Origin of the sequence: Mesorhizobium sp. LNHC209A00 (assembly GCF_000502915.1) — a bacterium.
Taxonomy (GTDB): Bacteria; Pseudomonadota; Alphaproteobacteria; order Rhizobiales; family Rhizobiaceae; genus Mesorhizobium.
In genome coordinates this window covers 1-51,448 of sequence record NZ_AYWT01000025.1, presented here as the reverse complement: position 1 = coordinate 51,448, position 51,448 = coordinate 1, and the positions used below count along the sequence as shown (strand labels likewise).

General features: G+C 60.4%; 37 protein-coding genes and 5 pseudogenes. 25 read left to right on the top strand and 17 right to left on the bottom strand.

Annotation, left to right across the window (positions count from 1 at the left end):
* Positions 1-490: 490 nt before the first annotated feature.
* Positions 491-3,463 (bottom strand): DUF4347 domain-containing protein, encoded by a 2,973-nt coding sequence (locus X739_RS1000000170935; protein WP_245273968.1) that lies wholly within the window; start codon positions 3,461-3,463, stop codon positions 491-493.
* On the opposite strand from X739_RS1000000170935, the gene X739_RS1000000170180 reads away from it, so the two are divergent.
* A complete protein-coding gene (locus X739_RS1000000170180) occupies positions 3,350-3,598 on the top strand; it encodes a hypothetical protein (RefSeq protein WP_023785287.1) in 249 nt (82 codons plus the stop codon). The genes X739_RS1000000170935 and X739_RS1000000170180 overlap by 114 nt on opposite strands.
* A 23-nt stretch (positions 3,599-3,621) precedes the next feature.
* Here the strand turns inward: X739_RS1000000170180 and X739_RS138435 are convergent, their stop codons facing one another.
* The 3 genes and pseudogenes from X739_RS138435 to X739_RS138450 form a co-directional block, all read right to left on the bottom strand.
* A complete protein-coding gene (locus X739_RS138435) occupies positions 3,622-4,650 on the bottom strand; it encodes a DUF4347 domain-containing protein (RefSeq protein WP_084056575.1) in 1,029 nt (342 codons plus the stop codon).
* A 2,920-nt stretch (positions 4,651-7,570) separates the two neighbouring features.
* Positions 7,571-8,020 (bottom strand): annotated as a pseudogene (locus tag X739_RS1000000170930) (DUF4347 domain-containing protein); the annotation flags it as partial.
* A gap of 87 nt (positions 8,021-8,107) precedes the next feature.
* A complete protein-coding gene (locus X739_RS138450; RefSeq protein WP_023796315.1) occupies positions 8,108-8,395 on the bottom strand; it encodes a hypothetical protein in 288 nt (95 codons plus the stop codon).
* A gap of 838 nt (positions 8,396-9,233) precedes the next feature.
* Between X739_RS138450 and X739_RS1000000167370 the strand changes: the two genes are divergently transcribed.
* The 8 genes and pseudogenes from X739_RS1000000167370 to X739_RS138470 all read left to right on the top strand — a co-directional run bounded on the left by X739_RS1000000167370 (position 9,234) and on the right by X739_RS138470 (position 20,983).
* A complete protein-coding gene (locus tag X739_RS1000000167370) occupies positions 9,234-13,052 on the top strand; it encodes a glycosyltransferase (RefSeq protein ID WP_023796314.1) in 3,819 nt (1,272 codons plus the stop codon).
* Positions 13,049-14,131, top strand: coding sequence for a glycosyltransferase (locus X739_RS138455; RefSeq protein WP_023796313.1), 1,083 nt, complete (start codon positions 13,049-13,051; stop codon positions 14,129-14,131). Before X739_RS1000000167370 ends, X739_RS138455 begins: the two co-directional genes overlap by 4 nt.
* Positions 14,128-16,446, top strand: coding sequence for a glycosyltransferase family 25 protein (locus X739_RS138460; protein ID WP_023796312.1), 2,319 nt, complete (start codon positions 14,128-14,130; stop codon positions 16,444-16,446). Before X739_RS138455 ends, X739_RS138460 begins: the two co-directional genes overlap by 4 nt.
* 356 nt (positions 16,447-16,802) lie before the next feature.
* Complete coding sequence (locus X739_RS138465) at positions 16,803-17,657, top strand: hypothetical protein (protein ID WP_023796310.1); 855 nt, start codon at positions 16,803-16,805, stop codon at positions 17,655-17,657.
* 350 nt (positions 17,658-18,007) lie between these two features.
* On the top strand, positions 18,008-18,772 hold the full coding sequence (locus X739_RS01000000166765; protein WP_023796309.1) for a class I SAM-dependent methyltransferase: 765 nt from the start codon (positions 18,008-18,010) through the stop codon (positions 18,770-18,772).
* A gap of 57 nt (positions 18,773-18,829) precedes the next feature.
* A complete protein-coding gene (locus X739_RS1000000171260; RefSeq protein WP_198026184.1) occupies positions 18,830-19,411 on the top strand; it encodes a CatB-related O-acetyltransferase in 582 nt (193 codons plus the stop codon).
* A gap of 288 nt (positions 19,412-19,699) precedes the next feature.
* Positions 19,700-19,954, top strand: a pseudogene (locus X739_RS1000000168795) (integrase core domain-containing protein); the annotation flags it as partial.
* 216 nt (positions 19,955-20,170) lie between these two features.
* Positions 20,171-20,983 carry a hypothetical protein gene (locus tag X739_RS138470; protein ID WP_023796307.1) on the top strand — a complete coding sequence of 271 codons (813 nt, stop codon included), beginning with the start codon at positions 20,171-20,173 and terminating at the stop codon, positions 20,981-20,983.
* A 190-nt stretch (positions 20,984-21,173) separates the two neighbouring features.
* Here X739_RS138470 and X739_RS1000000169690 read toward each other — a convergent pair whose 3' ends face one another.
* Positions 21,174-21,917 (bottom strand): ATP-binding protein, encoded by a 744-nt coding sequence (locus X739_RS1000000169690; protein WP_023796306.1) that lies wholly within the window; start codon positions 21,915-21,917, stop codon positions 21,174-21,176.
* Between the two features lie 318 nt (positions 21,918-22,235).
* Here X739_RS1000000169690 and X739_RS138480 point away from each other — a divergent pair, with 318 nt between their 5' ends.
* Positions 22,236-22,475, top strand: coding sequence for a hypothetical protein (locus tag X739_RS138480; protein WP_023796305.1), 240 nt, complete (start codon positions 22,236-22,238; stop codon positions 22,473-22,475).
* Positions 22,476-22,654: 179 nt separating this feature from the next.
* Here the strand turns inward: X739_RS138480 and X739_RS1000000168785 are convergent.
* Both X739_RS1000000168785 and X739_RS138495 read right to left on the bottom strand, forming a co-directional pair.
* Positions 22,655-23,109, bottom strand: a pseudogene (locus tag X739_RS1000000168785) (leucine zipper domain-containing protein); the annotation flags it as partial.
* 592 nt (positions 23,110-23,701) lie between these two features.
* Positions 23,702-24,310: an acyltransferase gene (locus X739_RS138495; RefSeq protein WP_031252552.1), complete on the bottom strand. Its 609-nt coding sequence runs from the start codon at positions 24,308-24,310 to the stop codon at positions 23,702-23,704.
* Positions 24,311-24,628: 318 nt separating this feature from the next.
* Between X739_RS138495 and X739_RS138500 the strand changes: the two genes are divergently transcribed.
* Positions 24,629-24,811 carry a hypothetical protein gene (locus X739_RS138500; RefSeq protein ID WP_023775190.1) on the top strand — a complete coding sequence of 61 codons (183 nt, stop codon included), beginning with the start codon at positions 24,629-24,631 and terminating at the stop codon, positions 24,809-24,811.
* Between the two features lie 414 nt (positions 24,812-25,225).
* Here X739_RS138500 and X739_RS138505 read toward each other — a convergent pair whose 3' ends face one another.
* Positions 25,226-26,611, bottom strand: a complete 1,386-nt coding sequence (locus X739_RS138505) for an FAD-binding oxidoreductase (RefSeq protein ID WP_084056573.1) — start codon at positions 26,609-26,611, stop codon at positions 25,226-25,228.
* A gap of 698 nt (positions 26,612-27,309) precedes the next feature.
* Between X739_RS138505 and X739_RS138510 the strand changes: the two genes are divergently transcribed.
* The 10 genes and pseudogenes from X739_RS138510 to X739_RS1000000169685 all read left to right on the top strand — a co-directional run bounded on the left by X739_RS138510 (position 27,310) and on the right by X739_RS1000000169685 (position 37,686).
* Positions 27,310-28,947: a methyl-accepting chemotaxis protein gene (locus tag X739_RS138510; protein WP_023796297.1), complete on the top strand. Its 1,638-nt coding sequence runs from the start codon at positions 27,310-27,312 to the stop codon at positions 28,945-28,947.
* 24 nt (positions 28,948-28,971) lie between these two features.
* Complete coding sequence (locus X739_RS138515) at positions 28,972-29,436, top strand: chemotaxis protein CheW (RefSeq protein ID WP_023796296.1); 465 nt, start codon at positions 28,972-28,974, stop codon at positions 29,434-29,436.
* Positions 29,433-30,671 (top strand): CheR family methyltransferase, encoded by a 1,239-nt coding sequence (locus tag X739_RS138520; protein WP_023796295.1) that lies wholly within the window; start codon positions 29,433-29,435, stop codon positions 30,669-30,671. The genes X739_RS138515 and X739_RS138520 overlap by 4 nt, the downstream gene beginning before the upstream one ends.
* The gene (locus tag X739_RS1000000168780) at positions 30,671-31,375 is read left to right on the top strand and encodes a chemotaxis protein CheW (protein WP_084056571.1); all 705 of its coding nucleotides are present in this window, start codon (positions 30,671-30,673) and stop codon (positions 31,373-31,375) included. The genes X739_RS138520 and X739_RS1000000168780 overlap by 1 nt, the downstream gene beginning before the upstream one ends.
* Positions 31,372-33,648: a hybrid sensor histidine kinase/response regulator gene (locus X739_RS138530; protein ID WP_023796293.1), complete on the top strand. Its 2,277-nt coding sequence runs from the start codon at positions 31,372-31,374 to the stop codon at positions 33,646-33,648. The genes X739_RS1000000168780 and X739_RS138530 overlap by 4 nt, the downstream gene beginning before the upstream one ends.
* A 22-nt stretch (positions 33,649-33,670) precedes the next feature.
* Positions 33,671-34,708: a chemotaxis response regulator protein-glutamate methylesterase gene (locus X739_RS138535; protein ID WP_023796292.1), complete on the top strand. Its 1,038-nt coding sequence runs from the start codon at positions 33,671-33,673 to the stop codon at positions 34,706-34,708.
* Positions 34,705-35,703, top strand: a complete 999-nt coding sequence (locus X739_RS138540) for a PleD family two-component system response regulator (RefSeq protein WP_023796291.1) — start codon at positions 34,705-34,707, stop codon at positions 35,701-35,703. Before X739_RS138535 ends, X739_RS138540 begins: the two co-directional genes overlap by 4 nt.
* Positions 35,704-35,930: 227 nt before the next feature.
* Positions 35,931-36,228, top strand: a pseudogene (locus X739_RS01000000166760) (IS110 family transposase); the annotation flags it as partial.
* A gap of 311 nt (positions 36,229-36,539) precedes the next feature.
* On the top strand, positions 36,540-36,857 hold the full coding sequence (locus X739_RS138545; protein ID WP_023775211.1) for a YMGG-like glycine zipper-containing protein: 318 nt from the start codon (positions 36,540-36,542) through the stop codon (positions 36,855-36,857).
* A 198-nt stretch (positions 36,858-37,055) separates the two neighbouring features.
* Positions 37,056-37,686, top strand: a pseudogene (locus X739_RS1000000169685) (tyrosine-type recombinase/integrase).
* Positions 37,687-38,063: 377 nt separating this feature from the next.
* On the opposite strand, the gene X739_RS138555 reads toward X739_RS1000000169685, so the two are convergent.
* The 9 genes from X739_RS138555 to X739_RS138590 all read right to left on the bottom strand — a co-directional run bounded on the left by X739_RS138555 (position 38,064) and on the right by X739_RS138590 (position 46,682).
* Complete coding sequence (locus X739_RS138555; protein ID WP_023796287.1) at positions 38,064-38,975, bottom strand: ABC transporter permease; 912 nt, start codon at positions 38,973-38,975, stop codon at positions 38,064-38,066.
* Complete coding sequence (locus X739_RS138560; RefSeq protein WP_023796286.1) at positions 38,972-40,072, bottom strand: ABC transporter permease; 1,101 nt, start codon at positions 40,070-40,072, stop codon at positions 38,972-38,974. Before X739_RS138560 ends, X739_RS138555 begins: the two co-directional genes overlap by 4 nt.
* Positions 40,069-41,592, bottom strand: coding sequence for an ABC transporter ATP-binding protein (locus tag X739_RS138565; RefSeq protein WP_023775215.1), 1,524 nt, complete (start codon positions 41,590-41,592; stop codon positions 40,069-40,071). Before X739_RS138565 ends, X739_RS138560 begins: the two co-directional genes overlap by 4 nt.
* 2 nt (positions 41,593-41,594) lie before the next feature.
* Positions 41,595-42,689, bottom strand: coding sequence for a BMP family ABC transporter substrate-binding protein (locus tag X739_RS138570; RefSeq protein ID WP_031252545.1), 1,095 nt, complete (start codon positions 42,687-42,689; stop codon positions 41,595-41,597).
* A gap of 33 nt (positions 42,690-42,722) precedes the next feature.
* On the bottom strand, positions 42,723-44,102 hold the full coding sequence (locus X739_RS138575) for an amidohydrolase (RefSeq protein ID WP_023796284.1): 1,380 nt from the start codon (positions 44,100-44,102) through the stop codon (positions 42,723-42,725).
* 1 nt (position 44,103) lies between these two features.
* Entirely contained in the window at positions 44,104-44,763 is a 660-nt protein-coding gene (locus X739_RS138580) for a glutathione S-transferase family protein (protein WP_023796283.1), read from the bottom strand.
* A complete protein-coding gene (locus X739_RS138585; RefSeq protein ID WP_023796282.1) occupies positions 44,760-45,605 on the bottom strand; it encodes an aromatic ring-hydroxylating dioxygenase subunit alpha in 846 nt (281 codons plus the stop codon). Before X739_RS138585 ends, X739_RS138580 begins: the two co-directional genes overlap by 4 nt.
* On the bottom strand, positions 45,602-46,252 hold the full coding sequence (locus X739_RS02080) for a Rieske (2Fe-2S) protein (RefSeq protein ID WP_031252543.1): 651 nt from the start codon (positions 46,250-46,252) through the stop codon (positions 45,602-45,604). Before X739_RS02080 ends, X739_RS138585 begins: the two co-directional genes overlap by 4 nt.
* A 160-nt stretch (positions 46,253-46,412) precedes the next feature.
* Positions 46,413-46,682 carry a hypothetical protein gene (locus X739_RS138590; protein ID WP_031252542.1) on the bottom strand — a complete coding sequence of 90 codons (270 nt, stop codon included), beginning with the start codon at positions 46,680-46,682 and terminating at the stop codon, positions 46,413-46,415.
* 592 nt (positions 46,683-47,274) lie between these two features.
* Between X739_RS138590 and X739_RS1000000167360 the strand changes: the two genes are divergently transcribed.
* The 4 genes from X739_RS1000000167360 to X739_RS138605 all read left to right on the top strand — a co-directional run bounded on the left by X739_RS1000000167360 (position 47,275) and on the right by X739_RS138605 (position 51,171).
* Entirely contained in the window at positions 47,275-48,180 is a 906-nt protein-coding gene (locus tag X739_RS1000000167360; protein ID WP_023796279.1) for an SMP-30/gluconolactonase/LRE family protein, read from the top strand.
* Entirely contained in the window at positions 48,177-49,427 is a 1,251-nt protein-coding gene (locus tag X739_RS138595; RefSeq protein WP_023796278.1) for an alpha-hydroxy acid oxidase, read from the top strand. Before X739_RS1000000167360 ends, X739_RS138595 begins: the two co-directional genes overlap by 4 nt.
* Positions 49,420-50,109, top strand: a complete 690-nt coding sequence (locus X739_RS138600; RefSeq protein ID WP_023796277.1) for a hypothetical protein — start codon at positions 49,420-49,422, stop codon at positions 50,107-50,109. The genes X739_RS138595 and X739_RS138600 overlap by 8 nt, the downstream gene beginning before the upstream one ends.
* Before the next feature lie 774 nt (positions 50,110-50,883).
* Positions 50,884-51,171: a hypothetical protein gene (locus X739_RS138605; protein ID WP_023785323.1), complete on the top strand. Its 288-nt coding sequence runs from the start codon at positions 50,884-50,886 to the stop codon at positions 51,169-51,171.
* Positions 51,172-51,448: the final 277 nt, after the last annotated feature.

Genomic DNA, 51,448 nt, shown 5'->3' with positions numbered 1-51,448 from the left:
GGTTGCACCAGTCGAACCCGTGGCCCCTGTATCGCCAGTCGCACCTGTGGCACCGGTTGCTCCGGTCGAGCCTGTAGCGCCTGTATCGCCGGTCGCACCTGTGGCTCCAGTTGCTCCAGTCGAACCTGTGGCGCCCGTATTACCAGTTGCGCCGGTGGCTCCGGTAGCGCCGCTCGAGCCCGTGGCGCCAGTAGCTCCAGTCGAACCCGTGGCGCCCGTAGAACCCGTGGCTCCGGTATCGCCGGTCGCACCTGTGGCTCCGGTTGCTCCAGTCGAACCTGTGGCCCCCGTATCGCCCGTTGCTCCGGTCGAGCCAGTTGCACNAGTCGAACCCGTGGCGCCAGTAGAACCCGTGGCTCCGGTATCGCCGGTCGCGCCTGTGGCTCCGGTTGCTCCAGTCGAACCTGTGGCCCCCGTATCGCCCGTTGCTCCGGTCGAGCCAGTTGCACCGGTATCGCCAGTTGCACCAGTCGAACCCGTAGCACCCGTATCACCGGTCGCACCTGTGGCTCCGGTCGAGCCCGTAGCTCCAGTCGAACCCGTTGCACCCGTAGAACCTGTGGCGCCAGTCGAACCCGTTGCGCCAGTATCGCCAGTCGCACCTGTGGCTCCAGTCGAGCCAGTGGCCCCGGTAGAGCCAGTCGCGCCTGTCGAGCCTGTTGCACCGGTGTCGCCGGTCGCACCTGTGGCGCCGGTTGCTCCGGTCGAGCCGGTGGCACCGGTCGCACCCGTAGAACCTGTGGTTCCGGTCGAACCCGTTGCACCGGTGTCGCCGGTAGCTCCAGTCGAACCCGTGGCACCCGTATCGCCGGTTGCACCAGTCGAACCCGTGGCCCCTGTATCGCCAGTCGCACCTGTGGCACCGGTTGCTCCGGTCGAGCCTGTNGCCAGTGGAGCCCGTATCACCAGTTGCGCCAGTCGAACCTGTGGCGCCGGTATCGCCAGTCGCACCCGTAGAACCTGTAGCTCCGGTCGAACCTGTGGCTCCAGTCGAACCGGTCGTTCCGGTATCGCCAGTTGCACCAGTCGAACCTGTGGCACCTGTATCGCCAGTCGCACCTGTGGCTCCGGTTGCCCCAGTCGAACCAGTTGCGCCAGTCGAGCCTGTGGCTCCGGTCGAGCCAGTCGCTCCGGTATCGCCAATTGCACCAGTCGAACCCGTGGCACCCGTATCGCCAGTTGCGCCTGTGGAACCCGTAGCGCCAGTGGAGCCCGCATCACCAGTTGCGCCAGTCGAACCTGTGGCGCCGGTATCGCCAGTCGCACCCGTAGAACCTGTAGCTCCGGTCGAACCTGTGGCTCCAGTCGAGCCGGTGGCGCCAGTAGCTCCAGTCGAACCNGTGGCACCCGTATCACCAGTCGCACCCGTGGCGCCTGTTGCTCCGGTTGAGCCGGTTGCGCCCGTGTCGCCGGTCGCGCCTGTGGCTCCGGTTGCCCCGGTCGAGCCCGTCGCACCTGTATCGCCGGTCGCCCCGGTGGCGCCGGTAGCGCCAGTAGAACCCGTGGCGCCGGTAGCGCCAGTAGAACCCGTGGCGCCTGTATCGCCGGTCGCACCTGTGGCGCCGGTCGAACCCGTGGCACCCGTATCGCCAGTCGCGCCGGTAGCACCAGTTGCTCCGGTCGAACCGGTGGCCCCTGTAGAGCCCGTGGCGCCGGTGGCTCCGGTCGAACCCGTGGCACCCGTATCGCCCGTTGCGCCAGTCGAACCCGTAGCGCCAGTAGAGCCGGTTGCGCCCGTATCGCCGGTCGCACCTGTGGAACCTGTTGCTCCAGTCGAACCCGTTGCTCCGGTATCGCCAGTGGCACCCGTGGCTCCGGTTGCTCCAGTCGAGCCAGTCGCTCCGGTCGAGCCCGTCGCACCTGTATCGCCGGTCGCNCCGGTCGAGCCCGTCGCACCTGTATCGCCGGTCGCCCCGGTGGCGCCGGTAGCGCCAGTCGAACCCGTGGCACCCGTATCGCCGGTTGCACCGGTGGCGCCGGTAGCGCCGGTCGAGCCCGTGGCTCCGGTGTCGCCGGTCGCGCCTGTGGAACCTGTTGCTCCGGTCGAACCCGTGGCACCCGTATCGCCCGTTGCGCCAGTCGAACCCGTAGCGCCAGTAGAGCCGGTGGCACCGGTTGCTCCAGTCGAGCCCGTGGCGCCTGTATCACCAGTCGCACCGGTGGCTCCGGTCGCACCCGTCGAGCCGGTGGCTCCAGTCGAACCTGTGGCCCCGGTTGAGCCCGTCGCACCAGTCGCGCCTGTGGCACCGGTTGCTCCGCTCGAGCCCGTGGCGCCTGTATCGCCGGCCGCACCTGTGGCTCCGGTTGCTCCGGTCGAACCCGTAGCTCCAGTTGCTCCGCTCGAGCCCGTGGCTCCGGTCGCACCTGTGGCTCCGGTTGAGCCCGTGGCTCCGGTCGCACCTGTGGCTCCGGTTGAACCCGTGGCTCCGGTCGCACCCGTGGCACCAGTCGCACCCGTAGCGCCGGTCGAACCCGTGGCTCCGGTCGCACCTGTGGCACCAGTCGAACCCGTGGCTCCGGTCGAACCCGTGGCTCCGGTTGAGCCTGTGGCGCCGGTCGAACCTGTGGCTCCGGTTGAACCCGTGGCGCCAGTCGAACCTGTAGCTCCGGTCGAACCTGTGGCGCCGGTCGAGCCCGTGGCTCCAGTCGGCCCTGTCGCGCCTGCATTACCGGCGGAGCTGGCGGCCGTTAGTCCGAACACACCATTGGCGTTAGAACTGTCTGCGCCGCCGATAGTCCCCGCTCCCGTGCCCGAGGCTGGAACTGTAAAAGTCCCCGCAGACACTACGGTATAATTGTCAGCGTTAGTTGGTACAAGAGCCGTAATAGTATACGTCGTATTTACACCAGTTGAAGGTACACTGACTATTATCTGAACGGAAGTAAATGGACTTACGGCTTTTGATACCAGCGAAAAACTTCCAACAATTGCACCAGCGGAATTCGTTATATAATATTGCACCGGGAACGTATTGAGCGATCCGCCAGCGGTATCGAGGTTCCCGGAAAGGGTGACTTCAACACTCAGCGCACCGGTATAGCTTGCTACCCCGACGTAGCTCAGAGGCGGCGTCACCTGCCCGCTAGCTGAAACGGCTAAGTGCCACCGTCCGCCCAATATCTCGGCGCCCACCAGCCCAGTTGCCGCCTTGACGTGGGTGCCCGTCGCCTCCTCCAGCGCCTCGACAAACGCTTCGCCCGCCCGACCCTTGCCCGTCTCGCAGCTCCAGAGCCTGAGATCGCCGTTGTCGCCCAGCGCCCTGCCGATCGCCGCCAGGTCGTCCGCCGCATCCTCGAGCGTATCGATCGACCATGCGCCAGAGCTGAAATGCACCCCCCCTGGCGAGCCATGGGCGATGATGTGGACGGCCTCCAGCCCCGATCGCCCTTCCAGCGCCTCGGCGATCTGGCGTGCCGCCGGCCGGTGGCCGTCCAGCACGATCGCTTCGACCCGAGGCCGCAGATTGCCCAGGATCGTCTCGAGATCGGGCGCGGATGGGTCGACGAAAAGAATTTCGGAGATGCGGGCCATGGCGAGGTCTCTCTTGGCGCGAATTCAACTCACGGAAAAAGCCGGCTTGGCCGGCTGGACGGATGAAGAGATGGCGGGAAGAAGCGCGGTCATCTTGACGACGGCCCCACGGCTCCGGTCGGCTTGGCTGGCGAAGCCACGGTGAGAATTGTCGAAGGCAGGAAGGCACCGCTGTCGGCGAACGTGCCGATCGCAAGCGCGGCCGTCGCGTTCGGCACCTTGACTGCCATGGAGACAGGCGTCGGCTGCGGCATGGCGCTGGGCAGCACGACCTGGCCGACGATGGCCTTCCGGTCGGTGTCGACGATGTAATGAGTGACCGGCCCGCCCATATTGCCAACCGGCAAGGTGCCGGTGACCATCACCTCGGCGATCAGAATTCCCGCGTAGATTCCCATACCAACCTCCGTCAGTGGCGGCCGCGTCGCGGCCTTGCTTGTGCGTACGTTCAGTTTCCAGTCGCCGCCGAGCGCCGGCGAACCGACCAGGTCGTCGGCGGCCGCGACCGGCGCTTCCACCGCGCGCGACAGCGCATCGATAAAATTGGTTCCAGCCGCAGCGGCACCCGCCGCGCAGCTCCACAGAAGCAGCTCGCCGGATTCGCCCAGCGCCTGGCCGATCGTGGCGAGATGATCCGCGTCGTGCTCCAGCGTCCGCGCGGTCCACTCGCCGGCCGTGAAGCTCACCCGTCCTGGCGCGCCATGCGCGATGATGTGCACGGCGTCGAGGTCGTCCACCCCCGCGAGCGCCAGCGCCATCTGCCGCGCCGGTGGCGACAGCGGGTCGAACACGATCGCCTCGACCCCCGGTCGCAGGTTTCGCAGGATCGTGCCGAGATCGGATACCGAGGGATCGACGAAAAGGAGTTCGGAAGGGCGGGGCGCATCGGTCCCCGCGTTCGGGCGATCAGTCGCAGCGTCCGGTAGCGGATCAATCCGGCGCCCGTCGAACCGCGGGAATGCACCGACGCCCCCATGGGGCACACGCGACAACACTTGACTCACAGCCACCCAACTCCCATCGCCGGTGCCGCCGATGTCTCGACCGCAAACTCGCGAGTGAACTCCGGAATGGGAAACCGTCTGCCTTCCGCCGAAGCATAGGCACGGACGCGACATGTCACGGTACGCCCTGCGGACGCACCTTCTTCATGCGCGAAATTGCCTTGCTACCCGATCCCTGTCCAACCCACCTGCACAGACCTTACGGCCACCGACCGTGCGATCTGCGGGCACCCTCCATACCCCACATATTAGTACATTCGAAAATTAACGATTTGTAAACTATTAAGTAGGGAATTGGTAAATTTCGGAGAGCGAGGCAGCAGACCTCACTCAATAGTGAGGCATCTGCCTCGCCCAAATTGTTCCTGAAAATCGTAGACTTGCCGGCTTTCTTTCAGTTGCTGTGAACCCTGTGAATAATCCCCCTGGCCGGGCCAGCGGCGGAGTTTGCCGGGTGCCCAGCTGGTCTGACCATGATCGGCGATGGAGGCGCTGCAGGAAGCCAACAAGGAACAACGATCAGCGCGCGGGCTTCCAGCGAAGCCCGCGCGCCCGTTCTCAACCTGGACCAGTCACCGTCCGGTCCGTTTGCCGCTCACTCATGCGGCTTCAAGAGATCCTTCAGGGTCGTCTTGGCGGTATGGTCGTTGCTGGCGTAGCCGGCGCCAGGCTTGGTCTGGTCGGAGGTGAGATCCGTGCTCGCCCCCGTCGGCTTGTTCGGGTTCTGACCAGATCCGCTGATTGTCTTGAGGACGTTGAGCAGGTCTGTCGTCACCGATGTGGCTGCAAGCCCGATCAGGTTGCGGAACGACGCCTGGCCGCCGGGGTCACTGCCGTTGCCGGTCGAGCTCGGCTGTAGGAATTGCGTCGTGTCCTTGAGCCCCAGCGTGCTTGCGGTGACGTTGGCATTGTGCCCGCCGTTCCCGCCGCCAGAGTTGCCCTGTCCCTGGTGTCCGCTGTTGTCGGCATTGTTGTGGTCCCCGGAATTACCCGGCGCGGGCTGTTCTCCGTTTCCGTGGCCGTTATTGGCATGACCAGTGTCACCACCACCCGAACCCGTTCCTCCGGTCGGGCCTGTCGGACCTTGCGAGCCTGTTGCACCGGTCGAGCCTGTCGCTCCGGTGGAGCCAGTCGCTCCGGTGGAGCCCGTGGCACCCGTCGAACCCGTTGCGCCGGTCGAGCCAGTCGCTCCGGTGGAGCCCGTGGCACCGGTCGAACCCGTTGCGCCGGTCGAGCCAGTGGCACCGGTCGAGCCTGTTGCACCCGTGGAACCCGTTGCACCAGTCGAGCCTGTTGCGCCGGTCGAGCCAGTGGCACCTGTCGAGCCAGTGGCACCTGTCGAGCCGGTCGCACCAGTGGAACCCGTTGCTCCGGTGGAGCCGGTCGCTCCGGTCGAGCCAGTCGCTCCGGTCGAGCCTGTTGCGCCGGTCGAACCGGTTGCACCAGTCGAACCGGTGGCACCAGTGGAACCTGTTGCACCCGTGGAACCCGTTGCACCAGTCGAGCCTGTCGCTCCGGTCGAGCCGGTCGAACCGGTGGCACCCGTCGAACCCGTTGCGCCGGTCGAGCCAGTGGCACCGGTCGAGCCAGTCCCTCCGGTATCGCCCGTGGCACCGGTCGCACCGGTCGCTCCAGTCGATCCGGTCGCACCAGTTGCCCCTGTCGAGCCGGTCGCACCAGTGGAACCCGTTGCTCCGGTATCACCGGTTGCGCCGGTCGAGCCTGTNCCTGTCGAGCCGGTCGCACCAGTGGAACCCGTTGCTCCGGTATCACCGGTTGCGCCGGTCGAGCCTGTCGCTCCGGTCGAGCCCGTACCGCCGGTGTCGCCAGTCGCACCGGTTGAGCCAGTTGCCCCTGTCGAGCCGGTTGCNGCTCCGGTCGAGCCCGTACCGCCGGTGTCGCCAGTCGCACCGGTTGAGCCAGTTGCCCCTGTCGAGCCGGTTGCGCCAGTGGAACCCGTTGCTCCGGTGGAGCCGGTCGAGCCAGTCGCTCCGGTCGAGCCGGTGGCACCGGTCGAGCCAGTCCCTCCGGTATCGCCCGTGGCACCGGTCGCTCCAGTCGACCCGGTCGCTCCAGTTGCCCCTGTCGAGCCGGTCGCACCAGTGGAACCCGTTGCTCCGGTATCACCGGTTGCGCCAGTCGAGCCGGTTGCGCCGGTCGAACCTGTTGCTCCGGTACCACCAGTCGCGCCTATGGCCCCAGTTGCTCCGGTCGAACCCGTTGCACCTGTCAAGCCAGTCGCTCCGGTATCACCCGTGGCACCGGTCGCACCGGTCGCTCCAGTCGCTCCGATATCGCCGGTGGCACCAATGGCACCGGTCGAGCCTGTGGCACCCGTCGAGCCGGTTGCTCCGGTCGAACCCGTTGCACCAGTCGAGCCGGTTGCTCCGCTCGAGCCCATCGCACCGGTCGAGCCAGTTGCACCGGTAGAGCCGCTCGCTCCGGTTGAACCTGTCGCGCCCGTAGCGCCCGTGGCACCCGTTGCTCCGGTCGAACCCGTCGCACCAGTTGAGCCAGTCGCGCCGGTTGCACCAGTCGCGCCGGAGCCAGTCGCACCCGTGGCCCCGGTAGCTCCGGTCGCCCCCGCGGGTCCAGTCGCGCCTACTTGACCTGTAGTGGCGATAAAAGCAGCGGTATCAAAAAGATTGCCATTATCGCCATTATTAGCAGCTACAGGGGTGAAACTGTAGCCTCCAGAAACAGGGGAAAGCGTCCCGTATAATTTGAAAGTGCTGTCGTAGACGTAATAAATGTCAGTTGTGTTTGGAATGGTTATGGTTGCTCTAAAATCATTAATTAAACCGCTTTGGTTCGCAGATGGCAGTTGAAAGCTACCGACCACTGTATCATCTGACGTATTAAGTGCAGGGTTAGTGGGCGGAGCTACGTGAGTATCCACTATATAGTACGTGTTAACAGCAGAAGAGTTGCCTCCGGCAGTTATGTCCCCAGTGAGTGTAAGATCGGCGGCAGCAAGAACCCCCGAGTAACCGGCCACGCCAGCTGAAGTCATGGGAGGCAAAGGCTTGGACGAGCTTACATGTTCGGATATCTCCCAGGCGCCGCCAAGGGCGGCCGAGCCAACCAGCGATCTCGATGCGCGGACGTCCGCGCCGACGGCCTGTTCCATCGCCGCTACGAAGGCTTCGCCAGCATTCCCTAACGCCGTCTCGCAGCTCCACAGCCGCAGTTCGCCGTCCGCTGCAAGCGCCCTGCCGATCGCGGCGAAATCGTCAGCCGCTGCCTCCAGCGTCCCCACGGACCAATCTCCTGCTGCGAAGTTGACCCGGCCCGGTCCGCCATGAGCGATGACGTGGACGGCGTCGAGCCCTTCGTGCGATGCAAGCGCGGCTGCGATCTGCCGCGCTGCCGGCCGGTGGCCATCGAGCACGACAGCACGGACTTCGGGCCTCAGGTTGCCAAGAACCGTGTTGAGATCGGAGATCGAAGGATCGACAAAGAGAATTTCAGAGGCACGGGCCATGACTGGCTCCTGTTGGCTTGAATTCAATTAACGGAAAAGCGCCCTCCGGCTTGGCCGGGGGTGGCTAACGGCATGAAGGCTAGTCGGTCATCTTCTAGACGGCCCGACGGCGGCCCCTGCGCCATCGACAGAGGGGCTTTCTACCCGCAGGAAGCTGGCGACCTTGAAACTGCCGCCATCGTCAAACATCCCAATCGCAAATGAGCCGGCCGTGCTTGGCACCTTGACGGTCAGCGCTACGGCAAGGCTTCGCTTGACGGCCTTGGGGAGGACGACCTGGCCAACGATCGCGCTCTTGGCCGTGTCCAGGATAAAATAAGTCACATTTTCGGTCGCATCACCGATCGGCAAAACGCCCCTCACCGTGACTTCCATAACCGCAAACCCTGCTGTGTAACTCATCCTATCCTCCTCGGTCGCAGCGACTGCGCGGCGCCTTTCGCGTTCGGCCTTCTAGAAGCGCCCGACCGAGCCCGACGCGGCCGGTCTTGCGTGTGGGTGGGCATCTGGTGGGTGGGTGGGCAGACGCCGGGCGCCTTTGTGCGCCAAGTGTTCCATCGGCGCGCCGCGCTGGTGTTTCGATTGTTCGTCTGGCAGGCGGCAGACCGATAACCGATCTCTCGATCGGCTCCGATGTCCAGCCGCGAATGGTTGGGGGGTGGCGAAGTTAAGGCATCACATTTCCTGCGATGCGCACGCGATTTTACCCGACTCACGAATTCACTCCCGTCATGTTCACGCCGATGTCTCGGCGAAAACTTGAGAGGGATCTCCGGAACGGGAACCCGTCCGCCTCCAGCAGAAGGACAAACGTATACGCGGCAGCGGACGCTTTGCGAACGCACCTGCTTCAGCCGCGAAGTGGCCTAGCTACTCCAGAACTCCTCAAACCCTCTCAAGAACGCCAACCCACCCGCGAACTGCGCGAGTGCCCTCAAAGCCGTACATTAGTAAACAGAAAATTAGGGAGTTGTAAACTATACGCGAACGAATAATTGATCAGGGAGTGGGCGCGGGCCAGTCTTTAACGCAGTTGCTGAAAATTGTTCTTCAACCTGCCCTTAACGTCTCCTCTCCAGCCCTTGCCATGTCGCAAATATGGTCAACGTCAAGCGTGGCACTCCTCTGGCGGGACGCCACTTAGAACGTCGGTTCGACGTTTCTCGATCTTGACGACACCTGGCAAATGGCGGTGAACTAATCGAGGGGCGGCGTGACGGACCGCCGCACGGAGCCGACGATTCAGATGACAAGCCGCAAGCGCCTCTGCCTCAACATGATCGTCAAGAACGAGATGGCGAACCTTCAGCGCTGCCTTGGAGCGGTGGCCGACCACATCGACTGCTGGGTCATCGGCGATACCGGCTCGACCGACGGGACCCAGGATTTCATTAAATCGTTCTTCGCTGCCCGCAACCTGCCGGGCGAACTGCATGAGTTTCCCTTCCTGAATTTCGAGCAGGCGCGTAATGCGGCACTTGATCACGCCTACGCCTCGGCACTCGCTTACGACTATTTGCTATTTGACGACGCCGACATGGAACTGGTGGTCGAGGACGTAGGCTTCCGAGAACAACTCGTCAGTCCGGGCTACCGGCTGCTGCAGCGATCGGAGTCCGGCCTGACCTATTGGAACACCCGCCTGGTCAGGCGCGACGCCGGCGCGCGCTACCACGGCGTGACCCATGAATATCTCGACGTGCCCGACGGTGTGCTGGAACTGCGCAGTGCCTGGTACAAGGACCACGCCAGCGGATCGAACCGCGTCGACAAGTTCGAGCGTGACGCGAAGCTGTTGCTTGAAGCTCTTGATAGGGAACCGGAAAATCAGCGCTATTGGTTCTATCTGGCGCAATCCTATCGCGACGCCGGGCGGACGGCTGAGGCTGCGGTGGCCTACGCCAAACGCGCCGCCATGGGCGGCTGGGACGAGGAAGCGTGGAACGCACGCCTGCAGGGGGCCCGCTGCTTGCGCAAGCTCGGCGACGAGCCAGGCTTCGTTGAGCAGGCGCTTGCCGCCTTCAATCAGCGGCCGCAACGTGCCGAGCCGCTCTACGACCTGGCCAGGTTCTACCGCGACAAGGGAATGAACGATGCCAGTCTGCTGTTTTCCGAAGCGGGGCTGGCGATCAAGCGACCCGAGCAGGACATCCTGTTTCTCGAGGACTATGTCTACACGACAGGCCTGCTTGAAGAGTTTGCGATCGCCGCGAACTATTCGCGCGATCCTGTGCGCAAGGACCGCGGCTTCGCGGCTTGCAACTGGCTGGCGCTGAACCGGACCATTGGCGACGGCCCTAGGGAACTGGCGTGGTCCAACCTGTTCTTCTATGTGCAGCCCGCCAAGACAATGATGCCGACCTTCAGCGCGCGTCCGGTCAGCTTCGAGGCGCCCGATGGCTATCGGCTTCTCAATCCTTCGGTGACGCGATTGGGCAAGCAGATAGTGCTCGCGCAAAGAGCCGTGAACTACACGATGACCGAAAACGGGCTCCAATATCAGACCAAGGACGGCGATGCGATTCGCACGCGAAACTTCCTGCTGCGATTGAGCAATGAACTTGATCTCGAGTCGGCGACAGAAATCCTGCCGCCGGTAGACATGCCGGAACCCGTTTACAAAGGCGTGATTGGCTTCGAGGATCTGCGTCTGGTTGCTTGCAACGGCGAGTTGTGGGGCTCGGCATGTGTCCGCGAATTTACGCCAGAGGCATGGTGTGAGCAGGTCATCGCACGCATCGATGAGACCGGCCCCTGCCGGTTGGCCGACTGGCGCGTGCTCCACCCGGCAGGACCGCGGGCGCACGAGAAGAACTGGATGCCGCAAGTCAAGCCAGCCGCTGCGCAGGCAGGCGCCGAGACGCTACAATTCGTCTACCTCTGTGATCCCACCCGGATCGTGGACGAGAGGGGCGCGACTCTGAGCGAGACTGCTCCCGTGATTGCCGCCCAACGGTTCAGGGGTGGAACCCAGCTGATCGCATTGGCCGGCGGATGGCTCGCCTTGATCCATGAAGTGCAATGGCGACCGGCGGAGAAGCGGCGTTACTACCTGCATCGGTTCGTCTGGTTCGACCAAGCCAATACCTTGCAAAAGGTAAGCCGTCCGTTCTTCTTCGACAAAAAGGGCGTTGAATTCGCTGCCGGCCTGGCGTGGCACCCGGACAAAGAGCGCCTGCTGATTTCCTACAGCGTCACCGACAGCGAGTCCTGGATCGCGACCGTCGATGAGGCGGAGGTGAGGTCGCTGCTGGAGGATGCGGACGACCTGCCATCGGGTGTGATCGAAGCAGCGTCCGGGCTGACGCTGGCCTCTGGGCATAACAATCCAGAAACGAAAGCCGAGATCAAGCCCGACCGTATTGGCGGCAGAGCCATTGCTGTGGAACGCCGGGGGCCGGAAGGCAAGGACTTGGGTGCCGGAAGCATGAAATCGACGGAAGAGATTTTTCATGAACTCGCGCCGTTTCTGCGCGACGTCGATTCTCCGCTGCAGCGACGGGAAGGATCGCGCCAGTTCGACGCGCGGATTTCTCCCTTCCTTGGCAGCGACGACACCGCCCTTCCGCAGATCAACTGCTTCTACCAGGTGATGTCCGACAAGGCCGAGCATCGCACCCTGATTGCCGCCACCACGTCGATGCGGGCAGCAGGCCATCCCGTGCGGGTGTGGAGCTACGCACCGGAGAAGCTCGCGTTCCTCGTCCCGCATGGGGTTGAAGTCCGCAATGCCGACGACGTCATGCCGCGGGCCTTGTTCGAGCGGATCGTCGCCGGCTCCGAGATCAGGTATTTCAGCGATATCTTCCGCTATGCACTGCTGTACGAGCATGGCGGGCTATGGATGGATTCCGACGTCGTTGTGCTGCGGCCGTTCCCGTTTCGCGGCGAACATTTTTTCAATCTGCAATGGCGTGGTTCGCACAAAGGTCATTTTGTTTGCGGCAACGTCATCTATGCCAGGCCCTATAGCCGCCACCTCAGGGCGCTGTACGAGTTGTCGATCGACCGCTTTCACGCCGCACAGGGCAAAGAATTTGGAGATATCGGCCCCAGGCTGCTGTCGGACTACATTGCCTCCGATGCGGGAGCCGAACTGCGAGAATGGGTGTTCAGCCCGATGTTCTTCAATACGATCGATTGGAATGAGATCGACCGGTTCGAGAAGCCGATTGGGGAATTGGCCGACTATCTGAACGATGACCGTGTGTTCGGCATCCATCTGTGGACGGCACGCAACGAGGCCCGGCCGGGCGGCGACGGGACGCCGCTGATCTCGCTGCTGGTCAACCCGCTCGACAGCTTGCCTAGCTTCACCAGTCTCGCCGACCATTTCAACACCGACAAGAACCGGCACACCGGCAACCGTCACTGCTACGCGAGGATCTACGATCGCCTGCTGTCGCCCCGGCGCTTGTCCATGCGGCGGCTGATGGAGATCGGCCTGTGCCGTGGTTTGGCCGAGGGCAACCAGACCGAGACCCCATCCGTGTCACTTTGGCAAAGCTATTTTCCGTTCTGCCAGGTGATCGGTGTCGACCTGACGGATTTTTCGCAGCTGAACAATGAACGGTTCAAGTCGTTCGTCGGGGACCAATCCAAGCTCGACGATCTGCGCGGCGTAGCTGCAAAGCTCGAACCGGGATCGCTCGACGTGATCATCGACGACGGCAGCCACGCCTCGGTCGACGAGCAGTTGACGCTGCGCGAGTTCTTCCCCCTGCTCGCCGAGGGCGGCTGGTATTTCCTCGAAGACCTCGACTGGCAGCCGCCGGGCGAGGATGCCGGCAAGATCACGCTGACGAAGACCCTGTTGCGGGAAATCAAGGAGCATGGCACGGCCCACTCGATCGATCCGCTGGGGGTGAGCGCGCTTGCCGGTCAGTTCGCCGAGATCCTGTTCTTTGACAGCCACTATGAGTTGAACCGGGCAAAGCTGATGGGTGGCCTGGTGGCTATTCGCAAGGGCGCGTCGGGCATGTCCGCCAGGGGCGGTCTTGCCTCCAGCGCGCGAGTGAGCGGAGCACAGTGAAGATCGCCGTCTACACCATCGCGTTGAACGAAGCCGCAAACGCTGAGCGCTGGGCCAACTCTGCGGTCGACGCCGACTACCGCATTGTCGCCGACACCGGCAGCACTGATGACACGGTTGAACGGCTGACCGCGGCAGGCGTAACCGTGCACCGGATAGCGGTCCGCCCATGGCGTTTCGACGATGCCCGCAACGCCGCCATGGCACTTCTCCCCGCCGACGTCGATGTGTGCTGCACGATGGACATGGACCGGTTTCTCGAGCCCGGCTGGCGGCCGAAGCTCGAGGCTGCTTGGACTTCCGAGACGACTGCCCTTTATTGCCAGACGGTTTACAAAGCGAGTGTCGATGACCCAACGCCGCTGCGAAGCTGGCCAGCAAAGAATTTTCACCATCGCTGGGGCTATCGGTTCAAGCGGCCTGTGCATGAGGCCCTGGTCTTCACCGGAGAAAGGGAAGTCACCGCGAATAGCAGCGACATCGTCATGTTTGAGGTGCAGGACCTCGCCAAGCAAACAAGGAGCAGTTACCTGCCGCTGATGGAAGTGGCACACAAGGAAGATCCTGACGACGCGCAGATCTGCTTCTGGCTCGGGCGGGATTTGATGTGGGCCAACCAACACGAGCGGGCGATTCCATTGCTGGAACGTTACCTTGCGTTGCCGACAAGCAAGTGGGCGGAAGAACGATCCGAAGCGATGCGCTACATCGCGCGTATGCGGCCTGAGGAGAGATTGTTCTGGCTGGACAAAGCCAGGATGGAAGCGCCGCACCGGCGTGAAATCTGGTTTGACCTAGCAGAAGAGTTCCATAGCCAAGCTGATTGGTTGAACCTCTTTTGGGCCAGCACCAATGGGATCGAGAAGACGCACCGCACCGGCAGCTACATGGACGACGCGAACTGCTGGGGCTTTCGATTGTATGATCTCGGTGCGATCGCGTCGTGGCGCCTCAACGCCATGGACCGCGCCGTGGAATGGGGGCAAAGGGCCGTTGAGCTCGACCCGGCCGACCAGCGGCTGAAAGATAATCTGGCGTTCTTTATCCACCGGCGAGACGAGATGCGAGCAGGTGCATGAGCGATCCCACTGTTCCACCAGCCCGCCTGCTGACAGCCTTCAATACGGTTTTGTATTTGGACGCCGCCAAAGGCGAGCTGCGCCACGGGCCCCACAACAGCAGCCCAGCCAATGTCCTCTTGGTTGCGGCCGAGCGATCGTCTGGAGGAGCTTGGAAGGGGCAACTGACTTGCCAGGTTGGCGATGTATTGAAACCGATGATTCGCCTGCCAGACCAGACCATGACCTTATCTGATTCAAACGGCGTCGATCCCGCAGCCCTCCCAAGCGTTTTTGAGCTTGTCCCACTGGAGCGCGGATTGCTGGCCCTCAGATCCGACGCTCTTTTTCTGTCGGCGATACCCGACGGTCGGGTCCTGTTGCGTGCTGCGGTATGCAGTACTTGGGAACTCTTCATCGCCTCCGAGAGCTGGTGCACGGAAGGGGTCACGGTTCATGGCAGCAATTGGCGGTCCGCCGAAGCGCATTTCGACAAAGGGAGGATTCAAAGCTTCATTGTTCATCCCACTCTTAGAGCCAAAGCAAACGCGCACCCCAAGGGAAAGAAGGTTCTCGTCTACGGCTACACGAAGTGGTCCCACGGACGTGTCTATTACGATCTCGCCAGGCGCCTGCACTCGTACGGTTATACCATTGATATTATAGACTGGCAGGAAACTCATACGTCCTATATTGCACAACTTTTACCGTACTATGACTTTTATCTGACGGCACTCGATGGCGTTCGCACGTTACTTGACAGATACAGTATTCCTTATGAACAAATCATAGCAATTTCGCATCATGAATTTGACATGCGAATGCTGATCGAGTGCAAGGGAATTGAAGTCTTTGATAAGTTTGCAGGCTACGGGGTGGTGAGCGAATATTTGTACTCCGCGTCGGTCATGCGCGGCATCTCAAGGATACCCAAGGTGGTCCCGTTGGGAATTGACTACCAGAGCTTCTTCTCTGCGTTGCCCGAGCAATTGACCACGGTAGGCTACGCCACGTCGATGTCCGTAACGACCTATGGTGTGGAGTGGAAACGCGGAGCGCTCGCTGAAGCAGCCACCCTCCAGGCCGGTCTAGCCTTCAAAGTAGCAGGATCAACGGCTAGTCAGATTTCATTTCACGACATGCCCGAATTCTACCGCAGTGTCGATGCTGTGCTTTCAAGCTCTATAAACGAGTCTGGGCCGTTATCGGTTATGGAAGGAGCGGCGGCAGGAAGGCTTGTCATAGGGACACCCGTAGGTCACTTTCCCCTGAAGGCGTACCAGGGCGGCGGCATCCTTGCCCCAATTGAAGATGAAAAATTCAAAGCGTTCACAGCATCAACGCTGCGATACTACAAGGAAAATACCAGTGCGTTCGTGGACAAGTGCCACGCAACGAGGGAAGCCGCTCGTCAGTTTGATTGGCAATACTCTCTTGGCGACTGGATTGACCTAATTGACCCGCCCCCACAGACCCGCACACATGCGATGATAGGCGGCCAATTTCCCGCCCCTCGCGACTTAGAAGCAGCACATACTGACGACCTGAAATCAAACCGCGATCAGCCGACAGTCAGTTCTACCCCTTTGCCTATTCACGTCATAAATTTGGACCGTAGCGTTTCGCGGTGGAACCTATACAAGCAGCGCAACCGACATTTATTGAGAAACACGCTCCGATTCTCTGCCTTTGACGGAACTTCGCTCGATAGGGCCGCCTTAATAAAGGAAGGGATAATCGGGGAGGATTGCACCTATCTCCCTGGCTCTCTGGGATGCGCACTTTCGCATATTACTCTGTGGAAAAAAGCTGTCGAGAATAACCACGCGATAACTGTTTTCGAGGATGACGTATACTCCTCACCAGACTTCATTGCGAGGTCACAAGAAATCTTATCCAGAGCCCCGGCAGGTTGGGATATTATAAAGTGGGCGTTTAACTTCGATCCGCTTTTCGTTTGGCTTGAGCTTGGTTTTTCGAAGGCCAAACTCGAATTCTATTCCCGCAGACCCCAAAGTGTCGAGTCTCTGATCGACTATAGCCGATCGTCACGGTCACTTACCAGGATATCGCATTCCTTCGGGCTTATGTCTTACTCCATTACGCCAAACGGTGCACGATTACTTCTTGAGAATTGTCTCCCTATAAAAAAGAGAACCATCCCATTTCCAGGAACCGGGGTAGTTATTGATGACACAGGAATCGACTGTGCCATGTGCGCTGTGTACAGCTCGATGCAAGCATTTGTTTGTATGCCGCCGCTCGTGTTTTCTGATGACGAACAACAGTCGATTCGGGAGGAGGCAGATAGGACATCAGGCTCTATGGTAAGTTAGACTAGGTAGTTGTTTCACGAACCGCCTTTTCGACCGCTTGCCGTATGCATCATCAACGAACAAAGGTCGTTCGATGTGATGTGCCGAGTTGAAGGCCCGCAGCCGGTTCTACAACATCGGCCACCCTCCAGCGGCGACGGAGCATTAGTACGGTTTAAGCTGCAATGCATTTTAGGATCGATGGCGAGGCGGTGGATCGAAGATAGCTCATGACGCAATGATAAGCACGGGCTGGGCCAGGCGGGGAACGGTGAGCTCGTTGATCTGCGTGAGCTTGGATTCTCTGCTACCCTCTATTGCCTTCCACTTTTTCATCAGAGCATCGTAGGATGCTATGATTTCACTTGGAGTCGACGATGGCAACCACGGTTTGGATCGTTAGCCCGCCGCACTACGTTCACAGCCACGCCTTCGATGAGGTCGCATTGTCGCTTTGCGCGGCTTTCCGCGCTCTCGGTCAGGAAACCTACGTGGTTCGCTATCCAGCACAACTCGGCGACACCACAATCGTCCTCGGCACCAATCTGCTGCACCTAGTGCCCTTGCCCGAGCAGAAGCGGTTAATTTTGTTCAACCTTGAGCAGATTTCGGAACCATCGTCCGACAGCATGTGGATGAAGCCTGAATACATATCGTTGCTGAAGCGCCGCCCTGTATGGGACTATAGTGCAGCCAACATCGCCGCGCTCGCAAGCATGGGCGTCAAGGCAACTTTTTGCGGCATCGGATACATGCCTGAGCTGACGCGCATCGCCCCGGCCGGGCATGAGGACATCGACGTTCTGTTCTTCGGAGCATTCAATGCGCATCGTAATTCGATACTCGACCGGATCGAGGCACACGGTGTCAAGGTAAAGCGGATTTTCGACGGCGTCTACGGCGACGAGCGCGATACTCTTATCGCCCGGAGCAAAATCGTCCTCAACCTGCACTACTACAGCACACAGCTTTTCGAGATCGTGCGAGTTTCCTATCTGCTCGCCAACCGCAAATGCGTCGTCTCCGAGTGGGGCGGCGACACCGCTGCGGAAGCACCGCTAAGGGGCGGCTTGGCGTTCGCTGATGCAGAAGACATACCCAACGTTTGCATGACTTTGCTCGCCCACCATGACGCCCGGATAGCCCTTGCGCAGGAAGGCTTCGAAGCGTTTTCGGCCCGATCGCAGGTCGACTTCGTCCGTGAGGCCATGCGCCAGATGCAGGTGACGTAATATAGATGACCCATCGACAGAAGCGTTTGGCGTTCCCGTCGAGCGTTCTTTATGCTTGGCCTGGCACCCTGGCAAAGGGTTGGGAAACGAACCCGCCCTTGGCCGGCGACAAGCGTTCGACCGCTCTCGACAGTAAGGTTATTCTAGATGGAGACCCAAATGCGCGATATACGGTCGAGGAATTTGAACCTTCTGGAAGCCGCGCTGGCCGGTACACTGTACGGAGACGCGCCGAGACCGTCCTTCTTTATGTCTCTTCAGCCAGCCTTGTCGGTCCGGCGGTTTGCAGGTAGGATACCATAAATAAGATTTCAGCGGGCGGTCAATTAATAGATCGAAATGAGATTAGGTTGAATAACGAGGATACAAGTACGTCCGATGACGCGGATCACTCCGCCGCTATTTGCGGCGAGAGTTACTCCACATTTATCAACACTCTCCATCTAAGCCTTCAACCGAAGACCTACTTCGAGATTGGCACGCTTAACGGCGCGACGCTTAGATTGGCAAACGGCGCTAGCGTGGCGGTCGACCCTCATTTCAGAATCGATGGCGACGTAGTGGGCAAGAAACCAAGTTGTATGCTATTTCAGCAATCTAGCGACGACTTTTTCGCGACTCACAACACTTCTCAATTATTCGGCGCCCCAATCGATCTTGCGTTCCTCGATGGGATGCATCTTTTCGAATTCCTGCTTCGTGATTTTATGAACACAGAAAAGCATTGCCGCAAAAATTCGATCATACTTCTCCACGACTGCCTCCCCCCGGGGTTCTTTATGACCGTTAGAGACCCCTCGGACCCTTTGCTGGCCAAATCGCGCTTTGCACAATCGTGGACAGGAGATGTATGGAGGGTCATTCCCGTGCTTCGGAGTTACCGCCCCGATCTGTCCATAACGATGTTCGACTGCCCGCCGACAGGGCTCGTTTCCATCACTAATCTCGACCCTGCCAGCCAAGCGCTTGACAGTGCATATGTCGAGATTGTTGATCGCTTTTCCTCAAAAGATAGCGATCGAGAGGCTTACGACGACTACTGGACGACTCTATCCATTGAGAAGAGCAGAGAATTCTCTACAGCTCAGCATTTGGCGACGAAGTTTTGGATTTGATCCAGTTCGAGCCGGGAGCAGCTCTCGGTCCACGCTAAGGTCCAGGAGTCGAGATAGGTGCCTCAGGTCATTCCAATCTTCACTCGAGCGGCGTTGGAAGGCAGAGGTTTTGACATTGGAGAATATAGCTATGGAGTTCCTACCGTCAGATGGTGGGGTGAAAAAGCATCGTTAAAGATCGGAAGATTTTGTTCTATCTCAGACGGCGTTGAAATATTTCTGGGAGGGAACCACCGCTCAGATTGGATAACGACTTATCCTTTTTCCGCCATCGCCCACTGGCCCGAGGCCGAAAGTATATACGGGCACCCATCGACCAGGGGCGACGTTATTATCGGAAACGACGTTTGGATCGCGAGCCATGCAATGATCCATTCTGGTGTAAAAATTGGCGACGGAGCGGTGATAGGGGCAGGAAGCGTCGTCCGGCGTGATGTTCCGCCGTACGCACTCGTCGCGGGAAATCCCGCAGAAGCTGTGCGACTGCGTTTTTCCGAGAGGGAGATCGCAACTCTACTCAAGATTCGCTGGTGGGATTGGGAAGAAGGACGGATCCGTGACACTCTCCCCCTTCTTCTATCAGGAAATATTTCGCTGTTTTTCGATGCGTGCGGCTTTCCAAACGAACATGACACCTAAGTTGCTTCGCTTAGGTCGTGAACCCATAAACAGGGAAGCGAGTTTGTGCGGCGGGGCTAAGGTCTGCGCCCACAATTACGCAGACGGCGCCCAAGCCCCTGGCCGCGGCCAGCATTCCCCTCTGGTGCTAGCACTACTTTGGCAGATCTTTTGCGTTGGGGGCATTTTGAGGATTCCCAAGAGCGGTTTTGCGCGATTCATGAGAGGTCGGCTGTTGGAGGGGCCGGCCATGAACAGGGATTGGCAAGTCGATCTGGAGCAGTGGCTTGAGTCGTTCGCCAAGGCCTGCGCGATCTCGGTCTCAAGCACGTCACGACAAGGCCCTATACGCCCAAGACAAATGGCAAGGTAGAGCGCTTCATCCAGACAGCACTGCGCCAATGGGTCTATGCCATCGCCTATCCGACTTCAGATGACCGTGCCGCAGAGTTGCCGGTCTAGCTGCATCGCTACATTGCACCGTCCGCACGGAGCCTAAGGTCCAAAGCATCTATCAGCCGCCTCGCTGTAACCGAGGACAACCTACTGAGGCTCCACAGTTAGCAAGCCCGGGATTTATCATTTGCCGCTTTCGGAGGTTCAGCCTAATGTTGTTCGATGGTTGTGGGGGGTGCCGTACAATCGCGACAGACGCAAATAATTAATTCGGGGCATGAGCTGCAGAACAGGCGAAAATTTAGCATACTAGCTGCCGTCTCACTGGCTACTAGCTTGGCACCAGCTACGTTATGGAGCCACTCGCGGAAAGCCTACGCAGCCATGTCGCCCAAATCTCCCTCGGCCACCCCACTGCCATCCATCCTATCCGCCCCGATCGAACTCGCCGGCGATTGGGGCCGCATGCTGCCGCGCGCGGCAGATCAGGTCGTCGAGCGCATGCGGCACGCCTGCCTGGATGGCGGCCGCCTTGTCTCCGATCGCCAGCCGGCGCGGCTGCGCGTCGACGAGCGTACGTCCGGCTCGCCGGCTGTCTGGTTGCATCCGGACGGCGGCAGCATGGCGTGGATCATAGTCGACGTCGGCGAGCGCGATTGGTCGAAGCTCGCCTACCAGTTCGGACATGAGCTAGGCCACGTCGTGGCCAACAGCTGGCAGGCCGATGCCAAACCGGCGGCGCCCTGCCAATGGCTGGAGGAAGCAATGGTGGAGGCCTTTTCGTTGCGCGGGCTGGGGCGCCTCGCGAAAAGCTGGACGGAGAACCCGCCCTTCGCCGGCGACAATGCTTTCGGCGAAGCCATCGCTCGATACCGCCAGGACATCATCGACCGCTATACCGCGCTCGCCGACGGCCAGGGGTTCACCCGCGACGCTGCGGTGTGGTTCGCCGACCATCGCAGCGAGATCGAAATACCCGGCCTCAATCCCTTCGCCCAGGCGATGTCGGTAACCATCCTTGCCGAATATGAAAGCGCGCCCGATTGCGTTGAGGCCCTGGGCGCACTCAACCGTTGGCCCGGCCGCACCGGTGTCCCGATCGATGAGTATGTCAGGCGATGGGAGGCGAGCTGTGCCGAACTGCAGGCCTCGCCCCGATTGCCGGTAGGTGTGCGCGAGCGGTTGCGCATCGTGTAGTTGGCGGCTCCATGCATGGCGGAGCTGCCGGGTGCAGGCTCGTGCGGCAGTGGCTTGCCGACAACGTGCCTATCTGGGTGCCGATCTGATCTCGGTGACTGGAACGGTCACAAACGGATGGAGCGGGCTCGCTCTGTTCAAGTGGTTGATAAAAGGAGGTGCGCCCTGGATGGCGTTAGCGTGGCCGTTCCTAGTCCGCAACATCTTGCTCTCGTCGGCGATCTCTCTTCGTTGATACCCAGCCCGTTTGGATATCGGCCGTGCCGCGCAAACTTTTTAATCGAACCGTTATTACTCGGGTGGCGGCTCTGAGGCCGTCTGAATCTAAGCTTTCGACGCAAATAGTGGGTACCAGGAACGACTTAAGTTCTTCCTCGACCAGCTTAACGTGTTCGATTTGATCAAGACTGCTCTGCAGATCAAGATCGAGGAACTTCTGAATGATTCCGAGAGTACGCCGGCGTTCCCTCAACCGAGCCTCTAGAATTCGTCTTGGCGCCCGCAATTGGACAAGAAGGTCCGGTTTGGGCAGAAGCTCGAGAGCACGCGACACTCGTTCACGATCCGTTATGTCGCTGAACAAAACCAGTGAGGATACGAATTGAACCATGCCTTGATCAAAAATTGAGATCTTTGGATTAGATGCCATTGCGGCGCGCCAAGCTTGCAGAAGAGCCTCAAGATGCCAGTTCAGACGAGCTGCCCACATCTCATTCTTGGGTGGGAGAATCTCAAACAGTTCTCCGAGAGAATGCTGTGCAATCCACTTTGAATGAACGCCAGAAACCAGTTTAAAGGCGGCTCTTCTAACCGGGTGTGCACGGTCAGCGATCTGCAAAAGAACGGGCTGGCCCTGACCTCGCAGAACGCGCGCCAACTCGGACGCCAAGGTGGTCTTACCAGCACCGGAGGGCCCAAATAGCTCCAAGATCATCTTTCAATCCAGACTGAGGGGAGCCGTCTGATAGTAATCTTAGCCGAGGAACCAGGAAATGCGTCATCCGTACGAATGACCGTATCGTGAGTAAGACCGGGGCCCCGCCGCCGAAAGGTCTTGCGAAGGAAAAGGCCGACGGCTAAGGCCGCGTCTGGTCGGCCGCGTGCGGTTCCTGAAGGGCGAAGACAAGCTACGTCACGCCTCAAGAATTTTCGGGAAAATAGCAGGCATTCTTACGCACCTTCTTGCAAGCGGACGCTGGCGAGGAATATAATCCTTTCGTTGCGGCGAACCCCTCAAACGGAGATCGCCACCATGGCTAGGTCAAAACCATCCAAACAGCTTTCCCAGGCAGAAATCGACCGCTTCCTGACGGCCGCAGAGGCTCTGCACAAGAGCATCATCAAGCCATTCATCTCGCCCCATTGCGAGCATTACCGCGCCACGCGAACCCTGCATGAGGCGCTGTTGAAGGCTGTGCGGGAAGTGACGGGGAAGGAAGTCGAGTTCATCCAGTGGAACACTACCGGGCCGGTGCGTCCTAAGGCGGAATGAACGCTATACGATTAACCCGCTACGGCGATTCCCAGGCCGATGGCGAGGCCGAGGCGGCATTGGCGAGCAGCGTGGTCGCGGACTTCCTTCATGTTAGTGAAACCTAATATTAATCCGGCTCGTTACAGCGCCCCGGAGCGCACGGCACCGCCCCTACGGCTGGGTAGCGCCCGCCCGCATATGCGGTGGCCAACCCGTTCAAATCGCCCGAGCTTCTTGATATCGATGTGAATCATGTCGCCGGGATGCTCGCGTTCGTAGCGGCGGATCGGTTCGGCTGGCGCGATGTCCTTCAGACGCGACAATCCGGCACGCCTGAGAACCCGGCTGACAGTGGCGGGCGAGACGCTCACCACGGCGATGTGTTTGCCGGTCAGCCGCTGGCGGCGGAGGACGACGATGCGCTCGGCCACGGCCTGGCTGGTCAGACCCGGCATGACCTTGGGCCGTGACAACGGTCGGCCATCCCTTTACTGCCTTCGGTCTTGTAGCGCTCGACCCAGCGCGCCACGATCTTGGGTGACACGCCATATGTCCGCGCCGCATGGGCTTTGGAACGGCCGCCTTCTATCACCAAAAGCGCCATCTCCTCTCGACGCAGAGGCGTGAGACGGGCATTCTTGTGGATGTTCATTCGGACGGCTCCGGTGAGTGCTGAAGCGTGGCAGCTCCAGTCTCCTCGGTTTGGTCCGAATGGACAACCTAGCCAACCTGTGATCCGCATTCAGCGGGGGCGGAGGAATCCACCTTGCAGCACCAGTCATGGATGGAATGTCCGCCCCAAATAGCGCGGCGCCCGGAGGACTAGCGGCCGCCGGTGGTCGGCGTGATGCCAGGCCTTCGCTCGTCGACCATCCGAGCCGGCGTGATCAGCTTCCTGACCCACAACTGAACTGGTTGCTCAATGTACCTCCGCGAAACGACGGCCGTGCCAATCGCAGCCGGGAAAAGGACCGCGATCACGAACCAGGGCTGTCCGCTAAGTTGACCGAACAGATGGCTCAAAACCAGCTTCACCGGCACATGCAATAGGTAGAGCGAGTAAGAGCAAACCCCTACGCCAACCAGCAATGGGGTCGCGAGAAGTGATGCTCGATCCGACGAAGCAGCCCAAACGGCAGTGATGAATGCTGCATTGAAAAAGAAGTAGAGAGTCGGACTTATGTGCGCCCAATCCGGGCGCCCAAAAAGCGAATAAAAAACCGCCAGGATAAGCGCAACGCAAGTCAATTCGTCGCTCGGCCGGTGCGGATGCGGTAGAGCATCATGCCGGCGATAAACAGGTGTCCGAACTGCGGCATTAGTAGCGACTGCACCATCCAGTCATTGTAGAAGCCCCACCCGTGGCCGCTTAGCAGGATTGCGCCTCTAAGCAGAATCATAAGCGTTAGCCAGGCAATCGATATAGCGTCTATATTCTGGAGTTGGCTGATTTTGAAAATCACCGCCATGGTAGCGTAGAACACGAGTTCATACGCTAAGCTCCAATATGGACTAACAATGTTAGGCGCGTAAAGAAAGGCCTGCAGCATCGTGGCATTGATCAGTATGGTTCGACCGGTGGTTTGATCAGTCACCCATAGGAAAAGGCCGGCTACGCCGATTGAAAGCCAATATGCAGGATACAAACGGGCCGCACGACCGATGACAAATTCGGTTAACGATTTCACTCGCTCGAGCGTCATAAGGATCACGAACCCGCTGATCACAAAGAACAACTCGACGCCAAGCAGGCCATAGTAGGCGGGCCTGTCGACGTAGTGGTAGGCAACCACGCCGAGGGCGGCCAGACCTCGCAATCCATCAAGAGCGCTGAGTCTTCGCGAGGCGGTCATTGGGTGCAAGCAATGAGATCAAACAAGACCGAGACGTAGCGCGCCTGCGCCATTCGTCAATGATGCTGATTGGCGCCGACCGCCAACGGGAAGCTTGGGTCATGAAGAGTAGCGGTAGGCGAGTTTCAACCTGGCGACAACAGAACACTGCCGCGAACACGAGCGTTCTCCGCCCGGAATGGGGCGGTGAAGAACACCGCCCGTTCTGGATGTTGGTTCAGACAGTTGGGGCTGGCGGGATCATACATTCTGGGACTGACGCCGAGACACTTGGATGCCAATCTGCCCCGCCAGCATCCCCGCTTGGCGACCTGGTCCATGCTGCTCGAACAGGGCCTGGACAACGGTAATCTGATCGTTGCGTTGGCGGCTTTGGACGGCATCGAAGCCGCGGAGCGGGAGATCGAACGTCAGCCTGCCCAAGACAAGGAACGACTGAGCGCAGTGCTGCGACACGATACCGACGGCGGCAATGTCAATCGTCCCGATTCCGCAGGTTGATTTTTCGTGGCGGTGTTCGTTATTGCGTCGACTATTGAGTATCAATATAGGTCGACGAAAATCGGCTCTGGGTCGTCAGGCTGAATGGCGGCTTGTCGACGCGATTGTCACGAAGCTGTCGCTCTGATTGCGGCCCCTAATCTGCCGGCCAGCTTTGCGCCTCATTTCAGACGTTGAGACCACGTCGTCTGCGCTCGGAAACGGACCCTCGCGATCTAGTATCAACAGCTGGATGGACCAGCAAGCGCGTCGCGCAGCACACGGCTTGGACGAAGAGTCCAGCACCAGATTCAGCCGTTCTGAACGGCCGTCGGCGACGATGACGACGAAATAAGGATGCGCCATAATGCTGCAATCACACTCCCATCCCAAGGGAAAGCGTGGATCAGCTACCTGGCTTTTCTCGAAGAGCGCCTAATGTGTCGCGGTCGAGATGTTCTGGTTGACGCTAAAAAAGTTGGTAGGGTCGTATTTCCTTTTTACCTCGGCAAGCCGGCTGTAATTGTCGCCGAAGGAGGCGCGGATCACTTGGTCCGCGGGCTCGCTCAGAAAATTCAGAAGGTGCATGCCGCTCGAATGCGGCTCGAATGCATCATACATGGCCCGTACCCAAGCAATATGCCTTTCGCTTTCGGCCGGATCCGTCCACTGTGCAGTCATCCCGATGTTGTATTCTGCGTTCCGCTGGACGAAGGCGGAGTCCGCGTGACTGATCCGGCCGGGCGCGCCGCCGTAAAACTCTACTATGCAGGCCGAAAGAGGCGACTCCATCCGATTTCCATGCTCGACAAGCAGGTCGATGATCGCGTCGGTAAGCTGCGGAACGAAGCTCGCCTTCCAGTAATTGTGGGTGCCGTCCGGGAATGCGCCGTCCAGCAGCTTCTGCATAGACGGGAAAGGCATTGCCTGGATGGCGTCAAGCAGCGGTGGACCGAAGGCTCGCAGCGGCGCCAGCACGCGCGTGCCTTCGTCCACGTCACCGCACCAGCATGTGATTATGCCGACCGCCGGCATGCCGTCCGGCGTCGTCAGCATGGCCGCGTAAGCAGTCAGTTCCTCCGGCGCCGTAGCCATGAAGTCGCGATAGAAGCGCAACACCTCGCCTGACTTGTCGCGGGCATGAACAATCAGGCCGCCGAGCACCGAAGATATTTTCTTCGCCCGGAAGGTGAAGCAGGTGACGATGCCGAAATTGCCGCCCCCGCCGCGCAAAGCCCAGAAGAGGTCGGGGTGGTCTGCCGCGTTGGCCGTCAGCAGGTGGCCCTCCGCAGTCACCAGCTCAAACGAGATTACATTGTCACAACTCAGTCCGTGCTTGCGCACCAGCCAGCCTACGCCGCCGCCGAGCGTCAGACCGGCAACGCCGGTCTTCGAGACGACGCCGACCGGCACCGCCAGCCCATGCAGATGCGCCTCTCGGTCGAGATCACCAAGCGTCGCGCCGCCCTGAACTCGCACGGTCTGGATTTTGGGCTCAACCAGCACGCCACGCATAGCGGAAAGGTCGATGACGATGCCGTTGTCGCATAACGCCCGCCCGGCGACATTGTGACCGCCCCCACGCACCGCGACAAGAAGGTCGTTCTGAGCAGCGAATCTCACCGCGTGGATTACATCAGCGACACCGAGGCAGCGTGCTATCAATCCTGGGTGTCGGTCGATTGCCGCGTTCCAAATACGGCGCGCCGCGTCGTATTCGGCATCAGCGGGCCGGATTGAGCGTCCAGCCAACCCGGAAGTGAACTCATCGATAAGATCGGCGCCAATCGGCACACCACTGCGGTTTTGAAGCTCCGTCACCTGCTATATCCTCCTCCTCAACGTCCTCGCGTAATCTCACGCCTCGAGGCGAAGTTAGCATAGCATCGGTTGGCGTGCCTGTGATGCCGAAAACACTCTCGACCCGATCAGCGGCGCTCGGAGCGTGAGTGGCTGCTTTGCCATTTGGATGTGCTCAAAAGCTGTCAGTCCGCTGGCGTGAAGAGTTTCGGGCGCCGGCAGGCGTGCGAAAGTCCCCGAGGAAGTCGAGCAGCAATGCGCCTCATGCCTGCCGTTCCGTCGGGTTGGATCGTGCTCTGAAAGCGGACATTTGCCCGGCTCGGTATTCAGAATGGTTTGCGGTTTGCTTAAACCACAATGGGCCCACTATGCTTGATAAGATGGTAGCCCGATTAGCTTAAGCAGCTTCGCCGGAGCTCATGATTGAAGCGGAATAATCGCTCCCTCCGGCAGCCTTGCTTTCAGCCATATTCGCCTCGAACAAAGTTGTCCGCCCCGCGGGGGGATTTTGGCCAATATGCATGTTTGCGTAACAGCGCGTTGTTCGCTCCAATGGAGCACAGGCTCTGCGACGCGGCCGGCCCATAGCGTTTGGCGCCGGTTGAACGGAAAAGAAACCATTCAGGATCAGACTGCTGGTTTCGACACGCCTGTTCGAATCGTCGGAACAAATGGTGCTAGTCGCGCCAGCGCAAAATGCCCCAATGGCGGAACCATCCATGAAAAGCCTGACGATACGTCACCGCATACTCGTGAGTTTCGCTGCCATCCTGGTAGTCATGTGCGTGATAGGTGTGATCACGTACGTATGGTTTCTTCAGACGCAGCAGGAAGCGACCGAGGTCGAAAAGGGCATCCTCCCAGATCTCTATCACAGCACAGAGATCATGATGGGTCAGATAACGGCTCATAGCCTGCTTCAGGAATATGCCCTTCAGGACAATCCGACGGACAAAAGCGCGGTTGAAAGCACCATCGTGGGCAATCGCGACCGCGTACAGCGGTTGATGGACGACTACGAACGAACCATCATTTCGGATGTCGACAAGCAGAACTACGCCGCCGTCAAAGACCTCGCCAACCAATTTCGTCAGGCAGAAACTGCTGTGCTGGATGCAAGCCGGGCTGCCTTGTCAAAAGGTGAAGCCCCCAATGAACGCCCGGCCATCAAGAACACCGTCGAGCCGATTTTTCTGAAATTGCAGTCTGCCCTGCAAGCGATGGTCGATGATCACAGAGGCGAGGCAGACAGCGCGACGCAACGGATCAGTGAGATCGTCAATACGGCAGAAGTGGGTTTGGCATTTGGCTTGCTTGTAGCCCTCGGGTTGGCCTTTCTCTGCGGGTATTTCCTGTTCCGCGCCATTACTGGGCCGCTCACCCGCCTGGTCGATGCCGTTCAGTTGATGCGGCAAGGCGACTTCAGCGGCCGGCTCAACGTCGCGCGCCGGGACGAGTTCAGCATGCTTGCTGATGGCTTCAATGCAATGGCGGACGATCTCACCACGCTTATTGGCCAGATTCAGAAATCCAGCATCCAGGTCAACACTTCCATCACCGGAATTGCCGCCACCTCCAAGCAACAACAGGCGACTGCAACTGAAATCGCAGCGACCACTACGGAAATCCGCGCGACGGCAAAGGAGATCTCCGCCACGTCGAACGAGCTCGTCCGCACCATGAACGAGGTCTCGGCGGTCGCCGAGCAAACGGCAGCGGTCGCCGGCGGCGGACAGGCGGGACTGACCCGCATGGAAGCGACCATGCAGCAGGTGATGGACGCGGCCAGCGCCATCAATTCCAAGCTCGCGATCCTGAGCGAGAAGGCTGGCGGCATCAATCAGGTGGTGACGACCATCACCAAGGTGGCCGATCAGACAAATCTGCTTTCCCTTAATGCCTCGATCGAAGCCGAGAAGGCGGGCCAATATGGTCGTGGTTTTGCAGTGGTGGCGACCGAAATTCGAAGGCTCGCCGATCAGACGGCCGTTTCCACTTACGACATTGAGCAGATGGTCAAGGATATCCAGTCGGCAGTAGCGGCTGGTGTTATGGGGATGGACAAGTTTTCCGAGCAGGTCCGTCGCGGCATGCAGGAGGTTCAGCAGGTTGGCGGGCAACTCTTCGAAATCATTCAACAGGTGCAAGGCCTGGTGCCGCGCTTCGAAGTTGCCAATGAGGGCATGCAAGCCCAGGCTACCGGTGCAGGGCAGATCAGCGATACGCTGACACAGCTGAGCGATGCGGCTCAGCAAACAGTCGAGTCGCTTCAACAATCCACGCTCGCGATCGACGACCTCAATCAAGTTTCGGGCGGGCTGCGAAGCAGCATTTCCAGGTTCAAGTTGAGAGCATAGCTGAGCTGCTACCCGGAGGTGATAATGCTATTTCTCGCCTTCAACATGGGACATGACCTCTACCTACTTGATGTTCATCAGGTTGAAGAAGTTTTGCCGTACGTCGCTGCTAAAGGACTCCCAGGTGCGCCAACCGGGGTGATCGGCCTTATCGATTATCGCGGCGCGCCGATCCCGCTGATCGATATCACTCTTCTTGCGCTTGGCCGCCCGTCGGTTCCGGTGCTGAGCACGCGAATGGTTGTAACGCGCTATTCCTCGCTGGATGGCGAGCAGCGCCTGCTAGCTATGCTGGCAGAGCGAGTCACGGATACGCTCGAGCGAGATCCTTCCGAATTCGCACCGTTTGGACTCGAGCCAGGAACTCCGCCTTATCTCGGTCCGGTGGCCTCGGACGAAGAAGGAATTACACAGTGGGTCAAGGTCGAGGCACTGCTTTCAGAAGAAATTCGTGCCGCACTACTGTGCCAGGTAGCGATGAGTGAATGATGTCCGATCCAGTAGAAAGGCTTCTGAAGGAAACCATCGGACTGGACACCGCCAGCGTTGGCCCGACAGTCGTCCGTCAATCGGTCCGAGAGCGGATGACTGCATGCGGGATAACCAACCCTGAGACCTATTGGCGGCTCTTGACGGGTTCCCCACAAGAACTGCAGGAACTGATTAATGCCGTCGTGGTCCCGGAGACCTGGTTCTTTCGCGATCGGGAAGCGTTCACGGCCTTGGCGCAGCATGCACGCATGCACAAGCGCGCCAGCCAGCCCATAAAGATCTTGAGCCTGCCATGTTCAACGGGCGAAGAGCCTTACTCGGTCGCCATGGCGATGTTCGATGCTGGATTTGGAGCGCAAGAGTTCAAAATCGATGCGGTGGACATCAGCACCCGCAATCTTGCGATCGCCGAGCGCGCCGTCTACGGACGAAATTCGTTTCGCGGCAGTTACCTCGAATTCAAAGATCGCTATTTCGAACCGGCGGAAGGCGGGCACCAGGTTAATCCAGCGGTGTTGAAACAGGTTCGGTTCAGAGCCGGAAACCTGTTCGATTCTCGGGCGTCCTTTGGGGCCGAGGTTTATGATGTTCTCCTCTGTCGTAATTTGCTGATCTATTTTGATCGAGAGCTGCAGGATCGCGCGCTGGTTTCCCTAAAAGCCCTCCTCGCCAGCGATGGACTTCTGCTTGTCGGTCCTGCGGAATCGGCTCTTCCGAGGCTGCATGGCTTCACGTCCGCTGAATGGCCGATGGCGTTTGCCTTCCTGAAGTCGGGCACGGTTCAGGTTGTGGCCCAGACCGTTCCTGTCTCCAATTCAACACTGCCCCCCTCGGTGCCCAAGCCTTTGAAGAGCAAGATTGTTCCCCCGGTGGGCAGACAAGGGCACTTGCAAACCACGGCCCAGATGCTTGATCAGATCACGGAGAGCCTCGCAACGATTGAGCGGATCGCGAATGCGGGACGGGTCAAGGAGGCACAGGAAGTCGCTCTGTCGCATCTCAAGCAATTCGGTCCTTCAGCGGAAATTTTCTACCTGCTGGGCCTCGCTCAGGATGCAGCGGGGGCTGCTCCCGAAGCGGTCCAGAACTATCGGAAGGCGCTCTACCTCGCACCGAACCATCGGGAGGCTCTTGCCCATCTTGCTCTGCTGCTCCGTAAGCAAGGTGACCACCATGGTGCCGAGGCGCTGACCGGTCGGCTGGGTCGGATCCAAACGAGGAGCGGCACCTGATGTCAGCTCCGACAACGTTCGCACGCCCGGTGGAAGACATTGACATCAACGACTGCTGGCGGCGGATAGGCGTCCGAGGTGACAAGTCTTGTCCCGAACTGGAGAAGCATCTCCATTGCCGCAATTGCCCCACTTACAAAAAGATAGCCCGGGGGCTGTTGGATCGCGCCGAGTCGTCGGACTATCGCGACGAACGGGCTAGAAATACCGGCCGCGAGATCAGTTCGACACCCGAAGCCGTCGCGTTTCGGACAGCGGTCCTGTTCCGTCTGGGAGAGGAATGGCTGGCACTCCCAGCTAGTATTTTTCACGAAGTGGCCGAACCCCGTTCGATCCATTCGCTTCCACACCGCAGGAACAGCGCAGTGCTTGGCATCACCAATGTCCGCGGCGAGTTGCTTATTTGCCTGTCCCTGGCTGAACTGCTTGACATCGATGAGAGCCAGAACGGGGAACAAGGTAGACAAACCAAGAGTTTCCGTCGCCTGGTCGTGGTGGGTGAGCGCGACAAGCGAGTCGCTTTCATGGTCGACGAAATCCACGGCATATATCGCTACAGCGAAAATCAAACGCTCACTCCGCCAAGATCAGTTGGCAAAGCGGTCTTGTCCGCCATCGTTGCTGTGCTTCCATGGCAGGGGCGAACGGTTGGGTGTCTCGACGGAGGTCAACTGCTCGCGATGGTGGATCGGAGCATCGCATGACCGATGAGGATTTCAGTCAGGTTTCGATGTTGAGCCTGTTCCGGGCTGAACTGGAAACGCAGTCTCAAGCTTTGATTTCTGGCCTACTGGCGCTCGAACGCGATCCGATATCTGCAGACGCATTGGAAGGCTGCATGCGAGCAGCGCATTCCCTTAAAGGAGCTGCCCGTATCATCGATCTGATGCCGGCGGTCGAGGTTGCGCATGCAATGGAAGAGTGTCTGGTTGCCGCGCAACGTGGGCATCTCAGGCTGCGCCGGGAGCACGTCGACACGCTTCTACAAGGCATCGACATTCTTAAGTTGATAGCGTCGAACCCGACTTCGAACGATGGAGGCACAAACTCTGAAGTTGCCAGCTTCCTGGCGACGTTCAAGAAAGTACCCTTGTCTGACGGCGTACCTCTGGAACGCAATCTTGCAGATGATTTCACACTGCCAAGTGACGTCCAGGAAGACCTGGCAAGGTCATCTTCAGCAAGCCTTCTCGTTCGGCCGGAACCGCAGACTGATGGCAGTGGTGTGGGCTCTGAGCGAATGGTTCGGGTTACAGCGGACAGTTTGAACCGATTGCTCGGTCTGGCCGGCGAGTCCCTGATGGAGGCTCGGCGTCTCAGGCCATTCACCAACGGGTTGCTCCGATTGAAAAGACTGCAGTCAGACCTCGCAACCGCCTTCGATGATGTTCGCATGAAGCTGCCGTCGATGGACGAGGGATTGGCCCAAGCGCTTACTGAGGCGCAGCACAAACTTCGGCTGAGCGAAGTGTTCCTGGGAGCGCGCCTGGATGAGTTGGATTCGATAGACCGAAAGGCCACTGACCTCGCCAATCGACTCTATGACGAAACATTGGCGAGCCGGATGCGTCCGTTTGAAGACGGCGTGCGGCGTTATGCGAGAATGGCTCGTGACCTCGGCCGTACGCTTGGCAAGAAAGTGCGACTGGAGATCGTTGGCGGTTCAACCGGCATCGACCGTGATATTCTTGACCAGCTTGATGCACCTCTGGGGCATCTTCTCCGCAACGCTGTCGACCACGGATTGGAATCGCCTGAAGAGCGTCTCGCGATCGGCAAAACCGAAGAAGGTCTCATAAGGCTGGAAGCGAGACACAATGCTGGCCTGCTGCAGATCTCTGTTGTGGACGATGGGAGGGGGATCGACCTCCAAAAACTGCGTGAGACCATCGTGACCCGACAGCTTGCAACGGCGCCAACCGTTGCAACGCTCAGCGAGGCGGAACTACTGGCGTTTCTGTTCCTTCCGGGTTTTTCAATGAAAGCGGATGTTACGGAGATTTCTGGCCGTGGCGTGGGGCTTGATGCAGTTCAGGCGATGACGAAGGAGGTCCGGGGCATCGCAACAGTCTCCTCAGAAATCGGCATCGGAACGCGGTTCCAATTGCAGCTGCCGCTCACGTTGTCAGTGCTCCGCACACTGCTCGTCGACATCGACGCAGAGCCCTATGCATTCCCACTCGCCGCGATTTCCAAGACAGTAAAGTTGAAACGCGCGGACATCGAACTCCTGCAGGGGCGGGCGCATTTTCGCTTCAACGACCGACTAATCGGACTGGTTACAGCACGCGAGGTGCTGAACCGTAGTGAGACTCTCCTGGAACAGGATGATATGTCTGTCGTCGTGCTCGGTGGAAATCAGGGCGAAGCATATGGCCTGATTGTTGATCGTTTCCTCGGAGAACGTGAGTTGGTGATCCGTCCTCTCGATCCTCGTTTTGCCAAGATCAAAGATATCAGCGCGGCGGCGCTCATGGAGGATGGTTCGCCCGTATTGATCCTCGACGTCGATGATTTAATTCGATCTGTGGAGAAGCTTGCCTCATCGGGCGGGCTACGAAGTCTTCGGCGAACTGCGGCCGACGCCGACGCTCGGAGGCGCAAGCGCGTGCTTGTGATCGACGATTCACTGACGGTCCGCGAACTTGAGCGCAAGCTGCTGGGCAATTACGGCTACGATGTCGAGGTCGCAGTTGACGGGATGGACGGGTGGAACGTCGTCCGATCGGGTCCCTTCGATCTTGTGGTGACTGACATCGACATGCCTCGCATGGACGGCATCGAACTGGTGAGCTTGATCAGAAATGATGCCCAGCTCAAGAACACGCCGATCATGATCGTTTCTTACAAGGATCGGGAGGAAGATCGCACGCGCGGTCTTGATGCGGGCGCGGATTACTACTTGACCAAAGGAAGCTTTCACGACGAGGCGCTTATCCATGCAGTTGTCGACCTGATCGGCGAGGCGACGACATGAGACCAGACATGCGGGCCAGCAAATGAGGATCGGCATCGTCAACGACCTGCCGATGGCCGTTGAGCTTCTCCGGCGGCTCGTCATTTCGAACATGGAACATCAGGTCGCCTGGATCGCGACCAACGGGCGTGAGGCAGTCGAAGCCTGCAGACGCGACCTCCCGGATCTCGTGCTTATGGACCTGACGATGCCGGAGATGGACGGCGTGGAAGCAACACGCAGGATTATGGCGGAGACACCCTGCATGATCCTGCTGGTGACAGCCAGCATCGAAGCGAACGTGCCCGGCGTCTATGAAGCGATGGGCCACGGTGCGCTTGACGCGGTCGATATCCCGTCGATCGGCATCGACGGCAAAGCATCATCGCAGTCCGCACGGCTTCTAGCCAATAAGATAGCGACAATGGGCAAGCTGGTCCGAGACGCACCATCGACGTCGAACGGGAGGATATCAAATGCGGCTCCCTCATCGTCTGGACACCTAGTCGCGATCGGTGCCTCCGCGGGCGGGCCGGCTGCTGTTGCCACCGTCCTGAGCGCATTTCCCAGTGACTTTGTGGGCGCGATTGTGCTCGTCCAGCACCTCGATGCTCAGTTCGTTCCAGGCTTGGCCAATTGGCTAGGGCAGCATACCGCCCTTCCAATCCGTGCAGCTCGGGAAAGAGATGTGCCTCAAGCAGGTGCTGTTCTCATCGCCAGCAGCGCGGATCATCTGGTTTTCAAATCAGCCCAGCACCTCGGGTACACGTCCAGCCCAAGGGACAATGTCTACCGACCGTCGGTTGATGTGTTTTTCGAAAGCGCGGCACAGTGGTGGCCAGGCTTGGTGATAGGTGTCTTGCTCACAGGAATGGGAAGGGACGGTGCCCGCGGTCTGAGACAACTTCGCGACAAGGGACATCTCACAATTGCGCAAGACAAAGAAACTAGCGCCGTTTATGGCATGCCCAAAGCCGCCGCTGCGATCGACGCGGCTATTGATATCCTTCCTCTAGGCTTGATCGGCTCACGTATTATCGAGGCCTGCGAGCGATCTACGTGGAAAGGCACCTTGGTATGACGCAAGAACCGGAACTGGTCCCGCCGCTCCCGGAGAATTATTCGTCGATGGTTCTCCTAATCGATGATCAAATCATGGTCTGCGAGGCCGTCAGACGCGCTCTCGTCAACGAGCTGGACATCGCTTTCCACTTTTGCACCGATCCATTGAAAGCGATGGCGGTTGCGGACGAGGTCAGGCCAACGGTCATCCTGCAGGATCTCGTCATGCCGGGAATGGATGGGCTGAATCTGGTACGGGAATATAGGAAGAATTCTTCGACACAAGCTGTGCCGGTTATCGTGCTTTCCAGCAAAGAAGATCCAACCACCAAGGGTGAAGCGTTCAAGGCAGGAGCGAATGACTATCTTGTCAAACTCCCGGACCGAATCGAGCTGATTGCACGTATTCGATACCACACCCGGGCCTATCTTGATCACGTTCAGCGAGACGCAGCTTATCGCGCACTGCGGGAAAGCCAGAGACAGCTGATCAGCGCAAATCTCGAACTTGAGCGTCTGACGCGGATCGATGGCTTAACCGGTCTCGGCAACAGGCGCTACTTCGACGAGTACCTCGGCGCTGAGTGGAAACGCGCCCTGCGCGCACAGACGCCATTGTCGTTGCTGATGATCGATGCGGATAATTTCAAGCGCTACAATGATGCCTATGGCCACATGGCTGGCGATGATGTGCTCAAGCAAATTGCCCAAGCGATCCAAAGTGGCGCCGGCCGTTCGACCGATCTGGCTGCGCGGTACGGTGGGGAGGAGTTCGTCGTCGTCCTGGTAGATGCCTCCCTGGCGCAAGCGAGCGCAATCGCAGAGCGGCTCGTCCAGGGCGTACGAGATTTGAAAATATCCCACGGCACTGGGCACGTGACCATCAGCGTCGGCGTCGCTAAAACGGTACCCACTGAGAATGAGACCCCACATGATCTCGTAAAAGCCGCTGATCTGGCACTTTTCCGTGCAAAGTCGGGGGGACGAGATCGCGTGGTGGTCGATGGTGTGTGACGTTTCGCGCAACATTTCCCGCCACATGACTTGACGTTTCATGGACGCCGCGGACGTTTAGTTGTCAAATCCCATCGGGACGCAACCGACTGAATTTGAGTCTCAAGCGGAACGGCAGACTTCTCGCCGTTTTTAGCCCAAAGCTGCCGGTCCGCTTTTGATGCGGTGGACGGCTCTCCACCCCTTTCGGCTATAGTCGCGGGGGTTAGAGCTGGAGGAGATCTGCCATGGGCATTGCTACGACGATTGGTCTGGATATCGCCAAGTGCTGCACGGTGTGGATGCGGCTGGCGAGGTTGTCATCCGGAGGAAAGCTGACCCGTGGGCGGGTCCTGGGGTTGTTCGAGAATCTGCCCCGATGCCTCGTCGGGATCGAGGCATGCAGTTCCTCGCATTATTGGGCTAGAGAACTGATTGCCCAAGGCTATGATGTGCGGCTGCTTCCTGCGCGGTATTTGAAGGCCTAGTTGAAGCGGCAGAAGAACGATGCGGCCGATGCTGAGAACATCTGCCGTGACCCGGCCGAGGCGCCTGCTTTCCACGTTGAAGGGTTCTTTCAAGATGGCGAGGCCATACCGGAGCCGTCATCGATCGAGCAAGTGCTTGCCGGTGGCGATCGGGGCGCTCTCACCACAATTGCAGTCCCATTTTAGATCGGCCGGTAACGCCCGCCCATCTTTGTGATTTGGACACCACGGTCTTCAACGGGCGAGAAACCTTGATTGACTTCGTGAGAAGTCACGCCGCCGTTTCGCCGCAATGCGCCAGCACTTGGGCGAAAGCGCCCCTGTTTTCAGTCTGTTGTCAGTTCCCGGCGCTTCAGAGGAGTTCTCGTGATGATCATCAAGAAGGCCATCCTGGCAGTGCTTATCACCGCAGCCCTTGCCGGCTGCGAAACGCAGACCGAGGGCCAGCAACGGGCCACCACCGGCGCGCTCGTCGGCGGCGCTGGCGGGGCGCTGCTTGGCCAGGCGATCGGCGGCAACACCAAGAGCACCGTGATCGGCGCCGCCAGCGGCGCCTTGCTCGGCGCGGTCGTTGGCTCGGCCACCACCCCGCAGCGCCGCGAAGATCAGCAATGCCGCTACCAGGACCGCTACGGCCGCATCTATATCGCGCCCTGCGACGACCGGTATTACAACGGCAATTATTGATTAGCTTCCGAGTGAAGGAGCCGGCGCGCAATGCCGGCTCTCACGCCGTCATTCTTCTGTACGGCATGCCCGATACGACACTCTGAAGTGTCTGCATGGATTCTCAAATCGCTGGAAGCGGTAAGTCTGCTTGCGGCCCACGAGCTTCCAGCCCGCCGATCGTTTTCTCTTCGGCCAATCAAGGCCGAGGAGAAATACATGGGTTACTCTCAATACGATGCTGCCGGTCACGGTCGCGCTGCCTGGAATGCTGGCAAGAAAGTGGGGACGAAGCGACCCCTTACAATAAGACAGATCTGGGCGATCCGCTTCTTCCTTGACCGCGAGAGGCGCGTTCGTGATCGTGCTCTTTTCGATCTGGCAATCGACAGCAAACTTGCGGCTGCGACGTGGTTAAGATCAAGATTGGCGATCTGGCCGCGGGCTCGGAAATTCGGACGCGTGCGACTGTCGTGCAGCAGAAGACAGGTCGCCCGGTTCAGTTCGAGCTAACAAGCGACGTGCGGGCCAGCCTTCTAGCTTGGCTCGAGAGGCGTGGCGGTACAGTCGATGACCATGCGTTTCCAAGTCGGATGACCGTGCGCGCCACATGAGTACGAGGCAATACGCCCGCCTCGTCGATGAGTGGGTGACCGCAATAGGTCTCCGGCGGGCGGAATATGGCACGCACTCGCTGCGACGAACAAAGGCATCAATGATCTCCAAGGCGACGGGTAACCTGCGCCCTATACAGATCCTGCTTGGCCATACCAAGATCGAGAATACTGTTCGCTATCTCGGTGTCGACGTCGAGGATGCGCTCACCTTGGCTGAACGAACCGAAATCTGACATTGGATCGGTCATCCTTGCAATCTTGGGTGGCCGTTTCCAGCGCAAAGTTCTTCTGCCGCCACATCCGGCTTTGGGTGGAAAGCGGTCGTGCCGATCGTCAGCAACTAACCGCAGCTAAGCGCCTCATTTCGGACGCTGAACTCGAAATCCTCATTACCCGAAAGCCGACATGGATTGCCGCTGACGTTGTCATTGCTGATCCGACAACGCTCAACAACCTGGCCCGATTGCGAACGCCCAACGCTTACGATTGCCATATCCTAGCTGCCAACCGCTCGAGGCATGGTCTTGAGGATTGCGTGCAGCCCTTCATGCCCCAGGGACGGTGCTGCCTGCGCTCGGATGTCGGGTTGCCGCCCGGGCGGCGTGCGACACTATTGTTCGAAAGGCTCTCCCAGCGATGCCACGCCGTTGAGCTTGAGCAGACGTCGGTTCGAAGAAATGATGCCCAGCACGACGATTGTCACGAGATAAGGCAGGCTCGATAGAAGTTGCGAGGAAACGTCCAGTCCGGTGGCCTGGGCCGCCAGGCTTGCCAGGGAGACGGCGCCGAAGAGGCAGGCGCCGAGGAAGATACGGCTGGTGAGCCAGGTGCCGAAGACGACGAGCGCGATCGCGATCCAACCGCGCCCGGCAATCATGCCATCGGCCCACAGCGGCGTGTAGACCACGGCCGCGTAGGCACCGGCGAACCCTGCAAACGCGCCGCCGAAACCGACGGCGGCGAAACGCACGGCGATTACCGGATAGCCGAGCGCATAGGCCGCCTTAGGATTTTCGCCGACGGCGCGCACGACAAGGCCGGTCTTGCTGTAGACGAATACCGCCCAGATGGCGACGGTCGCCCCCAGCGAGAGCCACACGATGACGTCCTGGGCGAACAGGCCGCCGATGACCGGGATATCTGAAAGCCAGGGCAATGAAAGCTTCGGTAGGCCTTTGACCGTGAGGCTCTCATAGCTCTTGCCGAACAGTGCCGAGAGGCCTTGGCCGAGTATGCCTATGGCGAGTCCCACTGCGACCTGGTTCGCGCGGAGCCCCAGCGCGATGACGGCAAAGACAACGGAAAGAGCCGCGCTGGCGAGGCCCGCGGCGAGGAAGCCCAGGAGGTGACCGCCGCCGTGATAGACGATGATGAAGGCGACGACTGCCCCCATTGCCATCATTCCCTCTACGCCGAGATTGAGGACGCCGGCTCGCTCGGCCACCATTTCGCCCAGCGCGGCCAACAGGAACGGCGTGGCCGCCGCCAGCGTTCCGGCGACGATGAACTCGAGGGCATTCATGGCGTGCTTCCGTGAGCAGCATGGCGCCATTCGAGCCGGAATCGGACGAAGGCAATCGCGACGAGATAGGCGAGCAACAGGCTGCCCTGAAAGACCCGGACCGCGGCGACCGGCAGATTTGCCGACACCATGGCGTTGTCGCCGCCAATATAGAGGGCCGCCATGAGCAGCGCGGAAAAAATGATGCCTATCGGGTGAAGGCCGCCGAAATACGCAACGATGATGGCGGCATAGCCGTAACCGGTCGAGATGGAGCGCTGCAATTGGCCGAGCGGCCCGGCCACCTCCGCCGCCCCGGCGAGGCCCGCCGCGAAGCCACCGATGAGGAGGGAAAGCCAGATCGCGCGTCCTTCGTTGAAGCCGGCGTATGCGGCTGCGCGCGGAGCAAGGCCGCCGACCTGCAGCTTGTAGCCAGCGAAACTCCTCTGCATGAAGACCCAGGCGGCGAGGGAGAACGCGAAGGCGATAAGCAGCGAGACGTTGACGCGGGTGCCGGGGATCAGGATCGGCACCGTCGCGTCGTACTGGAACATCACCGACTGTGGGAAGTTGAAGCCGGCCGGATCCTTCCAGGGGCCTAGAAGCAGATAGTTGAGAAGTTGCGCGGCAACGAGCGCCAGCATGAGTGATACGAGAATCTCGTTTGCGTTGAGCCGCACGCGCCAGAACGCCGTGAGCGAGGCCCAAAGCGCGCCGCCCAGTGCGCCGAGCAAGAGCATTGCAGGCCAAATCCACTGGCCGGTTGCCTGCGGGAGCCAAATGGGAACGGCCGACGCGAAGATTGCGCCGAGAATGAACTGGCCCTCGGCGCCAATGTTGAAGATCTTTGCGCGAAAGCCGATCGCAAGCCCCTGCGCAATCAGCAGCAGCGGCCCCATCTTGAGCAGGACTTCCGAGAACGAGGCCCAAGACAGGAAGGGCTCCAGAAGCATCGCTTGGAAAACGGCGACCGGATCGCGGCCCATCAGGAGGTAGAGCCCGAGATTGAGCAGCGTCGCCACGCCGAGCGCGGCTGGCGGGGCGACCAGCTTGATTGCAAGCGAGGCGTGTTCCCGGCGTACCAGAACGGGAAGGAACGGCCGGGACAGGGCGCTCATGCAGGAACCTTTTCGGCGGTTGAATGGGCGCCGATCATGTATCGGCCGATCTCCTCGGGTCTGGTGTCGCGGGTCACCAGCGGCTGGCTCAGCCGGCCCTGATGGATCACCTGGATGGCATCGCAAAGCTCGAACAGTTCCTCCAGTTCCTCCGAGATGACCAGGATGCCCATGCCTTCGTTGCGCAGGGCGACAAGGCGCTGGCGGACGGCGGATGCGGCGCCGACGTCCACGCCCCAGGTGGGCTGTGCGACAAACAGCAATTTAGGGGACAGCATGATCTCGCGTCCCACGATGAACTTCTGCAGATTGCCTCCCGAAAGCGCGCCGGCCTCCGCTTCGCAACCGGGCGTGCGCACGTCGTTTTGCCGGATGCAGTCCTCGGTGAAGGCTTTGGCACGAGCAGTGTCGACAAGGCCGCGTTTCAACAAGCCGAACGGATGGGCGGTCAGGAGGCTGTTGAGGACGAGAGACATCTCCGGCACCGCGCCGCGGCCGAGCCTTTCCTCCGGAACGAAAGCGAAGCCCAGCCGGCGGCGGGCCGCCGCATTGAGCGCGCCAACATCCTTTCCCATCATGTAGATGCGATCGGATTTCTCGCGCGGCAGCATCGTCTCGCCTGAGATTAGCGCGGCGAGCTCGCTCTGCCCGTTGCCCGAGATGCCAGCGATTCCGAGAATCTCGCCCGCCCGAACCGTCAGGCTGACGTCGGAAAGCTCGGCGGCGAAGGGATCGTCGGGCCGATGGTCGAGGCGGACGATTTCAAGGCGCTTTTCCCCGCCGGAATGTGCAATAGCCGGCATGGGCTTCGGCATGTCGCGGCCGATCATCATGCGGGCGAGGTCGTGTGCGTCGTGGCCGCGGGGATCCACATTTCCTGTGATGCGACCGCCGCGCAGGATGGTCGCGCGGTCGCATACCGCGCGGATTTCCTCCAGCTTGTGCGAGATGAAAAGAATAGACACGCCACCGTCGCGCAGCCGCCGCAATGTCTCGAAAAGCTTCTCCACCGATTGCGGTGGCAGGACGGAGGTCGGTTCGTCGAGGATCAGGAGCTGCGGTTCGGTCATCAGGCAGCGGATGATTTCCACCCGCTGCCGCTCTCCAACCGAGAGCGCGTGCACATGAGCGAGCGGATCGACCTCCAGGCCGAAGTCGCGACCGAGCTTGCGGATGCCTTGCGCAAGGTCCCATTTCCTCCCGGGCACGACCAGCTGGACGTTCTCCACAACCGTCAGCGTCTCGAACAACGAGAAATGCTGGAAGACCATGCCGATCCCCTTGCGCCTCGCATCCGCCGGGGACGCGAGCGCAAGGGGCTCTCCTTTCCAGATCGCTGTTCCCGCGTCTGGCTGCTCGACGCCGTAGATCAGCTTCATCAGCGTCGACTTGCCCGCTCCGTTTTCTCCGAGGATCGCATGGATCGAGCGCGGAGCCACATCCAGATCGATGCCTCGATTTGCATGGATCTGGCCGTAGCTCTTGGAGATGCCGCGCAGCGACAGCAGCGGGACGGTCATTGTCACTTCGGCAGCGGCGTAGTGACACCCTTGACATGCCAGTCCATGGCGACGATCTCGGCCACGGTCATCGTCTTACCGGCGGGGACGCCTTCGCTGCCGTCGGCCTTGGCGATCGGACCGGCAAAGGGCGAGAAACTGCCGTCGGCGATCTTGGCTTCGACTTCCTTGATCTTGGTCATGATGTCTGCCGGGATGCCCGGGTTCCAGTCGACGACTTCGACGACCTTGTCGCCGACACCCAAGAAGGCGCTGGCGCCCTTGAAGGTACCGGCAAGGTGGGCGTCGACCGAGGCTTTGAAGAAGGGCGACCAATCGGTCGCAACGCAGCCGAGATAGGTCTTGGGCGCGTATTTCTTCATTGACGAGTTGAGGTTGAAGGCGGGGATGCCGGCCTCCTCGCAAGCCGCAATGACCGAAGGCGTGTCCTGCGCGTTGGAGAAGACGACGTCGCATTTCTGCGACAGCAGCGCCTTGGCGGCTTCCTGCTCCTTGGCCGGGTCGAACCAGGAGTTCACCCATACGACCGAAACCTCGACATCGGGCTTCACGGCTTGCGCACCCAATGTGAACGCGTTGATTGATGTGATCAGTTCGGGAATGGCGAAGGCGGAGACGGAGCCGAGCTTGCCGGTCTTCGAAAGCGCGGCTGCCGCCATCCCCATCAGATAGGTGCCCTGGGAGTATTGTGCCGCGAAGGGCGAGAAGTTCGGCGCCACCTCGAAACCGGAAGCATGCAACACGGTGACGTCGGGATTGCGGCGCGCGATCTGCAGGGCGCCGTTCTGATAGCCGAAGGAGCCGGCGATGAGAACCTTGTTACCGTCCGCGACCGCCTTGTTCATGATGCGGTCGGCGTCGGGACCTTCCTGAATGTTTTCGAGAATGGTGACCTTCACCTTGTCGCCGTAGGCCGCCTTGACCGGATCGAGCCCGTCGGCCAGCGCACGGCCCCAGCCAACGTCGCCAACCGGCGAGGGGACCACCAGCACGATGCCCAGTGGTCCGTCGGCGGCGAGCACGCGGCTGCCCACCGCGGCGACAAGCCCGGTAGTGGCAGCGCCCTTCATCAATGTTCTGCGGGTAAGATTTGTCAGCATGTTGGTTCCCCTTGCTTTTGGTTTTGGTTGCTAGAATTCCACGGTGGCGAGCGCCGCCTCGGCTTGCGCGAACAGCCTTGCCTCGTCGAGCCCCGGGAACTCTCCCCGTGCCCAAACGATGCGGCCGTTGATCATCGTCATGTCGGTCGGCGCGCCGATGCCTACCTTGGCCAGCAGGCTCAGCGGATCGTGCCGCGTGCCGACATAGTCCATGCGCCGCGTGTCGATGGCGAACAGGTCGGCGGCCATGCCAAGCGACAGCCTGCCGATGTCGCTGCGCCCGAGCAGCGCCGCGCCCCCGGTCGTTGCATAGCCGAGAAAATCGCCAGGCGGCGGAACCGGGTGGTCACGTGTCGACGCCGACAGGCATTGCAGCATGTAGGCGGAATGGATGCAGTGCATCAGGTTGGAATTGTCATTCGAGGCTGCACCGTCGCAACCCAGCCCCACCCTGAGCCCGAGGGCCGACATCGCCGGTATGTCGGTGATTTCGGCGCCGACGAGATAGACCGGCTCCGGGCAGTGCGCGACGCCGGTGCCAGTGGCAGCCAACTTGCGCAGTTCGTCATGGGTCAGCTCCCAGCAATGGGCATAGAAGGCATCCGACCCGCAGAAACCTATCTCCGCGCAATAGTCCACCGTGCGCAGGCCGTGGCGGGCTTGCATCACCGGGCTTTCGCCTTCGCCGACATGGGTGTGCATGCGGACCTTGCGGTCGCGCGCCAGTGTCACCGATTCCACGAATGTCTCGCGATAGCAGTTGACCGGCTGGCACGGCGCGACGACGACCTGGCGCATGCTGAACCTACCGTCATCGTGATAGGTATCGATCAGCCGGGCGCAGTCAGCGATGAACTCGTCCGTCGTTTCCAGCATGGCGTCTGGAATGGTCGAGCCTTCCGACTTCGGCAGTGTGTTGCCGCCACGTCCGGCATGGAAGCGCATGCCAAGCAGTTCGGCCGCCTCGAACTGCCGGTCGATGAGCCTTTTGCCGGCATGCCGCGGAAAGCAGTACTGATGGTCGAAGGCCGTGGTGCAGCCGTGCTTTATCAACTCCGCCATGGCCGTGACCGATGCGTGGTAGAAGCACTCCTCGTTCAGCCGAGAAAAGATCGGATAGATGCGGTCGAGCCATTCGATGACCGACAGCTTCGTCCAGTCCAGGTCGGCGCGGTTGCGGACGAAACACTGGAAGAAGTGATGATGGGTGTTGACGAGGCCAGGATAGACGAACCAACCGGTGGCGTCGTGGGCGACGGTCCCGACAGGCAGTTCCCCTTTGTCCAGGCCCTCGCCGATGGCCCGTACAGCCGCGCCCTCGGTCAACACGTCGACGTTGCGGCGGATGCGCGAACCGTTGCCATCGTCCACGATCACCGCGGCGCAGTTCTTCAACAAATAGCCCGCCACGTCAGGCCTCGCCTCCTTCAGGGACGGGCTCGGGCTTGAGCTCGTGCAGCCGATGGATGCCGGGCATCTCGATGAAACCCTCGATGGCGCGGATCGCCCGCGACCAGAGCCGGATCGCGGGATAGGGATCGAGCGAAACGCCCCCGTCGGGCGCCAGCGCCACATAGGGAAAACAGGCGATGTCCGCGACCGTCGGCCGGTCCAATGCGAGGAAGCGCTGGCCGCGGATACTCTGTTCGACGAGACCAGCTTCCAATTCGCGCAGGGCCGCCGTTCCCTGTCCCTGAAGGGCATCGATGTTCCCCGGGCGCAGCAGCATCTCGTGCAGGCGCGCTGCCCCCAGGCTTGCGGTCAGCCGATGCGAGAAGGAAATCCACTGCTGGACGCGCGCCGCATGCATGGCAGTATCGTTGCCCAACCATTGCGGTGCCGCCGTCGCGGCAAGGTAGACAAGCATGGCCGAAGATTCGGTCAGGACGAGGTCGCCGTCCTCGAGAATCGGGATCGAACCCGCCGGATTTAGTGTCATGAGTTCCGGACCGCGATGCTCGGTGCCGGGATGAAAATCGACGGGCCGGATGCTGAGCTTCACTCCTGCCAGCGCGGCCATCAGGCGCACCTTGTAGCAGCTTGGCGACAGCACGTAATCGTAGAGCTTCATTGCGCCACCAGTTGCGCGCCGTAGGTGTAGCCATGGCGCTTCAGCCAGCGCCGGTAGGCAACCGAAGTCAGGTCGGCTCGCGTGGGTATCTCCATGCCGGGGTCAAGCGGCAGCAGCCCTGGAATCTGGTTTTCGAGGATCGACCGGTCCTGAACAAAGATCGTCTGCTGGAAATGGATCAGGTCTGTCATCGGAGTCTCGTCGTCGAAAAGCGCCATCCATGGCCACACGTTACACAGGTCTTCGGCAAGCGGCTGCACGAAAAGCGTAATGACGTCCCATTCGCCCGGGCGCGGCGGGCAGGTCTTGTAGAGGATTGAGCAGGTCGGCGCGGGCACGCGATACATATATTCCGTCGTTATGTCGCCTTCCGCCGATTTGGCGGCCTGCGGCTGGTAGAACTTCACCTGGGTCGCCCAAACCTCGTCTTCGTCCTCCCGGATCTCGACCTTGTAGTTCTGGACCTCTGTGTGCGGTTCGGAGCCCAATATGTCGGTATGGACGAACGGAAAATGAGCAATGTCCAGGAAGTTCTCCACGGCGCGCAATGGCGAGCAGCGCACGCGAACCACCCCGACATCGACGAGCCGGCGGCCGGGCTGATCGGCCTCGGGGATCGCAAACAGCGGCTTTTGCGGATCACCGAGCGATGACCAGACATGACCATAGCGGATGCAGGCCGGCAGCGCGTGTTGGTTGCCGCCCGTGACCTTCGCGTTTCCGTCTTCGCCGCGCCTCACCACGATCGGCTCGCCCATCAGGGCCGTCTTGCGTCCATGCACATCAAGCTGGCTAGCGAGGCCGACCGGATACCATTCGTCGATCATCGCGTTACGGATCATTGGGCGATCCCGCTGCGTGAAATATGCTCGGCCGCCCGTCGCAGCGCCTCGGCGGCCCTCGACGCGGCGATACGCTGGGTCGGATTGCTATCTTCGTCCACCAGAACATGCATCAGCATCCGCGCTTGCCCTTCGGGGGCAAGCAGCAGCTGGACGGTCTGGGCATTGTGCGTATAGTCGAGCAGGCCTGCGGCGGACTTCGTGCCCGCGGCCGCCTCCAGCGCTGCGATGTCCGTTTCCGCCATCATCGAGCGCAGGGGGGCAAGGCCGTCGAACCGCGGCGGCCCGGCGGCGGGTTCGCCAGCGGAAATCCATATGATGCCATCGCTGTCCTCAACGGGCTGCATCGCGACACGAATCGTGTCCGGCGGCGTCAGTCCCGGATGGGCCGGGATGCGCAGGCAGTTTCCCTCCTGGGCATAACTCCAGCCGTGATAAATACAGGACAGGGTCTCACCGCGCACGAAGCCGCGGGAAAGGCGCATGCCGCGATGGGGGCATCTGTCGGCAAAGGCCGCCGCACGGCCGGAGCGGCTTCGCCAAAGGGCAACTGGTCCGGCTGGCGATTGCGCCGGCATTACGGTTCCCGCCGGCAAGTCCGCAGAGAGGGCAATAGGCATCCATGAGCCGGTCGGATAAAGCCGCATACATCAACTTTCAAACAACACCAGGTATCTTCCCGCGCCCAGCTTCGCGGTCAAGGATATGCTAATAGACCGGTTACGTTTGCACAACATTTCCTCACTGGCAACAATGCCCAAAAAAGGTGCATGGCGCCTTTGACGGGCAGAGGCCGCAGGCCGGAACCTAGCCCGATTCGCTCTCGATCGGCGCCCGGCGGATGGCTTCGACCCAGACATCGATTGGTCCAAGAGAGCACCCAATCTCCATCATTTCGATGAGCTCGGCGGGACCGGCAATGTCGAGTTCGATGCGGTCGCGACCGGCAACGCATATTGCCTGCGCGAGCCCGAGCTTGGCGGCGTAACGCTCGATCCACAGAAGGAAGGATGCCGCCTCGACATCGCCGAGGATCGTCATGCGCTCTCGCCAGGAATAGCGATTTTGCTCGCTCATAGAACCTCGGCAATGAAACAGATTAACTATATACCTATTTACATTGTGCTCAATTGCTGAAGCACCTTGGGCGCGAGTTCTTGCGACGCGCCATCCCAAAACGACGTCGCCGGCCGTTGCCATCAGGTAGATGGCGTAGGGTCACAACCTGAGACCGACCGAACCAACAACCGCGTGCCTACAAAAGAATTCCAGCTCAGGAACGTAGGGTAATCGGACGACCCGATCGCTGTTCTTCCGATCCGGCGGGGACGGCAAGGTGGTGCGTTACTGCGACCGTTTCAGGGCAGCGCCATGTCAACGGCGGGAAGTGGAAGGATAAGGCGGACCTAGCATGGCAGCTTATCGCCGGCCGATAACGTTCCTGGGCCCAAATCTGCCGGTCAGCAATGCGCCGCATGTCCGCCATTCCCGCACCACCGTCCGGCTTCTAGAAGCGGACAACGCTGGTGCCGACGCTCCTGTCGACTTCGCGCCCCAAAGCGGCCATGCGTCGATGCCTGCAATCGCCGCACAATGTATTCAACGAACGCGTAGACGGCTGGATTAGTCCCGACAAATCTTGATAGGCTGCCGGTCTGGAGATCGCACCATGAAGGAGGTTGAAAGGCTCGCAGTCGAGGTTGTCGCGACTGGCCTCGGCTGGCCCGAGGGTCCGACGATGCTTTCTGATGGGCGCGTTGTCATCGTCGAAAGCTATCGCAGCCAGCTGACCGCCATCGATCGTGAAGGAACTGCTCGGCAGTTCGCGTATGTTGCGGGAGCGCCGAATGCATGCGTTCTCGGTTCGGATGGCCTGCTCTACGTTTGCCAGAATGGTGGCACGACCGGACCTTGGCGGGCCGCGGAGATGACAACGCCATCGATCCAGCGCGTTGCCGAAGGCGGAAAACCGGAAATCCTGCTGACCGACGTTGCAGGCATGCGGCTCAATGGTCCAAACGATCTCGTGTTTGCTGCTGATGGCCGGCTTATCTTCAGCGATCCCGGCACATACAACCCCAGCAATCCGGACCCCAGCTACATCTTTGCCGTCAACCCCGATGGCAGTGCCTACCTTGCTGTCGGCTTCGACGAGCCGACCTTCCCGAATGGAGTGGCGATCGAGACGGACGGCTCGATCGTCTGGGCTGAGTCCTACACGGGTCACGTCAAGCGGCAACGCCCGGATGGCTGCGTCGAAGACCTTGGCCGCTTGCCTGGGGCCAATCCGATCCCGGACGGGCTGAAGGTCGGCGCCGATGGCCGCCTTTATGTCACAGATATTGCCGCCAACGGCATTCATGTGCTGAAGCCCGACGGTACCGCGGAAGGTTTCTTCATCTGCGGCAAGGCAACGACCAACTGCGTCTTCTCCGGAGAGATGCTTTGGGTGACAAATGCCGGCGTGCTGGCGACCGGCAGCGACCCCTCCTTCGAGGGCACGCTCTGCTGTGTGCGTGTTCCGGGGGGCGGAGGACCGACGCATTACGGTCGCATCGGCGGTAAGAAACCGTGAGTAGTTCCTCGATTATCTCGAACATAGGCCCTCGGGCCAACGGCGGTGCCGGCTTTGCGGCATCGCCTGCTTCGACGGCAGCGCTGAAGCGCCTGTACAGCGTGGCTGCGGTCCGCGACGCAGCGCGGCGGATTTTGCCGCGCCCGGTGTTCGACTTCGCCGACGGCGGCTCCGAGGATGAGCGAACGCTGCGCCGCAACGAACAGACGTTCAACGACGTTGCTATCCTGCCGCGGCCCCTCAACGGTGCAGCGACACGGGATCTCTCCCTTGATCTCTTCGGCGCAAAGCTCGCCATCCCGCTCGGTATCGCGCCAACTGGCCTGGCCGGTCTGTTCTGGCCCGACGGCGAGTGCGCGGCAGCCCGAGCAGCGGCAGCCGCTGGCACCTTCTACTGCGCCAGTCACGGATCGGCCTGCACACTGGAGGACATAGCAGCCACCGGGACCAGCCCGCGATGGATGCAGGTGTTCGTCTACACCGATCGCGGCTTCACCCGGGAAATGGTGGATCGGGCGAGTGCCTCAGCATACGGCGCGCTGGTGCTCACCGTCGACAATCAGCTGCTCGGCAACCGGGAACGCGACATCCGCAACGGGTTTTCCATCCCGCCGCACTTCGGTGTGGCAGGGACGCTTGCGGCCGCCACCAAGGCGGCGTGGCTGCTGCGCATGCGCACCCGGCTTCCGAAACTGACCTTCGGCAACTACCTGCGTCCCGGCGAGACGGCGACGGTTGGCGCGCTGGCGGGCCGCATGGCCGCACTGCTCGACCCCGGGCTGTCCTGGGCCGACGTCGACTGGCTGCGCACCGTTTGGTCCGGACCGTTGTTGCTGAAGGGCATCCTGCATCCCGGAGAAGCCACGGAGGCCGTGGCCCGCGGTATCGACGGCGTCATCGTGTCCAATCACGGCGGACGCCAACTTGACGGTGCCGTCGCGTCGCTCGACGGGCTGCCTGCGGTGGTCGCGGCTGTCGATGGCCGCATACCGGTGCTGATCGACGGCGGCATCAGGCGGGGCTCCGACGTCGTCAAGGCGCTGGCGCTCGGAGCGTCCTGCTGTCTGATCGGCCGGCCACAGCTATGGGGGCTCGCGGTCGCCGGCGAAGATGGGGTGCGACACGTGCTCGAACTCTACCGCAAGGAGATCGACCGGGTCATGGGGCTGATGGGGGCACGGAGCCTTAGCGACCTCGGCCCCGACTGTCTTTCGTTCGTTCAAGCTACGAGGCTGCCACATGATTGAAGACCCGCCGCTGCTCACCATCAGGCGCCGTTTCGAACGGCCTGCGGCAGACATCATCAGTGCCTTTTCCGGCGTGCCCGTCAGTCAGGTCGTCGACGCCATGGGCGGGCGCGGAGCCTTGCACCATGCGATCAAGCCGCTATCGCCAGCTGCTGCTACGCTGGTCGGCGTCGTCGTGACCTGTCAGTGCGGCCCTTCCGACAATCTCGCGCTGTTTGGGGCGCTGGATGTCGCCGTAGGTGGCGATGTCATCGTTGCGGCCACCGACAGCTTTGCCGGGGCGGCGGTCACCGGGGATCTCGTGCTTGGCATGGCGCGCAATAAGGGGGTCGCCGGCTTCGTCACCGACGGCCTCGTGCGCGATGTTATCGGGATCGAAGCGGTCGGGTTGCCGGTTTACTGTGCTGGCGTCATCGCGAACTCGCCGGCGCGCAATGGTCCAGGCACAGTCGGATTTCCGGTGGTGCTGGGAGGCGTGACTATCTCGCCCGGAGACATACTGATCGGCGACCGCGACGGCGTCGCCGTGGTGCCCCGCGTGGAGGCCAGGACCGTGCTGGCGCGGCTCGCCGCCATCAAGGCGGCCGAGCAGGATCTTGATGCCAAGGTGCGCCAAGGTCTGGAAATGCCCGAGTTCGCCACCGTCGTCCTCAAGTCTGACAGGACGCGCTTCGTTGATTGAAATGGGGTTGTCGAATTGCAAAAAAGATTTGAGGACAACATCATACCGATGAGGTGACGCCGACTGCCAGCGCGCGGAGGGCTCAAAACGTAATCTACGCGGCGCGCCGTTGGGGCAAATGGAGACCAGAGCGGGCTCGACGAGGGTCGACGGCAGTCACGATGCTGTGGTGGTGATCGCAGTAGACGCGATCCGGCGAAGTTGGCCCGGCACAAAAACGGTAGCCGCCAGGTACTGACGGGTCTTCGCTCACCGGGAAGCGGCACTGGTATACGCCGAGCTGAATGAGGGGGACGTCTCTTGACATTAGTCTGATATTTTCAGGCATGATGGTTTCCAGGTTCCTTTAGTTCATAGCCATTGCTGGCTGACGAATGAAGTGCGACGTCGGGCGAGCTTCTCTCGTTTTGGAGGGCTTTGGATCAGCATATGGTGCTTGTCGCGCCGTCAATGAAGCCCGACGCCCCGCTTCTGAGGCCAATAGTTTGCGACTTAAGGCCACACCTGCGAGCTCAGGAAACACAGGCAAAGTGTGCCATCGTAGGGCGCCTCGGCCGGGGTTTGTCTCGAGCATTGAGACCAACGTCGCTGTGCGCTCCTCCCAAGCCAATGTCCGCCTGCCGCGCTCCACGTTATTGCAAAACGTTCAAATTTGAGCTTCCGCACTCACGCTTTGTCGAGGGTACGCCTGTAATCACTTAAACCGTCTGCGCCGTAAGTTTAGCCGTTTTGAATCGCCCGCCGGCGACGATGACGACGAAATAGGAGAACGCAATGACTCGTAATCACGTTGAACGTCTTGGAGAGTTCAGGGAAATCCTAGTCGCGACTCGACGGGAAGGAGTCCGCAACGTGCACCATACTCGTGACGCAATGCGGGCCAGTGGCTTTCAGATCGGGGACAGCGATGGCGCCAGCTACGGAGCCGAATTGAAGGCGCTCCAAGAGGAAATTGAGGCAGTCGATCGCGCCATCGAAGACGAGAAGCGGTTGGCCTTGGCCCTCGAGAGCGAGACGCAATCCCGCCGACCGGCTAAACCGAGAATCGTGAAGGGAACATAGAGTCAGGTATTGCCCTTAGCGCACGTCGCGTCGATCGCCTGTAGGGGTCGTTGTCGCCGCGGCGAGCGCCCCGCTTCTGGCGCAAAGCGGTCGGCGCTCCCCAGAATGCTAAGGTCGGCTTTCTAGCCCCGTCATCCCGAAGGCCGACGTTCCGCTTCTGATGCGGTGGACGGCTCTCCTCCCGCCCTGCGGTATGATCGTGGGGCCAGAAGCTGGAGGAGATCTATGATGGGCAACGTTACGACGATTGGTCTGGATATTGCGAAGTCAGTGTTTC

What these genes read in the sequence shown, in the direction of transcription:
- X739_RS1000000170180 (WP_023785287.1), top strand. Translation starts at nt 3,350, where the DNA reads ATGGGCGATGATGTGGACGGCCTCCAGCCCCGATCGCCCTTCCAGCGC.
- X739_RS138435 (WP_084056575.1), bottom strand. Translation starts at nt 4,650, where the DNA reads ATGTCGCGTCCGTGCCTATGCTTCGGCGGAAGGCAGACGGTTTCCCAT.
- X739_RS138450 (WP_023796315.1), bottom strand. Translation starts at nt 8,395, where the DNA reads ATGGAAGTCACGGTGAGGGGCGTTTTGCCGATCGGTGATGCGACCGAA.
- X739_RS138460 (WP_023796312.1), top strand. Translation starts at nt 14,128, where the DNA reads ATGAGCGATCCCACTGTTCCACCAGCCCGCCTGCTGACAGCCTTCAAT.
- X739_RS138465 (WP_023796310.1), top strand. Translation starts at nt 16,803, where the DNA reads ATGGCAACCACGGTTTGGATCGTTAGCCCGCCGCACTACGTTCACAGC.
- X739_RS138470 (WP_023796307.1), top strand. Translation starts at nt 20,171, where the DNA reads ATGTCGCCCAAATCTCCCTCGGCCACCCCACTGCCATCCATCCTATCC.
- X739_RS1000000169690 (WP_023796306.1), bottom strand. Translation starts at nt 21,917, where the DNA reads ATGATCTTGGAGCTATTTGGGCCCTCCGGTGCTGGTAAGACCACCTTG.
- X739_RS138480 (WP_023796305.1), top strand. Translation starts at nt 22,236, where the DNA reads ATGGCTAGGTCAAAACCATCCAAACAGCTTTCCCAGGCAGAAATCGAC.
- X739_RS138495 (WP_031252552.1), bottom strand. Translation starts at nt 24,310, where the DNA reads ATGACCGCCTCGCGAAGACTCAGCGCTCTTGATGGATTGCGAGGTCTG.
- X739_RS138500 (WP_023775190.1), top strand. Translation starts at nt 24,629, where the DNA reads ATGCTGCTCGAACAGGGCCTGGACAACGGTAATCTGATCGTTGCGTTG.
- X739_RS138510 (WP_023796297.1), top strand. Translation starts at nt 27,310, where the DNA reads ATGAAAAGCCTGACGATACGTCACCGCATACTCGTGAGTTTCGCTGCC.
- X739_RS138515 (WP_023796296.1), top strand. Translation starts at nt 28,972, where the DNA reads ATGCTATTTCTCGCCTTCAACATGGGACATGACCTCTACCTACTTGAT.
- X739_RS138520 (WP_023796295.1), top strand. Translation starts at nt 29,433, where the DNA reads ATGATGTCCGATCCAGTAGAAAGGCTTCTGAAGGAAACCATCGGACTG.
- X739_RS1000000168780 (WP_084056571.1), top strand. Translation starts at nt 30,671, where the DNA reads ATGTCAGCTCCGACAACGTTCGCACGCCCGGTGGAAGACATTGACATC.
- X739_RS138530 (WP_023796293.1), top strand. Translation starts at nt 31,372, where the DNA reads ATGACCGATGAGGATTTCAGTCAGGTTTCGATGTTGAGCCTGTTCCGG.
- X739_RS138535 (WP_023796292.1), top strand. Translation starts at nt 33,671, where the DNA reads ATGAGGATCGGCATCGTCAACGACCTGCCGATGGCCGTTGAGCTTCTC.
- X739_RS138540 (WP_023796291.1), top strand. Translation starts at nt 34,705, where the DNA reads ATGACGCAAGAACCGGAACTGGTCCCGCCGCTCCCGGAGAATTATTCG.
- X739_RS138545 (WP_023775211.1), top strand. Translation starts at nt 36,540, where the DNA reads ATGATCATCAAGAAGGCCATCCTGGCAGTGCTTATCACCGCAGCCCTT.
- X739_RS138555 (WP_023796287.1), bottom strand. Translation starts at nt 38,975, where the DNA reads ATGAATGCCCTCGAGTTCATCGTCGCCGGAACGCTGGCGGCGGCCACG.
- X739_RS138560 (WP_023796286.1), bottom strand. Translation starts at nt 40,072, where the DNA reads ATGAGCGCCCTGTCCCGGCCGTTCCTTCCCGTTCTGGTACGCCGGGAA.
- X739_RS138565 (WP_023775215.1), bottom strand. Translation starts at nt 41,592, where the DNA reads ATGACCGTCCCGCTGCTGTCGCTGCGCGGCATCTCCAAGAGCTACGGC.
- X739_RS138580 (WP_023796283.1), bottom strand. Translation starts at nt 44,763, where the DNA reads ATGAAGCTCTACGATTACGTGCTGTCGCCAAGCTGCTACAAGGTGCGC.
- X739_RS138585 (WP_023796282.1), bottom strand. Translation starts at nt 45,605, where the DNA reads ATGATCCGTAACGCGATGATCGACGAATGGTATCCGGTCGGCCTCGCT.
- X739_RS02080 (WP_031252543.1), bottom strand. Translation starts at nt 46,252, where the DNA reads ATGCGGCTTTATCCGACCGGCTCATGGATGCCTATTGCCCTCTCTGCG.
- X739_RS138590 (WP_031252542.1), bottom strand. Translation starts at nt 46,682, where the DNA reads ATGAGCGAGCAAAATCGCTATTCCTGGCGAGAGCGCATGACGATCCTC.
- X739_RS1000000167360 (WP_023796279.1), top strand. Translation starts at nt 47,275, where the DNA reads ATGAAGGAGGTTGAAAGGCTCGCAGTCGAGGTTGTCGCGACTGGCCTC.
- X739_RS138600 (WP_023796277.1), top strand. Translation starts at nt 49,420, where the DNA reads ATGATTGAAGACCCGCCGCTGCTCACCATCAGGCGCCGTTTCGAACGG.
- X739_RS138605 (WP_023785323.1), top strand. Translation starts at nt 50,884, where the DNA reads ATGACTCGTAATCACGTTGAACGTCTTGGAGAGTTCAGGGAAATCCTA.